Origin of the sequence: Marasmitruncus massiliensis (assembly GCF_900186535.1) — a bacterium.
Taxonomy (GTDB): Bacteria; Bacillota; Clostridia; order Oscillospirales; family Ruminococcaceae; genus Anaerotruncus; species Anaerotruncus massiliensis_A.
On the sequence record NZ_FYDE01000005.1, the window covers coordinates 800,994 to 858,664 of the forward strand.

Sequence of the window (57,671 nt, forward strand, 5' to 3'; positions counted from 1 at the left end):
GAAGCCGGGCAGGGAAAGTCCTTTACCCTGCTGGATACGTCCGATCTGTCGGTGCGGGAGATTCCCGTCTGCCCGGTTCACGAACTGCGCGTCATCAAAGGCGGTTATGACCGGATTCTGGAACAGGCCCCTTTTGACGTCCGGCCGGACGACTACCTGAAAATAGAACTGGACGATTGCTTTGCCGGGCTGGAACGGCTGGAGCTGCTGCGGCAGTATTACCCGAATCTGCTTTTGCTCACCGGCAAAGCGGAGGAAGGAAAAGACTCCGGTGAGCTGACGGTGGAAGCACTGTCCGCGCTACAGCCAAAAGATCTGGTTTGCCGCTTTTACGCGGAAATGACCGGGGAGGAACCGGATGAGGAGCTGCTTGGCTGGTTTGAGCAGGCGGCGCGGGAGATTGAGGAGGCTGAGGCAGAATGATTCCGGTATCGGTGCGTTTTTCGGCGTTCGGCCCTTATGTCGAGGAGCAGACGGTGGATTTCACAAGGTTCCAGCCCTCCGGGCTGGTTCTGATTCATGGCGAAACAGGCGCCGGCAAAACGGTTTTGCTTGACGCCGTCACATTTGCGCTCTATGGACGCAGCAGCGGGGGCTCCCGGGGTGACTTTGCCTCCATGCGCTGCCTTTCCGCCCAGCCGCTCGCACAAACGATGGTGGAGTTTCTCTTTGAAGTGCGCGGAAAGCGTTACCGCTTTACCCGCAGCCTGCGCGTCCGGAAAAAACGCGGCGGTTCCCTGGAATACCTGCCGGAACAGAATACGGCATTTCTGGACGAAGCGGGCGTATGGATTCCGTTTTTTGAGAATCCGAAAGCGCGGGATCTGGAACAGAAGGCGCAGGAGCTGATCGGGCTTTCCTGCGAACAGTTCTGCCAGGTCATGATCCTGCCGCAGGGGCAGTTTGAACGGCTTCTGGTGGCAAAATCGGAGGAAAAGGAAGCGGTCCTGGTGAGCCTGTTCCATGCCCGGCGCTGGCATGAGATTGCGGAACGACTCTGTGCGCGGGCAAATGCCATGCGGCAGGAACTGGATGCCCGAAAGACTGAGATCAAAGCTGTGCTGGAGGGGTTCGGTTCCTCAGACCTTACGGGATTGGAAAAGCTGGCGGCGGAAGCGAAAGAGCAGCTCGCGGCCAAAACTGCGAAGCGGCGGGAGCTGGCCGGGGCGCTTGAACTTCAACGGAAGCTTCTGGAGAGCGAAATACAGCTGTCTGCGTTATTCGAAAAGCGGGCGCAGCTTCAAAAGGCAGCCGCAGGGTTTGCGCTGCGGGCGGATGAAATGACGGAAAAAGCGGCGATGGCCGCGCGCGCAAGGCGTGCGGCCGCGATGCTTCCGTATCAGGAACGGTTGGAGTCGCTGCAAAACGCCTGTGCGAAACGCAGGGCTGAAAGAGTTGCGGGAGAAGCCGCTCTGGCAGGGGCGCAGCATGCGCTTGCAGCCGCGGACGGCAAACTGGAAGCGCTTCACAGGGAGGAACCGCGGCAGGAAGGACGGAAAACCCTGCTTGCACGCCTGACGATGCTTGCGGAAAGTTACCGGCAGCTGGACGCGGCAAGAGCTGAAAAAGGACAGGCCGAAGCGGCATGGGAGAAAGCCCGCGCTGCGGCTGACGGTGCGCAAAGCCGCCTTGCGGGGCAGCTTTTGAGCGAAGAATCCATCCGGAAGGAATCCGACACGATATTCGACCGTTACACCTCGCGGCTTCCCGCCCTGCGGGAACAGGCGGAACGGATGTCCCGCGGGAAGGTGCTGGCGGACAAGCGGCAGGAGCTGTGCGCAAAGCTGGAGGCATCGGAACAGCTCCGCGCCCGGCTCGACAGGCAGGAAGCGCAGCTTCGTCTTAGCCTGGAACAGGCGAAAGAGAAACAGGAAAAGCTGCGGGCTTTGTGGATGGAAAACGCAGCCTTTGCGCTTGCCCAGCAGCTGCGCGAGGGGGAACCCTGCCCTGTCTGCGGCAGTGTTCATCATCAAAAGAATGCGCAGTTCCCGCTGGAACATCAGGTAACGGAGGAAATTCTGAATGCCGCCGCGAAGGCTACGGAACAGGCGAGGAAAAATCTGGCGGACTGCGGTCAGAAACGCGCCGAAGCGGCGGCCTCCTGCGCGGCAACCCGAAGCGAACTGGAAACGCTGGAAAAACAGGCCGCCGGGTCGGAACGTTATGACGAAGAACAATTTGCCGCGCTCAATGCAGAACTGGAAACCGCAAAAGCGAAAAATGCCCGCCGGGAGGGGCTGACGGAACAGCTCCGGCAGGCGGAACTGCTTCTGGAAAGTTTGAAAAAAGAAGCGGAAACCTCGGCGAACAAGCTGGTGGAGCTGTCCGCGCAGAAGGAACGCGCCGCCGCCCGCTTCCAGGCGCTCACAGACCAGCGTGACCCGGAAATCCCGGACGGCGCCGCGCTTCAATTGCATATGGCTTCGTTAAAAAAAGAGGCGGAAGCATTTGAACGGGCGTATCAGGAAGCGCGGGAACAGGCTTCACAGGCGGCTCTGAAAGCGGAATCAGCGAAAACTGCGCTGGAACATTTATGCGCCGAAGAAAAGCAGGCAATGGCACAGCTCGCCGAGCAGGAGGCCCAATTTAGCCGGCTGCTTGCGGAGAATCAGTTTGCGAACCACCTGGAGCTGAAAGCGGCGGCCATGGATTCCACTTCGCTAAAGGCTTTGGAACAGGAGCTGATCGATTTCAGCGCGCAGCAGACAGCCGCAAACGAGCAGCTTGCCGTTCTGGCACAACAGCTGGAGGGAAAGCAGCCCCCCGATGTGGCACAGCGTCAGGCGCAGGTTGAAATGCTGGAACGCGAGAAAGCGGATATGGATGCCCAATGGGGCGCGCTTTCGCAGGAATCGGAGCGCAGGGAAAAAAGCGCGCGCGAACTTAAACGCAAGACAGAACAGCTTGACCGGCAGCGGGAAGTTTATGACAAACTCAGCGGGTTCGGGAAACTGCTGCGCGGGGACAGCGGCGTCAGCCTGCGGCGATATGTGCTGGGAATCATGCTCTCTTCCGTGACGGCAGAGGCGAACCGCCTGCTGCGCAGGGTTCACGGTGGGCGGTATCAGCTGTTCCGTTCCTCGGAGGGAACCGGACGCGCCCGCAAGGTGGGGCTTGATCTGGAAGTGCTGGACAGCAATTCCGGAAAGCGGCGCGGTGTGGCCAGCCTTTCGGGCGGGGAAAAGTTCCTTGTTTCACTGTCGCTCGCGCTGGGGCTTTCCGCGGTGGTACAGGCGCAGTCGGGGGGCATCAGCATGGAAGCCATGTTCATTGATGAGGGGTTCGGCTCCCTCGACCCCCAGTCGATTAACGACGCGCTGGAAGTGCTGGCGACTGTAAAGGGGTCCCGCCGCCTTGTGGGAATTATTTCGCATGTGGAGGCGCTCAAGGAAAGCATCGGGACTTCCATTGAGGTCGTGAAGAACCGGCAGGGGAGCCGCCTGATTTTTCATATGTAATGCGCAGCTGCTTTGCACGGTTCAGGCAGGGCAGTTGCGTTGCAGACATTGACGTCGCACGTCGTACGAGATATAATAATAAGGATTTTTGAAAAATAAAGAGGAATTTTATGAAGCTACTTTTGGAAATCAGCCTGATTTTTGCCGTCTGCCTTGCGGGACAGGGGCTTGCCGCGCTGCTGCCGTTCCCGTTTCCGTCGAGTGTGATGGCAATGGTGCTGCTCTTCCTGCTGCTGTTGATAAAACTGATCAAACCACGGCAGATTGAGAATTTTTCCGGGTTTCTGCTGAAAAATATGGCGCTGCTGTTCATTCCGTCCGGCGTCGGGATTCTGGAAAGCCTGGATGCTTTGCGGGGCAGTATTCTCCCGCTGCTGGTCATCTGCCTGGTTACAACGGTGCTGACCTTTGCCGTTACAGCCTGCACCGTCCACGGCGTGATTCTGCTGCAGGAGGCGGTCTGCCGAAGAGCGGAGGAAAACAAATGCGGCATGTCCAAAGGGCTTGCCGGGAAGGAGGATATTCTGCATGACTGAATTTTTCAACAGTCCGCTTTTCGGGATTATCCTCTGTGTTGTCGCCTATCAGGCCGGCCTTCTGATTCAGCACAAGCTGAATTCCCCACTTGCCAATCCGCTGCTCATTGCAATTGCGCTGGTGATCATTCTGCTGAAAACCGCCAACATTCCGCTGGAGTCCTTCCAGCGCGGCGGGGATGTGATTACCATGCTGCTGCCGCCGGCAACGGCGGTGCTCGCCTCCTCGATTTACGCCCAGATTCAGGTGCTGAAGAAGCACTTTCTGCCGGTTGTGCTCGGCTGTCTTGCCGGTTCCGTGACATCCGTAGCCAGCGTCTATGGGTTGTGCAAACTGTTCGGGCTGACCGATGAGCTTGTTTTTTCCGTTCTTCCCAAGTCCGTTACAACGCCGATTGCCATGGAGATATCAGGCGCACATGGGGGGATTACGGCGATCACCGTCGCGGCTGTGGTCTGCACCGGGATTTTCGGCGCGGTTTTCGCGCCTTTGATGATCCGGGTTTTCCGCGTAAAGCATCCGGTTGCGGCGGGTGTCGCGATCGGAACCTGCAGCCACGCGGTGGGGACCTCCCGCGCACTGCAGCTCGGCGAGGTGGAAGGGGCGATGAGCGGAATCGCGATCGGCGTTTCCGGCCTGATCACCGTTGGGCTGTCCCTTCTGCTGTAAAATGGGTGAATCGATTCGTTTTGGGAAATATGCAAACAGGTTTTGACGCCAATGATTCAAAAATTTTGTATAAAACCCAGAATTATTCCCGGCATGGCCGACTATGGCAAATTGTGTCTTTACTCCCGCGTCCGGACGTAATATGATGAAACCATATAAGGGCGGCTCAGATCTGCGCGGCCGACAAATATGATATGGAAAAGGCGGGAAACAATTATGACAATTAAGCCCAGAAAAGTTGCGATTGTCGGTGCAGGCCATGTCGGGTCCCACTGCGCGCTTTCCCTGGCCACGCAGGGAATCTGCGATGAACTCATCATGATTGATGTCGATCAGCCCAAAGCGCTCGCCCAGGCGACGGATCTTGCCGATGCTACGGTATACCTGCCTCACCATGTGGATGTGCAGAAAGGCGGCCTGAGCGACTGCGGGGATGCCGATGTGGTGGTGATCAGCGCCGGGCCGCTTCCAAAGCCCGGACAAACCCGCGTGGATACGCTTTTTGATACGATAGCGGTCATGGATCAGATCATCGGGCCGCTGGTGAAATCCGGATTTAACGGAATCTTGATTAATATCTCCAATCCGTGTGATGTGATAACGCGTTATCTGCAGGAGCGCACCGGATTTGACAGCAGACGCGTGATCGGCACTTCTACTGCGCTGGATTCCGCGAGGCTGCGCAGGGTCCTTTCGCAGAAGCTGGATATTGATCAGAAATCCATTCAGGCATATGTCATGGGAGAACACGGGGAAAGCCAGATGGTGCCGTGGTCGAATGTGACCGTCGGCGGCAAACCGCTCTTAGCGCTGATGAGCCAGTATCCCGAAACTTACGGCAGGATCGATCTTGTAAACGTTGCCGAAAAGGCGAGGCGCGCCGGATGGGTGGTTCTGGAAGGAAAAGGCTCCACCGAGTTCGGTATCGGTACATCCCTTGCCGAAATCGTTAAGACGATCTTTCACAATGAACGCAGAATTCTTCCGGTGTCTGTCCGGCTCAATGGTGAATACGGACAGAAGGATGTTTATGCCAGCGTTCCGGCAGTCCTGGGCTGTGACGGAGTGGTTGATATTCTGGAAATCTCCATGACATCGGACGAAAAAACGGAATTTGCGGCGTCCTGCAACGCCATGAAGGAATTCTATGAAAGAATCGGCAGCATTTAGTTCTGACCGACCGATAAAAAGGGTACCAAAGCCGGGTATAAACCCGGCTTTTTGTCGTTTTCCGGCGTATCGTTCGCGTTGACATGGGGAATAAACTGTGATAGCATGGAAATACCAAATTATGAGAACCATCAGGGGGGATTTTTCGTTGGAAAACAGTCAAATTTATCCTCATATTGATCATACATTGCTGAAAGCGGTTTCTGATTGGGCAGGGATTCAAAAGCTCTGCGAGGAGGCTGTCCAATACTGCACGGCTTCTGTGTGTGTACCTCCATCCTATATCTCGCGTATCCATGAGGCTTACCCCCAGTTGAACATCTGTACCGTAATCGGGTTCCCTCTGGGATATAACACAACGGAAGTGAAAACGTTTGAAGTGCGTCAGGCGATAGCGGACGGCGCGAACGAGGTGGACATGGTGGTCAACCTCGGCGACGTCAAAAACGGAGCATTCGATAAAGTGACCGCCGAAATAGCCGCACTGAAAAAGGAAGCCGGCAGCCACATCCTGAAGGTCATCGTTGAGACCTGCTATCTTACAGAATCGGAAAAGATCGCGCTCTGCAAATGTGTGACCGACGGCGGAGCGGATTATATCAAAACGTCTACCGGCTTTGGAACCGGCGGGGCAACTCTGGAGGATGTGCTGTTATTCCGTAAGCATATCGGGCCGAAGGTAAAGATCAAGGCGGCAGGCGGAGTAAAAAGCAAGGCTGATCTGGAACAGTTTTTAAGCGCCGGATGCGAACGTATCGGTACCAGCTCAGCCATTTCCATTCTGACCTCCGGACAGTCCGGAACGTATTAGAATACGGAAAGGGAAATCATATGGTAAAAAGGGTTTTTCTGATTGTACTGGACAGTGTGGGAATCGGGGAAGGCCCTGATGCCGCCGCTTACGGAGACGAGGGCAGCAATACGCTGCGCGCCTGCTGGCAGTCGGGCAAGCTCCAAATCCCGAATATGCAGAAGCTGGGAATTTTCAATATCGAAGGGGTCGGATGCGGAGAACCTTCCGGCAGCCCTCTGGGATCGTTTGCGCGTATGCGGGAATCCTCCGCCGGAAAAGACACGACGATCGGGCATTGGGAAATCGCGGGGATTATTTCCCCTCAACCGATGCCAACCTATCCTGACGGTTTCCCGGAGGAGATTATTTCCGAGTTTTCCCTCAAGACGGGACGCGGCGTGCTGTGCAATAAGCCGTACTCCGGCACACAGGTGATCCTCGACTACGGCAGGCAGCACATGGAGACAGGCGAACTGATCGTCTATACAAGCGCCGACAGCGTTTTCCAGATTGCGGCGCACGAGGAGGTTGTCCCCCCGGAATCCCTGTATGAATACTGCCGCATTGCCCGGGAATTATTGCAGGGCAAGCACGGTGTGGGCAGGGTAATCGCGCGCCCGTTTATCGGCGTTTATCCCGAATTTAAACGTACGTCGAACCGGCATGACTTCTCACTGGTCCCACCACGGGACACATTCCTGGACAAACTGAGAGCGGCGGGGAAGGATACCATCGCCGTGGGGAAGATCAATGACATCTTTGCAGGCAAGGGGATTTCTTCCACAAGCCGTACCGTGAATAACGATGATGGAATGGACAAAACCATTGAGCATGTTTCGGAAGATTGGAACGGGGTCTGTTTTGTAAACCTTGTGGATTTTGATATGGTATATGGGCACCGCAATAACATTGCAGGCTATACCGCCGCGCTCAACCGCGTGGATGAGCGGCTTGGGGAGTTGCTGCCGCTGCTTCAAAAGGGCGACGTGCTGATGCTCACAGCAGACCACGGCTGCGACCCGTCCACCCCCTCCACCGACCACAGCCGTGAATATACGCCATGGGTGATTTACGGCGATGCTATCAAAGCCGGGGTTGACCTCGGAACCAGACCGACCTTTGCCGACATCGGCGAGACAGCCGCGGCCCTGCTGGGTGTTACCGCCGAAACCGACGGCACATCGCTCGCGGGGAGGCTCTTAAAATGAGGCCGGATTACGGAATGCTTGTGCGCGAGGCGATCGCCGCGCGTGAAAACGCCTATGTGCCTTATTCCCGGTTTGCCGTCGGCGCCGCCCTGCTGACGAAAAGCGGCGCAGTGTACCGCGGCTGCAATGTGGAAAACGCATCTTATACCCCCACAAACTGTGCGGAACGGACAGCCGTTTTCTCCGCGGTTTGCGCGGGGGAACGTGAATTTGAGGCAATTGCGGTTGTAGGCGGCGGCAAGGATGCCGGGCCGCTGTCCGCGTGCTTTCCCTGCGGCGTCTGCCGGCAGGTGCTCGCAGAATTCTGCCCGCCGGATTTTCCGATTATCATCGCTGCCGATGAGCAGCATTATCAGGTTTTCACACTGGCTGACCTGCTGCCTCACAGCTTCGGCCCATCCGACCTGACCCGATGATTTTAAGACGCGATACAGCGCCTTAAAATAAATGAACGCTTGAAACATAGGAGGAAAGATAATGAAAAAATTTCTTGCACTCACAATCGCGATGCTCATGACCGCATCCATGGCGGCATGCGGCGGTTCCGGGGCCGCATCGTCTGCGCCGGCCGCGTCGTCTGAAGCCGCTCCGGCTTCTTCTGCCGCTGCTTCCGAGACCGCATCCGCGGGCGAGGACGGCAAATTTGAACTTGCGCTGATTACCGATATCGGTACGATTGACGACAAATCCTTCAACCAGGGCGCCTGGGAAGGGCTGAAAAAGTATGCGGAGGAGAAAAACATCTCCCACAAATACTATAAGCCCACCGAAAAGAGCAACGACGCTTACCTGTCTGCGATTGAACTGGCTGTAAAAGGCGGTGCGAAGGTGATTGTAACGCCGGGCTTCCTGTTCGAGGAGCCGGTCTATATCGCGCAGGACCAGTATCCGGATGTCAAGTTTATCCTCATCGACGGCAACCCCCACGATGCGGACTATAACTACAAGACCGGCGACAACACCGTAGGAATTACCTACGCCGAGGAACAGGCCGGTTTCCTTGCCGGATATGCGGCTGTTAAAGAAGGCAACACCAAGCTGGGCTTCCTGGGCGGCATGGCGGTTCCCGCGGTTGTGCGCTTTGGCTACGGCTTTGTGCAGGGCGCCGACTATGCGGCAAAAGAGCTGAACGTTCCGGAAATCTCCATGAACTACCACTATACCGGCGGATTTGACGCGACCCCTGAAGCTCAGACGCTGGCGGCATCCTGGTACCAGTCCGGCACAGAAGTCATCTTCGCCTGCGGCGGCGCGGTCGGCAACTCCGCAATGGCGGCTGCCGAGCAGGCAAACGGCAAGGTCATCGGCGTTGACGTTGACCAGTCCCCCGAGTCCCAGACGGTTATTACCTCTGCGATGAAGGGCCTTGGCGCCTCGGTTTATACCATCGTATCCCAGTTCTATGACGACAAATTCCCGGGCGGCCAGAATCTTGTGTTTGACGCTACCAATGAAGGTGTCGCCCTGCCGATGGACACCTCCAAGTTTGAAAAGTTCACCCAGGCGGATTATGACAAACTGTATGCGGCTCTGGTTGCCGATACCGACGGCATTGCCTCGAACATTATGAAAGATACCGAGAAGCAGGTCACCGATATTGCTACCACGGCTGTAAAAGTAACAGTTGTAGAATAAGCGGATTTTTCCATACGGATATAAAAGGGCGCTTTTGCGCCCTTTTATATCCGCGGCGGTTTTTCTGGCGGCTTTGAAAAATTGCATCCCTCATTTTTCAAAACAGCCAGAAAAAGGACATTCTAAAAATTTGTATTCAGGGGTGAACAGGAATGGACTATATTATTGAAATGCTGGGTATCACAAAAGAGTTTCCCGGTATCATTGCGAATGACAATGTGACGCTCCAGCTCGCCCGCGGAGAGATTCACGCTCTGCTGGGGGAAAACGGCGCAGGAAAATCCACCCTGATGAGCGTACTGTTCGGCATGTACCAGCCGGAGGAAGGCGTCATTAAGAAGAATGGGCAGGAAGTTCATATCAAAGACCCGAACGATGCAAATCACCTTGGAATCGGTATGGTTCATCAGCATTTTAAACTGGTGCACAATTTCACCGTACTGGAAAATATTATTTTAGGCGTGGAAACAACCGCAAACGGGTTTTTAAAGATGGACAAGGCCCGCAAGCGTGTGGTGGAATTATCCAACCAGTATGGGCTGCGCGTGGACCCGGACGCTTTGATTTCGGATATTACGGTTGGCATGCAGCAGCGCGTTGAAATCCTGAAAATGCTTTACCGCGACAATGAAATCCTGATCTTCGACGAGCCTACCGCAGTGCTTACCCCGCAGGAAATTGAAGAACTCATGAAAATTATGAAAGGGCTGGCAGCCGAAGGCAAGTCCATCCTGTTTATCACACATAAGCTCAACGAGATCAAGGCAGTGGCAAACCGCTGCACAGTTCTGCGTAAAGGAAAATACATCGGTACCGTTGATGTGGCGGATACCTCTATGGAGCAGATGTCCGAGATGATGGTCGGGCGCAAGGTCAGCCTTCAGGTGGAAAAGGGAGAGACCCAGCCCGGCGAAGTGATTCTCGAAACCGAGGGATTAACGGTGCGCAGTAAGGCCACCGGGAAAAATGTGGTGGACCATGTCTCGCTGTCTGTGCGCGCGGGGGAGATTGTCTGCATTGCGGGAATCGACGGCAACGGACAGTCCGAACTGGTATACGCGCTGACCGGGCTGATCAGGCCGGACGAGGGAACCATCCGCCTGAATGGAAAAGACATTACGCATGCCTCTATCCGCGAGCGCAATATCAGTGGGATGGGGCATATTCCGGAGGACAGACACCGTCATGGTTTGGTGCTGGATTACAGCCTTGCCTATAATCTTGTGCTGCAAACTTATTTTACCCCGCGGTTTCAGAAAAGCGGGATGCTGAAATTTGATGCGATCAATGACTATGCCAACGGGCTGATTCAAAAGTTTGACATCCGAAGCGGCCAGGGCGCAAATACGGTTGCCCGCAGCATGTCGGGCGGAAACCAGCAGAAAGCGATTGTGGCCCGCGAGGTTGACCGCAATCCAGACCTGCTGATCGCGGTGCAGCCCACCAGAGGACTCGATGTCGGCGCAATCGAGTACATTCACAAACAGCTGATCGCGGAGCGTGATTCCGGAAAGGGTATTCTGCTCGTTTCGCTGGAATTGGACGAGGTTATGAATGTCAGCGACCGGATTCTGGTGATCTATGAGGGGGAAATCGTAGCGGAACTGGACCCGAAACAGGTCTCTGTTCAGGAACTGGGGCTGTATATGGCCGGATCGAAAAGGGGGAATCAGGCGTGAAGGAAAACAAATTCAGCCGGTGGCTGCACGGCGAAGGAGTCACCAGCTTCCTGTCCTCTTTTATGGCGATTCTGGTTGGACTTCTGGTGGGGTTCGTCATTTTGCTGATCTCCAATCCCTCTCAGGCGCTGGGCGGATTCAAAGCCATTCTGATGGGCGGTTTCGTCGACAGGAAGAATATGGGGCAGGTGTTTTACTTTGCAACTCCCATCATTATGACAGGACTTTCGGTGGGATTCGCTAACAAGACCGGTCTGTTCAATATCGGCGCGCCGGGGCAGTTTATTGTGGGCGCTTATGCGGCGGTCTATGTCGGCGTGCAGTGGAAGTTCCTGCCCGCGGGCGTGCATTGGATTGCAGCGCTGGTCGCCGCCATGGTGGCAGGCGGAATCTGGGGGCTGCTGCCGGGGATTCTCAGGGCTTACCGTAATGTGAACGTGGTCATTTCCTGTATTATGATGAATTATGTGGGAATGTATCTGGTGAATTACGCGATTACCAAAACGATCTTTGACTCGCTGAAAAATCAGACAAAACGCGTCGCATCCACCGCTGTGATTCCAAAGCTGGGGCTGGATTTGATTTTTAAAACCGGGAACAGCTCTTCCAGCGTTAACGCGGGTATTTTCCTGGCGGTCATCGCGGGAATTGTCATCTATGTGGTGCTGGATAAAACCAAATTCGGGTTCGAACTGAAAGCCTGCGGCTATAATATGGATGCCTGCAAATACGCCGGTATGAATGAAAAGCGCAGCATCATCTATTCCATGGTGATTGCGGGGGCGCTTTCGGGGCTGGGAGGCGCGCTGCTCTATCTGGCAGGTTCGGGCAAAGGAATCGAAGTGCTGGATGTTCTGGCCGCGGAAGGCTTCAACGGCATTCCGGTCGCGCTGCTTGGGCTGAATAATCCCATCGGGATCATTTTTGCGGGGATTTTTGTTGCCTATCTGAACGTGGGCGGCTTCAATATGCAGCTTTATGATTTTGTGCCGCAGGTCATTGAAATCATCATTGCTGTCATCATCTATTTCAGCGCGTTTGCGCTTCTGCTTAAAGGCTTTATCCGTTCGCGTATTGCCCACAGGAATCAAAACGGCCCGAATGCCAATGCGGAACTGAATGCGGAAGGGGGACAGGCCTCATGAATACGTTATATTTTCTCGTGCAGCAGACCATGTATTTTTCCATTCCTCTGCTGATTGTCGCTTTGGGCGGTATGTTTTCCGAACGCAGCGGTGTTGTCAACATTGCCCTGGAAGGCATCATGATCATGGGTGCCTTCTCCAGCATCCTGTTTATCAGCGTGTTCCAGACGGTCCTTCCCGGCCAGCCGGTCCTGCTGCTGGCAATTTTGATTGCGGCGGCAACGGGCGTCATTATATCGCTGGCGCACGCGTACGCCTCAATCAATATGAAGGCCGACCAGGTCATCAGCGGTACGGCAATCAACATGTTTGCGCCCGCATTCGCGATCTATGTGGCGCGCATGATCCGCACCGTGCAGCAGATCCCGTTTGTTAATCAGTTCCGCATCGAAAAGGTTCCGGTGCTGGGGAATATTCCGGTGATCGGGCCCATGCTGTTTCAAAATACCTATATCACCACTTATCTTGGGTTTGCAATTTTAATTGTGTCGTGGATGGTGCTTTATAAAACGAGGTTTGGGCTTCGGCTGCGCTCCTGCGGCGAGCACCCGCAGGCGGCGGATTCCGTAGGCATCAACGTTTACAGGATGCGTTATGCCGGCGTGGCGATTTCCGGAGCGCTGGCGGGCATCGGCGGGCTTGTGTTCGTCATTCCCACCTCCACCAACTTTAACGCGACAGTGGCCGGGTATGGCTTCCTTGCGTTGGCAGTGCTGATTTTCGGACAGTGGAAGCCGTCCAAAATTCTGATGGCGGCCTTCTTCTTCGGCCTGATGAAAACAATTGCGTCGGCCTATTCGGGAATCCCGGTACTCGCGGCAATGAAAATACCGAATGACATTTATAAAATGATTCCCTATGTGGCGACGCTGGTGGTGCTGGCGTTCACATCGAAAAATTCCCAGGCGCCAAGGGCCGAGGGAATCCCCTATGACAAGGGCGGAAGATAACCAAAAGGGAAATGATATGGGAAAGGAAGGTGCACAATCAGATGCGCATGTATGATATCATCATGAAAAAGCGCAACGGCGGAGAACTGTCCGACGAAGAAATCACATTTTTTGTGGAGGGCTACACCGCGGGCACAATTCCGGACTATCAGGTCTCTTCACTGATGATGGCGATTTATTTTCGCGGGATGACGCCGCGCGAAACCGCGGTGCTGACCGACCGGATGGCCCATTCCGGCGATACGGTGGACCTGTCCGCAATCCCCGGCATCAAGGTGGATAAGCATTCCACCGGCGGCGTAGGGGATAAGACCAGCCTTGTGGTCGCGCCGGTGGTCGCTGCCTGCGGGGTGCCGGTGGCGAAGATGAGCGGGCGCGGACTCGGGCACACCGGGGGGACGCTGGATAAGCTGGAGTCTATCCCCGGGCTGTCGGTCAGCGTGGAGCAGGAGCGCTTCTTTCACATCGTGCAGGAAGTGGGACTTGCGATTATCGGGCAGACGGGTGATATCGCACCCGCCGATAAAAAGCTTTACGCCCTGCGGGACGTGACGGCAACGGTCGACAGTCTGCCGCTGATTGCCTCCTCTATTATGAGCAAAAAACTGGCAGCGGGTTCGGACGCCATCGTGCTTGACGTTAAAACGGGCAGCGGCGCGTTTATGAAAACGCTGGAGGATTCCATCCGTCTGGCGCAGGCCATGGTGCAGATCGGCGAGCATAACGGGCGGCGCACGGTAGCGCTGATTACCGATATGGATATTCCGCTCGGCCATGCGATCGGGAATTCGCTGGAAGTGACCGAGGCGGTGGAAACGCTCAAAGGCCATGGCCCCGCCGATTTGACAGAGGTCTGCATGCAGCTTGCCTCCAATATGCTGTCGCTGGCGGGCAAAGGCAGCCTGCCCGAATGCCGGAAGCTGGCGGAGGAGGCTGTATCCAGCGGCAGGGCTTTTGAAAAGCTCAAAGGCATGGCGGCCGCTCTGGGCGGGGATGTGTCTGTACTGGACGACCCCGAAAAGTTCTCCAAAGCTCCGATCCTGTCGGAAGTAAAGGCGCCCCGTTCCGGGTATATTACCCGGATGCAGACCGAACAGTGCGGGATCGCCTCGGCGGTGCTTGGCGCGGGAAGGGAAAGCAAAGAAGATGCTGTCGACCCGAGCGCCGGCATTGTGCTTGCAAAAAAAATTGGTGAGTCAGTCACTGAGGGCGAGACGATTGCCCGTCTGTATACCTCGAAGGGCGAAACGCTGGAACAGGCGCGGCAGATTCTGCTGAACGCCATTTTAATCGGCGCGGAAAAACCCGCGCCGGAAAAACTGATTTATGCGCGTGTGACAATAGATTCTGTCGAGCGCTATTAAAAAAGGACATCCGGCCGCTAGGCTGGATGTCCTTTTTTGTTATTTGGGTTTTACATAAATTAGCTTTACCCCGCTGTCCTGTGTCCGGACGCTTTTAATATCAAACAAGCCGAGCGATTCAATAAATGGCGTCAGTTTGCTGAATCCGAAGTTACGCACGTCGAAATCAGGATAGCGTTTCACCAGCAGATTCCCAATCGTGCCGATAAACATCCAGTCGTCCTCGTCGGAATTTTCGGCAGCGATCGTCTGGATCGCCTGCTTGATCGTTTCCAGATCGGTCATATCCTCTTTTGGAAGCGGCTCGGGTGCCGCGGGGGAAAGGTTCAGGGGTGTATCCCTGCGGAAAGTCTGGGGGGCAACCACCGGTTTCGTTTTGCAGGGCTCTTTGCAGACAGGCAGCTTTGCGGGCTTTGTCTGCGCGGACGGTTCGGCGGTAGCAAGAATATCAAGATATTTAAACCGGTTGCAGGCGGAGATAAACGGCTTTGGCGTTTTGCGTTCCCCCATCCCGACAATGATCATGCCCGATTCCCGCAGTCGCGCTGCCAGACGGGTGAAATCACTGTCCGAGGAAACGAGGCAGAATCCGTTGACCTGTCCGGAATAAAGAATGTCCATTGCATCAATGATCATCGAGGAGTCGGTAGAATTTTTTCCGGAGGTATAATTATATTGCTGAATAGGCAGGATGGAATAATCCAGCAGTACATTTTTCCAGGAAGCGAGGGCCGGTTTGGTCCAGTCCCCGTAAATCCGTTTATAAGTAGCAACCCCATCATTGGAAATTTCGTCCAGAATGATTTTAATATATTTATCAGATATGTTGTCGGCGTCGATTAATACTGCAAACTTATTGTCGTTTTTATTGTCGTTTGGCATGACATCACCTCTTTTTTAGTATAACATAAAAATTTGTCGAAAACGAGGTCTTTTGCAGATAAATGCAAGAGAAAAGGTCCGCGGAGTACGTTCCGCGGACCTTTTCCTGAGGAATGCTTATTGTATGTCAATCTGCCGTTGCTGTGAGGTCTGGGGATTGGCTTTTGGCAGCCGAAGCTCCAGAACCCCATTGTTGTAAGCGGCAGAGATGTCCTGCGTATCAATACCGGACACATCGTAGCTTCTGGCGAAGGAACCATACCGGCGTTCGCGGCGGATGAAGCTGTTATCCTTTTCTTCCTTCTCATCGTTGTGCTCTGCGGATACCGTAAGAGTATCGCCGTTGAGGCTGATATGGATATCCTCTTTGGTAAAGCCCGGGAGATCCGCCTGCAGGAGAAAATGGTCGCCTTTGTCAAGGATATCCGTGCGCATTTCTGAAAACATGGACGGGAAATCGCTGAAAAAGGCTTTTTCGAAGTTGTCAAAATAATTTGTAAGGTTTCTGGTTTTACGGTCAAAAGGCATCAGGTCAAACATAGAAAAAACCTCCTTAATTTATCAGTTTTGTTTGTTTAATCTTAAACGAGTAGATGAACGATCATTCTGCTGCACAACGCAACCATCTTCTTTCTGTGAAGTTAGGTTTTTATTTCTTTCATCGCTTATAGTATAGATAGCATTTGTTAAAAAAGAGGGAAGAAATTGTTTCTGAACTGTAAAAATTAGCACTCTTACATATTGAGTGCTAATAGATTTGAAGCGGAAAAGCTGTGAAAAATTACTGTTCAAGTAATTCATTTTATGATAGGATGTTAAGGAACGAAACATGGGGGGATAAACAACATGTTGCACGTTATTTTGTGTGACGACGATTCGGAAATTTTGGATAATTACAAGTCCATGCTGGACCGGCTGGCAAAAAAACACAAACTGGAACTGGCGATTCGATGTTTCAGCAGTGCGGAGGCCATGCTGTTTGCGCTGGAAGATAACTGGTACACGGATATTATTTATCTGGATGTACAGATGTATGCAATCAACGGAATAGAGGCGGCTAAAAGATTGCGGGCGATGGGAAACCATGCGCAGATTATTTTTCTCACCAACAGCAGAGAATATGTATTTGAAAGTTTTGATGCGGCTCCGCTGCAATATCTGATCAAAGGCGGGTTTTCCGATGAGAAGTTTGAACAGGTATTCCTGAAGGCGGCTCAGCTTTCCAGCCAGAATTCCGGTGAACTTTTTGAATGCGTCAGAGGTTCCGAGCGGCTGGCGATTCCAATCCGCCAGATCGCATATTTCGAAGTGACAAAACGCATTATTACCGTTCATTACGATGATGGCGAATATGAGTTTTATTCCAGCATGGATGAACTGGAAAACCGGCTGCTGAAAAAAGGCTTTGTGCGTTCTCACCGCGCATTTTTAGTCAATGTATCGCACATCCGCCGGCTTGGGCAGGAGGAACTGGAGCTGACCGGGGGAGAACAGGTGCCTTTGGGGCGTACCCATGTGAAACAGGTAAAACAGGAACTGTCACGCTTTTTGTCAAGTGAAGGCATGATCAGATAGGAGATGGCTACATGACAAAATTCGGGGTTATTTGCCTGCTTGCGGGAATTGCTCTGCTGCTTTTTTATCTGCATGTATTTACTTATGAACGCCAGTTTTTCTCGGAGCAGCATACGAATAAGATGCTTTGGGCGCTTATATTGTTAAATACGCTGGCAGATCTCTGTGCGGCATGGGCCGGCGCTCCGCTGGCAGTTCTTTATCTGCTGGCATTTGGCCTTTTTGTGAATGAGTTTATTTTTATTTTCCACCGGGGGGTAATTCACGGCTTTCTGGTTGGGGGAATTTTCATTTATACATTGCTTTGCCTGCATGGTGTTATCATTCCGCTGATGGCGCTGCTATTCGGCATGAACATGTATATGCTGGTGCGTGATCCGTATTTATATGGACTTTCGATTTTCTGGGCGCTTGCGGTTTGCGATGCAATCCTGCTGATATTTCGGAAACTGGTGACGGTTGAACGGTTAAAAATGCTGCTGCGCTGCCGCTCACAGGCCCGGTTGGTTTGCACCAGTATGTGTTTGTTATTGGCCTATCTTTTGCTGGAAACTTATATCTATTATTATAATTTCCCGCAAATCTGGACTTCGCTGTTTCACATGCTTACCAGCCTTGTAGCGCAGGCGTCATTGTATGTGGTTCTCTGGTATTCCATAGACATCAGCTCCTATATCGAATATGAACTGAAAACCAGGCAGGTGGAAAAACAGCTGCAAAGACAGGTGGTGCACTATCAGCAGTACACCAAATATATCAGCAGCCTGCGCGCCTTTAAACATGATTACAAGCGCATGGCGGAAACGGCAAGGCATCTGGTTGACATCGGTTCGCAGGAAAAGGCGCTGCGCCTGCTTTCCCAGATGAACGAGGAGATGGAGCGCTCTTTGCGGTACGTCCAGTATTCCAACCATGTTGTGGTTGACGCCATTCTTCAGGAATGCGCCAACCGGTGCAAGGAAAAAGACTTCTCATTTTCAGCGGTCGTCAATCTGCCTGAAAGTCTTGGCCTGAGCGATCTTGAGCTTTGCCGCATTTTCGGAAACCTGGTGGATAACGCGTATGAGGCATGTGAGCAGGTGCGGGAGGGAAAGCGGTTTATCCGGATTGAAAGCGGCGTCAGCGGCGATTGGGTGACGGTGAAGCTTTCCAATTCATTTGCCGGAACAATTCAGCTGGCCGACGGGCTTCCTGTTACGCGGAAAAGCGACCAGCCCGAGCACGGAATCGGGCTTGCTTCCACGAAGCAGATTGTGGAAAGTACAGGCGGGTTCCTGCAGATAAACGTCGATTCGGACCGCCATGTTTTTGTCGTAAATTTACATTTATGCATCTGATGAAAGAGTCTGGGAAATGCCTATTTATTCAATGCGGTTCAGAACAAATTTTATGCGTTTTGGAACATCGGATAACAAGTGGGAATCGCTTTTTGGTATAGTATTTTCAGCGGATTTTGATTCTCAAAGTTCGTAAGACAGGCAATCGCTTTGTTCATCAACCCACTCGATCGTTCCCTTTCGATCACCCCTGGGTGCTGTCAAAGTATTAAAAAACAAGTCACTGCGTCCGGATAGCGCAGTGACTTGTTTTTTGTGCGGGCTAGAGCGGGCGGGCTATCTGCCCGCCTTGGTCTGTTCGATGATACTCTCCATCATACTTTTGGTCAGCGCGCCCGATACATATCCGAAGACGTTTCCGTCCGTATCAATCATAAACGTAGTGGGGAACGCACTGATTCCGTACTGCGCAAACAGTTCGCCGGTTTCGTCCATGACCACCGGGAAAGTATACCCGTTGTCGGAGAGAAACTGAATAACCCCGTCCAAATCTTTTTCCCGGTTGTAGGGATCATCGGCAGACTTGGGGTTTGCCATTCCCAGAATGATCACATCATCGCTATTTTGCCCCAGTTCCTTGTAGAGTTCTTCAATTTCAGGCATTTCCTGCCGGCAGGGAGGGCACCATGTCGCCCAGAAATTGAGGAATACAACCTTTCCCTGATAATCCGACAGCGTGTGAGTGTTGCCATACTGGTCGGTCAGAGTGAAATCCGGTGCGGGTACAACCGGCATGGATTCCTCTTCCGATGATGAGCCGGATTCGGGAGAACCGGCATTTTCAGGCGCTGCGCTGCTTTCTGACGAGGCAGGGCTGGGAACTCCGGAAAGATAGCCTGTCACGCCGTTCATCCAGCCGGTGAAGGTCATAAAGCCGATCAGAATCAGCAGCACGCCGCCGGCCTTGATGGTCCAGCGCAGGAGATTCTGCCTGTGCTTGAGAAAAGCGAGCGCCTGGGTCGTAAAGAAGCCGAGCAATGCGAATGGCAGGACAAACCCCAGTGTATAAACCAAAACCAGCAGGTTCCCGGTCAGAGCGCTTTTTGCGCCGGAGGCGAGGATCAGTACCGAGGAGAGCGCCGGACCGACACAGGGCGTCCAGGCAAAGGAAAAAGTGAATCCCATTACAAAAGCGATCAAGGGATTTACAGATTTTCCGGCAAGGTTCAGATGAAATCTGCGCTCCCGCGAAAGAAATTTTAAGTCAAAGAAGCCTGCCTGTACCAACCCCAGTATCAAAATCACAATACCGCCGATTCGGGTGAAGATCGTTTTATGCGCGTTGAAAAACTGGCCGAGAACCGAGAAAGACAGTCCAAGCAGAAAGAATGCAAAGGAGATGCCCAATACAAAAAACAGGGTATGAAGCAGGGTACGCCCGCGGGGATATAGGGGTTCGCCGCTCTGGGATTTTACGCCGCTGCCCGCCAGATAACTCATGTAGACAGGCAAAAGCGGAAGTACACACGGCGAAAAGAAGGATAGCAGCCCTTCCAGAAAAACGAGAAGAAAACTGATGTGCTGCACAGCATTGAGTCCCTGCATGTGATACCCTCCTAAGCTTAATAATGGATAAAAATAGTATATTTTACATTACAGGAAAATCAGAAAAAAGTCAAGGGAATGGTGCAGATTTTCATAAAATATGATATACTGTACTGTATCTTTATAAAATACGGCCTGATGGCCTGAGATAGAACAGATAGATTCGGGGTAACATTATGCAGGAATACTCGCTGCCGCCTCAAAGCGGCAACTCAATGGAGCCGGGCAACAGGGAAGACTATGAACGGTTCCGCATCAAACTCGGCTGGAAAAATAGCCTGCGCTCGCAGGGTGGGCTTCTCGCACTGACTGTAATCGTGAATGTGCTGCTGCTCTACGTCATTCAGACAGCAGCCTCATGGGTGCTTTCCCCGCTGCTTTGGGAGTTTCCGCAGCTTACTGATCTGGCGAATGAACTGTTTACTTTTTTCCTATACATTCTGGCGTTTTTGCTTCCATACCTGGCATATGCCAAATTGGTGCATTTCAGTTTCCGGGAGATTCCCTGTGACCGTCCTGACCCGCCGGTGCTTGCGTCTTGTGTGGGGATTGCTTTGGGCGCTTCCGTGGCGGGCGTACTGCTTTCCGCCCTGGTCAGCCTGTTTTTTTCGCTGTTCGGGCTTTATCCGATGGAATTTCCGACGGGTTTGCCTTCACAGCCGCTGGTGGCCCTGCTGTATCTGCTGAACATGACCGTTTTGCCGGCTGTTGTGGAAGAACTTGTCCACCGGGGGATTGTGCTCGGCTCTTTACGCAGGTATGGCGACGGGTTTGCGATTGTGATTTCTTCCATTCTGTTCGCTATGCTGCACCGCAACATGGTGCAGGCTCCTAACGCGCTGCTCCTTGGGCTGCTGCTGGGCTACTTTATGGTGAAAACCAATTCCATTTTTACCTCTATGACGATCCATTTTGTTAATAATCTGATTGCGGTGCTATTATCCATTTTTGTGGAGAATATGGGGGATATGGGAGCTTTTCTCGTGCAAAGCGCGCTATGGCTGGTTTATCTGGCGGCGTGTGCGGCAGGCCTGATCTACCTGCTGGGGGTCCGGCGTGTGCAGCTGGAACTGATGCGTCCCGGCTGTCCGCTGGATACGGCGGAACTGCACGGATATTTTTGGTCGACGCTGCCCGCAGTGGTCATGGTACTGTTGATGATATGGGTGACTTTTTTGAATTTTACCAGATAGCAGGAGTAAAATAATGACGGACACGGATTTTATGAGGCTGGCGCTGGAGCTGGCGGCTCAGGCGGCGGCTCTCGGCGAGGTGCCGGTGGGGGCCGTGGTCGTGTGTGACGGCGAGGTTGTGGGAACCGGCTTTAACCGGCGCGAAACCGGAAAAAATGCGCTTGCGCACGCCGAGCTGGAAGCGATTGATGCCGCATGCAGAAAACTGGGCGGCTGGAGGCTCCACCGCTGCGACCTGTATGTGACGCTGGAACCCTGCCCGATGTGCTCCGGCGCGATTGTAAATGCGCGCATCCGGCGGCTGGTGTATGGCGCGAGTGACCCGAAAGCGGGATGCTTCGGGTCTGTCTGTGATTTCAATGCCCTGTCGTTTAATCATAAGCCGGAGGTAACGGGCGGGGTTATGGCGGAGGAATGCGCGGCGGCGCTTTCTGATTTTTTCAAAACATTGCGCAAAATACGGTGAAAAAAGTCGATTATCTACAATATATTGTGTCGTTCACAATTTGTTCACCATTGTAGGCATACTCCATGCTATAATCTTTTCAGAAACGAAACGTTTCTATGTTAATCCCCCCTCCTTTATTTTATCTCCAGATTATTTTTCCTGATAACGGGCATTATGCTCGTTATTTTTTTGCATTTTAATCGGAAAAACGGTATAATGTCAGTTAAATAAATTGTCGAAAGTGGGGGACGGGTTTGGATAATGTGGTAACGGAAGTGGTAATGCCCTGGCAGCCGCCGTCCGACGGAACACGCCTGGTTCTGCTGTCTGATGACACCGTGCATGCAGGGCGGCCGGAGGTCAACCGGCATCTGCGCGGCTGTTCCGAATACGCCAAACGCCACGAAGTCTGGCTTGTCAGCGGGCTGGTCGTGCATAAGGATAACCTCTGCCTTGCGCTCTTCGGGCCGGACGGAAACCCGCTTTGCCGCCAGCCGGCCATCCATCTTGCAATGCCGATGCGGGGAACGCTGAAACCGGCGGATCAGGTGGAGGTGGTGCATACCGAACTGGGGAATCTCTGCCTTTGCGTGGACGCGGATATCCTGCATCCGGAAACAGTGCGGGCAGCCGCGCTGAAGGGTGCCGATGTTGTAGTCAGCATCCAGCATCTCGATCCGGTGGATGACACCCCCCAGCGCCTGATGGCGTCTGTCTGGAACGCGGCGCAGACCAATAATCTATATGTCATAGGCATTATGTGCGGGAACTGCGCGGTAGCCTGCCCCGCACCGCTCACCCGCAGCAAAGACGGCTATCTGGTGCGGCGCACGCGCAACCTTCCGCTGAGGTTCGGACTGAATCTGGTCCGGCTGGATGACATCCGCTCCCAATTCCAGATCATCGAGGGCCTGAATAACCGGCTTGTGCAGAATTATGCCGCTGAACTGGGGAGATAGTCAGATGTGGAAACTGATTTTGAATCTGCTCGCATTTTGGATGTCCTTCCGTATAACCCCCAAGAAGATTACGGATTATTTGGAGTCCAGGGTGGGTGAACCGAAAAACAATCTGGAATACGTCACGCCGGAGACTGTGCGGGTGTGCGCAGTGCAGCTTACGCACCGCCGTTATCATCATCTGCGGGAGTTTTTGGATGAAATGCTGTCCCTGACCGCACAGGCGGTGGAAGAGGGTGCACAGATGGTGGTGTTCCCCGAATATATCGGGCTTGCGCCTCTGACGCTTGTGCCCGGTATGGAATCGCTGCTGCGCCGCACGGTTCTGGGAGGCGGCCTGTCTGACCCCGATGGGCTCAGGCTGCATCCCAAATGGGCGAAATGGATGCTGGAAGCGTTTCATCATATGATCTATGAAACCTATGTGTACACCTTCAGTACCATTGCGCGGCTGAAAAAGGTTTATCTGGTCGCCGGTACCACACTTTTGCTTGAACAGGGAAGCCTGATCAACAGCAGTATGGTTTTTGCGCCGGACGGCAGTACCGTCGGTGCACAGGGAAAAACGAATATTGTCGGGCTGGACCGGCAGCTCGGTGTGGAGCCCTCCAGCCAGATTGAGATCATTGATACGCAGATGGGAAAGCTGGGCGTCATTATCGGTTCCGACGTTTATTACTTTGAGAATTTCCGGATTGCCAAGGCGCTTGGGGCGCAGATCATCGCGGTGCCGGATTCCAGGGCGGGTATCGTGTGCAACTTACTGCGCTGCCGGGCGGATGAACAGCAGATTTATACGGTTTATTCCTGCTATGCGGGAATCGCGGCCAATACTCGCGCCGGCATCTTCTGCCCGACGGAAATCGGGCCGCGGCGGACCGGCATTACGGCGATTGCCGACACGATTGACACGGCAGCAGTCACAGCCCGAATCAATGTCAGTAAACTAGGGGGGAGCGCCCGGCTGGAAGCGGGGGAACCCAACGATTCGTTTTTGCAGGGTGACTATCTGCACAGTTACTGCTATTGCGGCGCCCTGCCGATTGTGGATACCGAATCCGAGACTGTGCGGGACCAACTGCAGGAAGAATTCCCGGAAAAATAAAAATTGATGTCAACAGTAAAAAAGAGCCTGCAAAAGCGGGCTCTTTTTCTGTCTCTATTCAGATCAGACATGTTGCTGCATCATTTAGTCATGGTAAAGTGCATAAAAATCAACTGCATATTATAGAAACCATATAGAAAAAAAGGAAATATCAAAAAATAATTGGGAATCATGTTGACATTATCGGTTCAAATCAATATACTGTCAATGTAATCCATTACATAAACCGGTAATAATTTGTTTAGAAACTACTAAAAAATCGGATTTTATCGAATCATTTAATTGTAATCTATTACATAATTGCAAAAATAGTCAGAATATCGAACTGCTATTGACTTTTTGGAAAAATAAGGCTAGTGTAAATGAAAAGCCTTTTCCTGTAAAATGAGGGGCTTTACAGGAAAATTGAAGTGGTTTACAGGGGTAACCATGTAAATTTTTCGTAATCGTTTACATGATCGAGAGGGGTCTTTATGAGTACAATAGCTGATGTTGCAAAGGAAGCGGGCGTTTCGGTGGCAACCGTATCGCGCGTAATCAATGGAAAAGGAACCGTTACCGCTGAAACCGCCGAGCGGGTTAACGCCGCGATTGCCAAGTTTCATTACCAGCCCAATGTGTGGGGACGTAATCTGCGGAGAAAAGAAAGCCGCATGCTTCTGGTGCTGATTCCGAATATCACCAATCCGTACTATTCTTCCATTGTTTCCGGAATTGAGGATACCGCGCGCCGGCAGGATTACACCACCATCCTGTGCATTACCAATTCGGATAAAACGCGTGAGCAGGAGTTTTTGAATCTGCTTCGCAGCGGCAGGGCCGACGGCGCGATTTTTCTGGCAACGGAAAGGGACAGCCTGACTGTCACCAAGCTGGCGAGAACCTATCCGGTCGTCCAGTGCTGTGAATATTGCGGGGATGAAGAAATTCCGCATGTTTCGATTGATAATTTTGAGGCCGCGCGCCAGGTGCTGCGCCATCTGCTGAACCTCGGGCACAGGCAAATTGGATTTGTCGGCAGTACAAACCGCTTTATCTCCACCCTGCAGCGTGAGGAAGGCTATAAAAGTGCTTTGGAACAGGCGGGTTTGCAGCCGGATGAACGGTATTTAGCTTATGCGGATGATGATTATAATTTTCTGAGCGGTGTGAGGGCTGTGTGGGAACTACTCTGTTTAAAAGACCGCCCCACAGCGGTATTTTGCATTTCTGATATGATTGCCCTTGGCGCTATCCGCGCGGCAAATGAATTGGGGCTGGATGTGCCGCAGGACCTTACGGTGGTAGGCTTTGACGATGTGGAATACGCTTCGATGTTCAAGCCGATGCTGACCACGGTGTCCCAGCCCTGCTACTCCTTGGGGAAGGTGAGCGCCACAATGCTGCTGCGTCAGATTGCGACCGGCGAAAAAGGCGGGGCGGTGTTCCTGGAGCATAAATTAATTTTGCGCGACTCATCGGCGTTTTATAAAGCTGGTGATGAATAATTATTTAGGAGGAAAGAAAATGAGAAAATTATTGGCACTATTGATGACAGCGGCAATAAGCGTTTCCATGGCAGCCTGCGGTGGGGCGGCTCCCGCATCAAGTGCGGCTCCCGCGCCGGCATCTTCCGCTCCGGAATCAAAATCAGAGGCGCCGTCCAGCTCCGAGGCTGCTTCCGCCGGTGAAGGGGAAAGCCTGAAAGGCAAGATGCTGGGCGTTGTGACGCCAAGCGCGGACCACGGTTTTACGGCGGAGAGCATTAAACACGCGGAAATGGAAGTCAAGGCGATGGCGGAGAAGTACGGCTTTGACTACAAATTCATGACCGCCGCGGAGAGCAGCGAGCAGTCCAACGCGGTGGAAACCATTCTGGGAATGAATCCGGACTGTATCGTCCTGTGGCCGATCACCGGAAACGAACTGCGCAGCGCGGCGCAGGCGGTGCAGGATGCGGGCGTGCCGCTCATCATCTATGACCGCCTGATCGAAGGGTTTACCCCCACCTGCTGGATCATGGGTGACAACGATAAAATCGGTGAGGAATCCGGCACCTACTTCAACAACTTCTTCAAAGACGACCTTGCCAAGGGCAAAGTCAGTCTGCTGGAATTCAAGGGCGACTCCTCGACCGTTCCGATGCAGCGCAGCAATGGGTTCCAGAAAACCGCCGACCCGAACTTCCAGATCGTTCAGGCATTCGATACCGGCTGGCAGCGCCAGACCGCGATGGAACAGATGGAAAACTTCCTGAACACCAAGACCCCGGAAGAAATTGAATCGATCAAAGGCATTTTCTGCCATGATGACGAACCGATGCTGGGAATCATCGATGCGATCAAGAACTATAACGGCTCCGCGAAACTGGATATCCGTCTGCTTTCCGGCGTAGGCGGGCGTAAAGAGAATGTTACCATCTTCAAAGATTCCGGTGTCGAAGGGCTGTCGCTGATGACCTATACCTTCAGCCCGGCAATGATCCGCGACGCGGTGGATAAGGGCGTGGAAGTGCTTCAGGGCAAGACGCTGGAGGATCACTATCTGCTTCCGACAGAGATGGTGGATGCTTCCAATGTGGATGCCTATATGCAGTCCGAGGAATATCAGACACGTTACAGCATCTGATACCGCATCTGTTTGAGGATGATCGGGCCGGCCGAAGGTTGTCGGCCGGCCCTTTTGTTTGCAGACCGTGACGACCGAGGAAAAGGAAGGGCTGTGCAGCAATGTTTTTAGAGATGAAACAAATCAGCAAGGAGTTCGGGCCAGTCAAGGCGCTGACAGACGTCAGCTTTTCTGTCGGCCCGGGAGAGATTCATGGCCTTCTGGGGGAGAACGGCGCCGGCAAAACGACGCTGATGAATGTGCTTTCGGGGACCTTCCCTCCCACCAGCGGGGAGATTTTTATCGACGGCAAAAAAATGGAGCACATGACCCCCAGAAAATCCACCATGCTTGGCATCCGCTTTATCCATCAGGAACTGAATCTCTGCAACGACCTGACCGTTTACGAAAATATGTATCTTGGTGAAGAAATCCTTCGGAATGGCTGCCTCATCAACAAGAAAGAAATGGCGCGCAGGGCACAGGAAGTTTTGGATGGCATGAACGTGAAGATCAATGCCGTAAGCGTTGTTTCCCAGCTCGATCAGGCGCAGAAGCAGCTGGTGGAAATTGCTAAGGCGCTGCTGTTCCGCTCGGAACTGATTATTATGGATGAACCGACGACCGCGCTGAACAACCATGAAATTGAAAACCTATTTGAAATCATGCGCGCGCTCAAACAGCAGGGAGTCAGCTTTATTTATATTTCGCATAAAATGCCCGAGCTGTTTGCCGTCTGCGACAAATATACGGTTCTGCGTGACGGGATGTTCATTCAGAGCGGTCATTTTGCCGAGATTGACGAACACGGGGCAACGGAGCTGCTGATCGGAAAAGCGTTTGTAGACGCAAATCTGAAAGACGATAGCTGCTCTCCGGCGGATACCGAAGTGGTTCTGTCGGTCAGGGGACTGACGGGAAAGACCTTTCACGATGTCAGCTTTGAACTGCACAGGGGCGAAGTGATCGCTGTTACGGGTTTGCAGGGGGCAGGGTCCGCCGAGCTGGCCGAGGCGCTGTTTGGCGCATCTGCAAGCACGGGAGAAATTGTACTGAACGGGCGCAGGCTGAAACCGGTGACAATCCGCAATGCGATGCGCAGCGGAATTGCCATGGTGCCCTGCAACCGGAAAGAGCGGGGGATTTTTCCGGACTTGAGCATTCAGAACAACCACTCAATGGCTGGTTTTGTGATCCGAAAAGGGATGGCTGTTCATGAAAAAGTAGAGCGCCAGAGCTTTGAGGGAAACAGAAAAAAGCTGGAAATTAAAGTTGACAGCCCAAAGGACCCGATTACTTCCCTTTCCGGCGGCAACCAGCAGAAGGTGATCGTGGGGCGGTGGCTTGAAACCGATGCCGACGTTTTTATCATGGATAACCCGACGCAGGGAATCGACGTGGGCGCAAAGTACCAGATCTACAAGCTGATTGTGGAGCTTGCGCGGCAGGGGAAGAGCATCCTTGTCTTTTCCACAGAGTTTCCGGAAATCTGGCATATCGCGGACCGCTGTATTGTGATGTACAAAGGGCGCGTCAACGGGGACATTCCGCGAAGCAGCCTGACGGAAGTGTCCATGATGGCATATTCCACGGGGTCTAATTTGGAGGTGCGAAGATGAATAAGCTGGAACTGTCAAAAGAATCCATGAGTTTGCGCTGGCGCAATATTACCACCAATTACAGCCACTGGCTTTCGTTTATCCTGCTGATGATTGTAGCCGTTTGTGTCAATCCCTCGTTCCTGTCCTGGAACAATCTAACCAACCAGTTTGTTCAGGGCGCGATCATTGGAATCTGTGCGATGGGGATGAGTCTGGTCATCACAGCCGGTATGATCGACCTTTCCACCGGCTCGACTGTTGCGATTATTTCGGGACTTTCCGTTTATGTGCTCAACGCTACAAAAAGCATTCTGCTAACCATGCTGTTTTGTCTGGCCATGGGGCTGGCGCTTGGCGCTGTCAACGGGCTGCTGGTTACGAAAGGCAATATTGCCCCGTTCATTGTGACACTGGCGACCATGTCCGCCTACCGGTCGATTATCAACCAGCTGGGACAGGGAGGGCCGTTTACCGTCAGCAGCGAAATGTATGAGTCCTTCCGGATGGTGGCGGCGGGAAAAACACTGGGGTTTCCAAATCTGCTTCTCTTCTTTGTGATGATCACCGTGATCACAAGCCTCCTGATGAATCACGTCAAATTTGGACGTTATGTATACGCCGTCGGTTCCAATGAACTGTCTGCCCGGCTGTCCGGCATCAATGTCGACCGGGTAAAATTCCTGATTTTTTCCTATGCGGGGCTCTTGTCCGGTTTAAGCGCATTTCTGCTTGCTTCGCGCCTGACGGCAATTCAGGCGGCAAGCGCTGGAGACGGCTATGAGATGGACGCGATTGCGGCTGTCGCAATCGGCGGCACCAGCATGTCGGGGGGGAAGGGTAAGATCATCGGCACGTTCCTGGGCGTATTAATGCTGCGCATCATCAATACCGTGCTGATTATGGCAAATGTGCCGCCGTTCCTCAACGGACTGGTGAGGGGGATTATCATCATCATTGCCGTGCTGGCGCAGAGCAAAAAGAAAAATAAATAACTGGGGGTTGGAGTATGTTTCAAATCGGCATCATCGGCTGCGGCAAGATTGCCCAGGTGCGGCATCTTCCGGAATATGCCGCGCATCCGCAGGCAAAGCTTGCGGGCTATTATGACATCAACACGGTACGGGCTATGGAACTGTCATCCCGATACGGGGGAACGGTTTATGAAAGCTATCAGTCTCTGCTGGCGGACCCCGCGATTGACGCGGTCAGCGTCTGTTCGGCCAATGTGACGCATGCGGAAATCGCAATCGCGGCCTTGAAAGCGGGGAAACATGTGCTCTGCGAAAAACCGATGGCGACCACACTTGAGGATTGCCAGGCAATGGTGGATACGGCCAGAGCCTGCGGCAGGTTTTTAATGGTCGGGCACAACCAGCGCCTTGCAAAAGCGCATATCAAGGCCCGGGACCTGATTCGGCAGGGCGTAATCGGCCGGGTGCTGACCTTCCGGACGATTTTTGCGCACAGCGGCCCGGAAAACTGGGCGATTGACGGAAAACAGACCTGGTTTTTCGATAAGAAATCCGCTATGCTCGGCGCTATGGCAGACCTTGGCATTCACAAAACCGATCTGATTCAGTATCTGACCGGGCAAAAGGTGAAAGAGGTGCAGGCATTTGTCAGCACAATTGATAAGCGCGGGCCGGATGGAATGCTTGTGGGAGTGGATGATAACGCAATCTGCATTTTTAAAATGGACGGCGGAGCCGTCGGTACGATGACCGCCAGCTGGACTAACTACGGCAGTGAAGAGAATTCCACTGTACTCTACGGAACCGACGGGGTCATGAGGCTTTATGCCGATCCCAATTATTCGATGGTCGTGGAATCGCGGGACGGGCAGCGCACATTTTATGAGATTGACCAAATTCAGACAAATGATCACCAGACAAAATCCGGCGTGATTGATTTGTTTATGGAAAGCCTGATCAATGGGACGCAGCCGGAAATTTCCGGCGAGGATGCGCTGAGCGCCATGAAAGCGGTATTTGCGGCAATGGAGTCTGCGAAAACCGGAAAAACTATGACTGTTGAATCATAAGGGGGAATTCGTATGGCAAGACCAATTACGCTCGCAACCGGGCAGTTTGGGGATTTGGGACTTGAGGAACTGTGCGTTTTGGCAAAGAAAATGGGCTATGAAGGGCTGGAGCTTGCCTGCCACGCGCATTTTGATGTTACCAAGGCGCTGAACGACGCCGGGTATATCCCATGGCTGAAAGAAACGCTCGCGAAGCATCAGCTGGAATGTTATGCGCTGTCTGCCCATCTGACAGGCCAGTGCGTGGGGGATATCTGGGATTCGCGGCTGGATAATTTTGCGCCGCCGGCTTTGGCGGGCCAACCGGAGGCGATCCGGGGCTGGGCGGTTGAAGAAATGAAAAATACCGCGAGGGCGGCACAGAAAATGGGCGTCAAAGTCGTGACCTGCTTCACAGGCAGCCCGATCTGGAGTTTCTGGTATGCTTATCCACAGACAACGGAACAGATGGTGGAGGATGGCTACCAAAAGATTTATGACCTTTGGACGCCGATTTTTGACGTGTTCGATGAGTGCGGTGTGAAATTTGCGCTAGAAGTGCACCCGACAGAAATTGCCTATGACTATTACAGCACCAAACGCCTGCTGGAAAAGTTCGGTTATCGGGAGACGCTTGGTCTCAATTATGACCCGAGCCATCTGGTATGGCAGGGAGTCAATGAACTGATTTTTTTGCGCGATTTTGCCGACCGTATCTATCATGTACATATGAAGGATGTGAAAATCACGAGAGACGAGCGCGCAGGTGTATTGGGATCGCATCTGATGTTCGGCGATACGCGCCGCGGCTGGAATTTTGTCTCCGTTGGGCACGGGGATGTCGATTTTGACGGAATCATACGGGAGCTGAACCAGATGGGATACAGCGGCCCTCTTTCCGTGGAATGGGAAGACAGCGGGATGGAGCGTGAATTCGGCGCCACAGAGAGCTGTGCCTATGTCCGCGGAATCAATTTCAGCGCTTCCCAGACAGCCTTTGATTCTGCGCTGAAAACCAAATAATCAGAATGAAAAGCCTGTGCGGCAATCGATCATACCGCATAGGCTTTCTATTTTTACAAAGGGCAAAGCAAGCCGGCCATTCCTGTTAAGCGGCTGCAAGCCCTCTCTCGTATAGATCAGCAAACTTTTTAAAATTGGGACGCCCGGCCGAATCCATCAGATAGGCTGATTCATCGGCATCCTCTTTCCGGTTTTGATTTAAGGCATCGATGATGACCGCTGCGTTGTACTTGCCGATACCGTGTCCGTAATAGAGCCCGTTGCCCATATCAATGACATTTTCGCCCTGCCATTCGGGAGTTGTCGGGTCGACATCCGGGTTCATGAAGTATAGCCGGTCCCCGGGCAGGAAATCGCTGACGCTTCTCATCAGACCGATTTCCCTTAGCAGGGGATCAATCTGGTGCCAGTTCATCAAATAGATTTTTGGGAACATTCTGTCAAACTGATTTGCGGGGAAAACGTTGAGCAGGGCTTTGTAATAAACGATCACCATTGCGGTGGCACATTCGGTTCCGTAGAGGGAACTGTTTATGAAGATATCCTGAATTGCCTCACTCGGGCGGACGCCTTCCTTGAGCGAAAAACCGCCGTCATTCATGCGGTTCCAATAGCGGGGGTTGCATATCGAATCCCGGAATACTTTAAAAGCCATCCGGCTTCGGTAAAGCTCATTTGCCGCGTTGATAATTTCCCTGCGAAGCTTCAGCTCAAACTGCAGCTGCGCGACCGTACTGTACTCATATCTTTCACTGCCTGCATTCATCTTTGTCAGGATTTCCCGTTCAACGCTGCCGGCAGGATAACCGCTGCTGATGGTGGAAACATCAATTTGCTGATTCCCGATGAAGATCATTGCGCTTCCCTCCCTTGGCCTTTCGCGTATTTTACCTGCTGATTGATATCAGCGTGCATCCATTCTTTCCATTGCTGCGGGTTTTTGCTGTAAATTTGCTTGGAATATTTTGCAAGCAGCTTTCGGTCGGAGTCTTTTGTCTGGTGGAACTGCTCAAGCTTTTCCTGTTCAAATTTTGTCAGCGAGTAAGGCTTTTTCTGACTTGCCGACAGTCTCTTTTTGGAAAGATATTTTGCGTCGAGGTCTACTTTGAAAGCCCGCGGTTCGCTGGAACACTGCAGGTTTTCTCCTGTAAAATACAGATATGGCTGGTTTTCTTGAAACCAGTTCAGGTAGGATTCATATTTTCTTTCCGGGTTTCCGTGAATTTCTTCTTCCTCCTCGGACGTATAGTGCAAAAGTTCGCTTGCCAGTTTTACATCCTCCGGATTATTGGAGCGCAAATAGCGTGCCGCTAATTTTAACGCATAAGGATTGCGCGTTTCATAAAAGCACCATACCAAATCATGGATATAGTACCCTTTTCTGTTGCGTTCAAAGATTTCATTGACTACTGTTGGAAGGATGCTTTGATCTTTATATTTTTTGATCAGGAGCGCCGTTGTTACATCCAGAACCTGATCAAACTGATTGCTGAAGCCGTCTTCCCTCCAGCCGGTGTTAAACATCCATTTTAACACATGATAGTTCTGCTCATTGGTTGCCTGACTTGCAGTGTTGAGATGCTCCGCGAGGACTTCATTCCTCAATGCTTTGGAACAAACTTTACATGCTGTTGTATTGCGCAGATTCAGCAGGGGATATAAGTCCAGCGTATCGATTTCCGGCAGCAGCGTATAGAACGTAGGAAACGTAAGGTTTGGGTCGTTTAGCTGTGCGGCTGCTCTCTTCCGGTCTTTTTCGCCCAGACTGTAAAAAGTTTTTTTCAACTGGTCAATATCATGGCTGCTTTTATAGGCGTCGAGATAACTGACCATTTGCCGGTTGTTCATCATATTGTACTCCTTTCTTGCAGGATGAGGATCGCATGGGACCCTACAGTACATCATATTAAAAACCGCCGTTATGTTTCCGAAACCCCAAACTACAAATAAATGCCATTTTTTAAAATAAAACAAAAGAACCGGCGGGGCAAGCGCCCCGCCGGTTCTTTTTTCCTGTTTAGCCGCATATTTCCGTCTGCAGTTTTTTACTCAGGGATTTCAGCACAATCTGATATGCCTGATCCAGCATATCCCTCAAAACTTCATCCGGAACGTCCCCCTCAAGATAAAGGGAGTTCCAGTGCTCCTTGTTCATATAATAACCGGGGACAATGTCACGGTACTGGTTTCTCAACAGCTGTCCGAACATGGGGTCCAGTTTGACGGTGATAATTGGTTTTCCTTCCTTGTCCCCGCCGTGCATGGCGAACATTTTACCGTTCAGCATATACCGGGTCGCGTTCCAATCTGCTTTAAACTCTTTCTGGACCCCTCTTTTGGATAAGCAGTATTCGTCAAGCCAGTCATAGTTCATCATTGCAGCCCTCTCTGTAGAAAGTTTATTGATAAAAAACAGCCGATACCCTTCGGATACCGGCTGTGCCGCAAGCCGCAAAGGGCTTTTTTATAGTCAGGAATTACCGCTCCAGATTCTGGTCCCTCGCAGGCCCTACGCCGACCATTTTGATCGGGCATTCGCAGATATGCTCCAGCTTTTCCACATAATGCTTGCAGGCGGCGGGAAGTTCGTCATAGGATTTGCATTTAGACAGGTCTCCTTCAAACCCTTCGATTTCCTCGTAAACCGGTTTGCACTCGGCAAGTTCATCGATTGTTGGTGGGAAATCACGGATGATGGTGCCGTCCGCCTTCTTGTAAGCCACGCACACTTTGAGGGTTCCAAGATTGCTTAATGTATCCACCTTGTTCAGGGCGATGGCGGTCAGCCCGTTGACACGCACCGAATGGCGCATAATGACCGAATCAAACCAGCCGCAGCGTCTGGGGCGGCCGGTGACCGTACCGAACTCATGGCCGAGATTGCGGATTTTATCTCCCATTTCATCAAACAGCTCGGTGGGGAAAGGCCCTTCCCCGACGCGGGTGGTATAGGCCTTTGCGGCGCCGATCACTTCGTCAATCAGCGTGGGGCCGATCCCGCTGCCGACGCAGACGCCGCCGGAAATAGGATGGGAGCTGGTAACATACGGATAGGTGCCGACATCAATGTCCAACAGGGTACCCTGTGCGCCCTCAAACAGCACTTCTTTGCCCTCGCGGATGGCATTGTAGGCAAGCACGGAAACATCTGCCACATAGTTCTTCAGGCGTTTTCCGCAGGCAATATACTGCTCAATGATCGCGTCCAGATCCAGAGGCTGTTCTTTATAAAAATCCGTCAGCAGGCGGTTTTTGATTTCCCCGGTAATTCTTGCCTTCTGCGCAAAAACTTCGGGATGCACCAGATCATAAATGCGAAGGCCGGAGCGCTCCGCCTTATCCATATAGCAGGGTCCGATCCCCTTTTTTGTCGTGCCGATTTTTGAGTCCCCGCGCATTTTTTCGCTGAGCCCGTCCAGCGCCAGATGCCATGGCATAATCAGATGCGCACGCGGATCGATGCGAAGATGGTCACAGGAAATGCCGCGTGATTCCAGCCCGTCGATCTCCTTGAGAATATGAACGGGATCAATTACCACGCCGCTGCCCAGCAGGCAAAGGGTATTCGGATAGAGAACGCCTGAGGGGATCAGCTGGAGCTTATAAGTCTCACCATTACTTTCCACTGTATGCCCGGCGTTGTTACCGCCCTGCGAGCGCACAACCACCTGAGCACGGGAAGCGAGGATATCGATGATTTTGCCCTTGCCCTCGTCACCCCATTGAACACCGACTACTACTTTTGCAGGCACAACAAAAACCTCCCAACAAATTTACGACAGCTGCCAGAAACAAAACCATTCCCGCACATCCAAAGATGGCAGGAATCAAAACTTTTCCTACAGCTGCCTGAAAACGACCTGAACATCAGGCTGTCACCACTTATTGAAATCCGCTAATTATTATATCAATAATTTGTCGAAATAGCAACCGAAGAATAAAACTAATTTTTTTGCAGAAGATACAGAAGCAGATTTTGTATTAAGGTGGAATGATAGATGAAAATGACTCCGGAAGAATATGATCGGCTGTCAAAAAAAGCATCGCCGAATTCGCCGTCGGGGAAAAATATTACGATGGCGTTTTTGATCGGCGGTCTGATCTGCGCGCTTGGGCAGGCATTATCGCTCCTGTTTCAAAATAACGGGATGGACAAGGACACCGCGGCAGCGGCCGTATCGGTATCGCTGGTATTTCTGTCGGTCTTGCTGACAGGCCTGAACGTTTACGATAATATTGCGAAAGTGGCAGGCGCAGGGACGCTGGTACCGATCACCGGTTTCGCCAATTCTATGGCGGCTCCCGCTTTGGAGTTTAAGAGCGAGGGCTATGTATTGGGTCTTGGTGCCAAAATGTTTATCATCGCAGGCCCGGTAATCGTTTATGGAATCAGTGCCAGCGTGATTTACGGCCTGATTATCTACCTGTTTAAACTTTACTGAGGAGGCGCTATATGGCACAGCGAAAAGGAAACTATACGATTTTGTTTGACGATCCCCCCAGTGTCTGCGCATCTTCAGCGGTCGGCGGCAAAAAAGAAGCGGAGGGCCCGCTCGGGAATATGTTTGATATGACCAGCGACGACAGTTACTTCGGGGAATCGAGCTGGGAAAAGGCGGAAAGCAGGATGCAGAAGGACGCCGTCAACAAAGCGCTGGAGAAAGCAAATTTCTCCAATGCGGAGATAGAGTGCATCTTTGCGGGCGACCTGCTCAACCAGTGCGTGGGAAGCAGCTACGGACTTCGCGATCTGGGAATACCGCTTATCGGACTTTACGGCGCATGCTCCACCATGGCGGAAAGCCTGACGGTGGCGTCGGTCTTTCTGGAGTCGGGAGCGATCAACAAAGCAATCGCCTGCACATCGTCTCATTTCTGTTCTGCTGAACGGCAGTTCCGTTATCCGCTTGAATATGGCGGCCAGCGTACCCCGACCGCCCAATGGACAGCAACAGCCGCTGGCGCCGCTGTACTGGAAAAGGGGGATACGCCGCCGTTTGTCCGTGCGGCGACCGTGGGGACCATTGAGGATCTGGGAATCAAAGATGCGAATAACATGGGCGCCGCGATGGCGCCGGCCGCCGCAATGACGCTGAAGCGGTTTTTCGCGGACACGCAGACAAATGCCGAAAATTTTGACCTGATTATCACCGGAGATCTCGGAAAGGTCGGAACCAAGCTGCTGCGCGAACTGATGCAGCAGGATGGCTATCATCTGGAACATGCTCATACCGACTGCGGCCTGATGCTCTACAATATGGAAAAACAGGACGTCCACTCCGGCGGCAGCGGATGCGGATGCTCCGCATCTGTGATGTGCGGGCATATTTTCCCATTGATGCGCAAAGGGCAGCTCAACGATATTTTGTTTATCGCGACGGGCGCCCTGATGAGCCCGACCGTAGTACAGCAGGGGGAAAGTATTGCATCGATTGCCCATCTGGTTTATATCTCATCACAAAAGACAGGAGGCCGGGTATCATGAGTGTTTTAGTCGATTTATTGAAAGCGTTTGTGGTAGGCGGCATTATCTGTGCAATCGGGCAGGTTTTAATTGATTATACCAAGCTGACTCCCGCCCGCATTCTCACCTCCTATGTCGTAGCGGGCGTCATCCTCGGCGGTCTGGGCTGGTATCAAAAGCTGATCGATTTTGCCGGCGCGGGGGCCAGCGTACCTCTGCTCGGGTTTGGCAGCCTGCTTGCCAAGGGCGTTAAAAAAGCGGTTGCGGAAGATGGCGTGCTCGGTATACTCACCGGGGGATTTACGGCTTCCGCTGCCGGCGTCGCGGCCGCAGTCTTCTTCTCGCTGCTGATTGCATCCATTTTCAAACCAAAAGAAAAAGGTTGATTGTATTCCAAATAAGACCCGCCCTGCGCCAATCATGACGCAGGGCGGGTCCTGGCATTTTACAGAATCCATGAGAATCTTGACCGCTTCCCATCAGCGTGATTTTGAAACTGCTTCCCACAGGCCATTCAGATAACAGGCCCCCATTGCGCGGTCATACAGCCCGTAACCCGGCATAGAGACTTCACCCCATACGGCGCGTCCGTGGTCAGGACGGGTGATACCGTCAAATCCGATCTCATGAAGCGCCTTTACAATTGCATACATATTCAGAGAGCCGTCGGAGGAAAGGTGGGACGTTTCCTCAAAATCGCCGGGCGCATTGTGCCTGATGTTGCGAAGGTGTGCGAACGAAATGCGTCCTTTTAGTGCATGGATGATCTCCGGAATGTTGTTTTGGGGATTCGATCCAAGTGAGCCGGTGCAAAGTGTCACGCTGTTGCAGGGCGTATCCACCGCCTTCATCAGCCGCAGAAGGTTTTCTTTACAGGTCATGATACGCGGCAGGCCAAACACAGGCCAGGCGGGATCATCCGGATGAATGGCCATTTTGATTCCATATTTTTCACAGGTAGGCATAATCCTGTTCAGGAAATAGACCAGATTCTCAAACAGCTTCTCTTCGTCCACACCCTGATAGAGTTCAAACAGCTCCTTGATCCGGGCCATTCGTTCCGGTTCCCAGCCCGGCAAAAGGAAGCCGTTGGATTTGGAATCCATCGACGCGAACATATCTGTCGGATTTACCTTGTCGATTTCGCTCTGCTGATAAGCCAGCACGGTGGACCCATCCGTGCGCAGTTTTGCAAGATCGGAGCGGGTCCAGTCGAATACCGGCATAAAATTGTAGCAGATGACCAGAATCCCCTCCTGGCCGAGGTGCTCCAATGTGGCGATATAGTTGTCGATGTACTGCTCCCGGTCCGGAGTGCCGACTTTAATGGAATCATGGATATTTACACTCTCGATTCCCATGATCTTTAATCCCGCGTCCTCAACCGTCTTTTTCAGCGCGCGGATTTTCTCAAGCGGCCATACCTCACCGGGTGCCGAACCATAAAGGGTGGTAACCACTCCCGTGACACCCGGTATCTGTCTGATCTGCTCCAGAGAAACAGAATCATATCCCGGACCAAACCAGCGCAAAGTCATATTCATTGTTTTGTTTTCCTCCTACACATACAGATCTTTCAATTTCGCATACCGTTACTTTTCTAAATAGTTTCTCACGTTTTTGAAGCAGATTCCCTCGATGATGGTTTTCAGTGTCTCCTCGTCCCCAGGGAATTCGCCGTTTTCCACCCATCCGCCTACCAGATTGCACAGGATACGGCGGAAATACTCATGACGCGGATAGGACAAAAAGCTGCGGGAATCCGTCAGCATGCCGATAAACCTGCCAAGCAGGCCGGTGTTTGCCAGCACACGCATCTGCTCCTCCATGCCGTCGCGGTGATCCTGGAACCACCATGCCGTACCGAATTGAATTTTTCCCGGGATTTGTCCATCCTGAAAATTTCCGGTCATCGAGCCAAGCACATAGTTGTCTGCGGGATTTAAGGTAAAGAGGATCGTTTTGGGGCATTGCTTCGTCTTGTCAAGCTCATTCAGCAGCGCAGCGACATTATGGGCTTGCGCATGGTCCGCAACGGAATCATATCCGGTGTTGGCTCCGATTTGGGACACCATCCGTGAATTGCAGCTGCGCATTGCACCCATGTGAAGTTCCATTGCCCAGCCGCGGCGGCTGTACTGTCTTCCTAAAAACAGCATTAACACGGTTTTGAATTTTTCGGCGTCTTCGGCTGAAATGGGAACTCCTGCTACTGCGTCCGCAAAAATTCGCTGTGCATCCTCAGGGGTCGCCTGTGTAAACGGTACAAATTCAAACCCATGGTCACTGGCCATACACCCGCACGCTGAAAAATCGTCCATTCGTTTCTTTAAGGCCTGCTCGAGCTCAGAATAATTGAAAACGGGAAGACGGGCCGCATGGGAAAGTGTTTTCATATAATCGGAATAGTCGGCTGCCTCTACGGAAAGCGCCCGGTCAGGCCGGAATGCGGGGGATATCCTGGTTTGCAGCTTGTTTTCCTTTTGCAGCAGGATATGGTAGTCCAGCGAATCCGCGGGGTCTTCTGTCGTGACAATCGCAAACACATTTGAACGTGCGATTAGTTCCTGCGGGGTAAACCCGCCGTTCTGAATGACTGCGTTTGCTTTTTCCCAGATTGCCTGCGCGTTGTTCGAATTCAGTACCTGCGTGATTCCAAAATAGCGCTGCAATTCAAGATGCGACCAGTGGTAAAGCGGATTTCCGACAGCATAAGGAAGCGTTTCGGCATATGCCTTGAACTTTTCCCAACCGTTTGCATCTCCGGTTATATATTTTTCGGGAACCCCGTTCGCGCGCATAAGCCGCCATTTATAATGATCGCCCCCGAGCCACGCCTCGGCAATATTGCTGAAAGGCTTATTTTCATAAATTTCTTTGGCACTCAAATGACAGTGATAGTCAAAAATCGGCTGATTTTTCGCATAAGTCTCAAACAGCCTCACGGCAGTGGAATTTGAGAGCATAAAGTCTTTGCCCATAAACTGTTTCATCAGCAAGTCCTCTTTTTATCATGATTTTTAGGAATGAAAACGCTCACTTGCCAGGGAAATTTTTCCCGGCTGCTGGGTATCTATCGATTTGCTTTTCTGATAATAATGCGGAACTGTTGCCTGAAGCCCTTCCTGTGTATAAAAGGAATCGTCTTTTTGAATCGGAAGCTTTGCAGGCATCCCTGTTGATGCGGATTTGTAAATTGCCATAATGACTTCTACGGTATTGCGCCCGGCGATCCCGTCGGTAATGAGCGGAGTTCCGTTTTCAATCGCATTGATGAAATGATCGATCTGACCTGTGTGGCCTTCATATTTTAAAGGCGGCAGGCTGTGATACTTTTTCGACAGTTCTTCCGCGAACAATGGGTCAGGCTCCGGAAACCCGTTTGGCAGTGATTTGCTGCACTGGATATCAAACGGCAGGGAGATGCCTGCCCGCTCCGTCTGGAAGGTCATCTGCTGCTGTTCTCCATGGTGCACCAGGGAACTGGTGATCTGACCGACAGACCCGTTTTCAAAACGCAGCAGCGCCATGGAGAGGTCTTCCACCTCAGAGTTGGTATGTGCAAGGTTAGCCATGATTGCGGTGACTTCAGTCGGCATACCCGCCATCCAGGTTAAAAGGTCGATGTGATGCACCGCATGGTTTAACGTACATCCTCCGCCTTCTGTTTCCCAGCGGCCCCGCCAGCTTAAGTCATAATAGCAGCCGCCTCGCCACCAAACGGAATAGGCCTGCGAATACAGCAGTTTCCCACAGATTCCATCATCCAGCAACTGCTTGATATGGTAAGTGGAAGAGATAAACCTGCTTTGCGCCACAACCGAAATCAGACGGTGCGCACTTTGCGCCGCTTCAAGAATCGCATCGCATTCCGCAAGGGAGGAAGCCATCGGCTTCTCCAGTAAAACGTGTTTCTCTGCATGCAGGCAATCGACCGCGATTTTACAATGGAGGGATGGGGGAACACAGATGGAGACAATATCGATCGTTTCCTGCCGTAAGGCTTCTTTATAATCGCTGTAGGCCCGCGCATTTAACTGATAATCATCCATAAGTCTTTGGGCTTTTTCAAGATTTACATCGGCAATCGCGGCAATGGAAACTCGGTCTTTCAGTGCCAGATAGCTCTCGATGTGTGTACTTGCGATTGCTCCGGCGCCAATAATCATGACATGCAGCATTTGCTCACCTCTTCAGCAGATTTTTGAAACAAAAAGCTCTGCCATATACCGTATGGCAGAGCTTTAACTCGTAAATACGGTATTCCTCTTTTGACGGCATCATCCTGGAATACCAACTATGCGATTTTATGCCGGACCAAAAATCAGATTCGGGATAAACAAGACTACCTGCGGCAGGAACACAAGGATGCACATTTCCAGCATAATTGCGAAAAAGAACGGCAAAGCCTCTTTTGTATATTCCTCAGTCGGGCATTTTAGGATACCACAAACGGTATAAAGAGCAGATCCTACAGGAGGAGTCATAACGCCCATGGTAACAATGGTCGCCATTAAAACGCCGAAGTGCACCGGGTCTACCCCGAGTTTCGTAACCATCGGAAGGAAAATCGGAGTTAACAGGAGGAAGTTCACATTGCTGTCAACAAACATACCGGAAATAAACAGGAAAACCAACATGATAATCAGCAGCAGCTGAGGGTTATCGGTAATTCCAAAGATAAAGTTTGAGAGTGCGACGGGCAGCTTTACATAGGTGATTGCATAGCTGAACGGGCCGGATAAAGCAATGATCAGCATAATCGCGCCGTTATCAATGAAAGAGGTGCGCAGGGCACTTTTAAACTTTTCCCAAGTCAGTTCTTTATAAACGAATTTGCCAATTATGAGCGCGTACACAACCGCAAAAGCACCGGCTTCTGAAGGAGTAAACAAACCAAAACGAATGCCGACAATTAAGATGATCGGGAACAAAAGTGCCCAGATAGAACTTTTTAAGTTTTCCATGACCTCACTGAAGGTTGCTTTTGGGACATTCGGATCAGGAGCATCATACCCCTTCCTCTTGGAAGTGATGGTAACGGTCGCCATTAAGAAAACCATCATTAAGATGCCGGGGATAATGCCGGCGGCGAACAGGCGGCCGATAGATACCTCACCGATAAAACCAAACAGAATCAACCCGAGGCTTGGGGGAATGGTTGCCGTAATCAATGCGGTCAAACAGTTAACAGCAGTAATATAACCTTTCGGGTAACCCTTTTTAATCATATCCGGGCCTAAAATGCGGGTTTCCATCGCAGCGTCAGCTGTGGCAGAACCGGAAACACCGCCCATCAGTGTACTCATTACCACGCTGACCTGCGCCAAACCGCCGTACATTCTTCTTGTAATCAAAGACGAAAGGCTTAAAAGACGCTTTGTAATTCCGGTTTCATTCATCAGGTTTCCCGCGAAAATGAAAAACGGAACAGCTAAAAAAGCAAATGACTGGGTCTGTGTTACAATTCTCTGCACCGCAATTGAAAAGGGGATATCGGGGGTGGCAGAGAAGTACGCCAGTCCCGCGATGCCAATTACGAATGCAATCGGCATACCTATCAACAACAGTATTACAAACGCGATTAACAATAGTGCCATATCGTTCAACTCCTTTTAAAAGACTCAAGACCTAGTTATTAAACGTTTTTATGCGTTCCACAATCTGCCTGATTGCGGTAACCGACATAAAAGCCGAAGCCACCGGCAGGCTCATCGTTACAAAGGAGTAACTGAGGGTCAGAGTCTGAAATGCACGTTTGTAACTGTCAATACTCAATTTCACACCAAAGATGATAAAGATGACCAAAGCAACCAGCATCAATATTAAAACCAGCAGCTCGATGGATCTTTGCATTTTTACCGGGAATTTTCTTGTGACCAAATCGATTCCAACCAGATTATGCTCGCGAAATGCAACGTCCGCACCCAAAAAAGCCGTCCATGCAAGCAGTAGCTGGGAGATATCAATACTCCATGGGATTGGATGGTTTAACCCGCGTGCAACTGCGGAAATAAACACCAAAGACACAATCGAAATAAAACTGATGCCACAGAAAATTTCTTCAATCTTGCAAAAGTATTTAAATACTGTTTTCATAGTTTACCTCCAAAGCACACGTTCTCATGTGCGGCACATCACCACCATTTTGGCAATCGACACCGCCGGATAGAAACATATGTCCTGCCAATCTTAGTATGGGAGACCGGTTTCTTATTGGAAACCGATCTCCCAATAGATCTTCTGATGAGTTCAAATTATTTGTTCAATTCAGCAAGAATCTGGTCTCTCAGCTGGGAATAACCCAGTTCTTCATAAACAGGCTGTACTGCCGCAATAAAGGGAGCAGGATCGACTTCATGAATTGTCATGCCATGATTTTCTGCCATATCCTTTTCATAATCCTCGGAGAGCTGTACGCACTGTGCCTGATATTCTGTACCAACATCACGGAAGGTCTTGGTGAACAGCTGCTGATATTCAGGAGACAGACTGTCGAAGAATTTTGTGCCGGTGACCGCGCTGCCGATCAGTTGGAAATGGCCGGTCTTATTTGTGTAGGAGCAGATCTCATAGAGACGGGATGCATAGGAGGAAGGAGTCTGCACCTCGGCACCGTCAAGAGCTTTTTGCTGAATTGACGGATAAACCTCAGACCACTCCATCGGGGTCGCAACGGCACCCATTGCGTTAACAGACTTAGTGAACAAGTCACTTCCGATCGTACGAATTCTCAGGCCTTTCAGGTCTTCAGGAGTGTTGATTTCCTTGTTGCAAACAAAGTGGCGGGCTCCGGAATACCAGTTGGAGGTAACGAGCTTAATCCCCTGATCCTCAAACTCTTTTTCCCACTGCTTGTAAATGTCGGTTTCCATAAGCTTGTCCAACAGTTTATAGTCTTCCAGCATGTAGGGCATTTGAATGATACCATAATCTTTCACAAAAGATGCCAGACGACCGGGATCGGAAATTGTAAGAATTGCAGCGCCCTGCATTGCCTGCTCGGTCAGGTCGTCCGTCGCGCCGAGAGAGGAACTCGGGAATACGTCGACAGAGAAGTTTCCATCGGTGGCTTCTTCCAGTCTTCTTTCAACTTCAAACAAAGACATGGTCTGAATATCCTGTTCTCCGTTTGTATTGCCGAATTTTACAGAAACTTTTTCGCCGCCTGCGGCCGCATTGCCGCTTGCAGCGCTGTCGGCTGCGGGAGCCTTGTCGGCCGAAGAAGAGCTGTTGCCGGCTGGCTTGCTGCCACATGCAGCCATGCTAAGAACCATTGCGGATGCGAGCAAAACAGTAAGTGTTCTTTTCATAATTTCCTCCTTAAAACGTACAAATAAATTTGGCATTATGGATACCATCAGCCTACCTAGCATCCTATCATTCTTACATGTCAGTGTCAACAATATTGCAACAAAATCTCTGCATTATATAAACAAGGTGTGAATTGCTTGTTAATAATAAACAATATCTCAAGGGGTGCAACCCGGATAAACGAAGAAAAATCTTCATCACCGAGCCGAATTCAGGTCTCCAAAATCAATATCGAAAAGATCCTTTTGTTCTTCCCGCTCAAAAAAATTAGGATATTCTTCCATCAACATTTCTTCTTCCCGGATCAGCTTGCGAAGATGCCGGCTTAACACTTCCTTTGCCGACGCAAGGTTTCCGGTTTCTGCCTGGTGAACAAGGTCATTATGCTGTTCTACAATTTTTTTTACAATTTCATCCGACCATACCGTCAGTAACCGAATCCTCCGGTAGTGTCCGCTCATGCTTTCAATGATCTCCCAGCTAAGCGGCTGTTCCGCCACCTCAAAGATAATGCGGTGAAATGCGTCATCGTAATCTACGACCTTTGCATACTCTTTTTCAGCGGACATTGCTTGTTGTTTTTCAATAAGCTGGCGAAGCTCCTGAATATTTTTCTGGCTGCAGTTTTTTATGAAAGGCTCAAGCGCAGCGATTTCAAGGCTTTCACGCAAAAAACGTTCCTGACTTACGCGCTTAGGGTCAATCCTGGAAACCATTGTTTCGCGCTGCGGAACGATTTTCACCAGGCCCTCCCTTTCCAGGCGGATAAACGCCTCGCGCACCGGTGTACGGCTGACGTTGAAACGCGCAGATATTTCGTTCGCGCTCATGGTGGTTCCCGGCATCAGATTCAGGGTCATAATGCTTTTGCGCAGGGACAGGAAAACTGCCTCCTGTACGCTGTATGAATTTGTTTTTTGATTTTCTGCCAAAATGGCCGACCTCCCTATATTGCTTTTTTCATTTTTACTGCCATTTGCGGGATAAAACGTGCCTTCATGAAAAGACATGCTGAAAAGACTTTTGAATATCTTCTGCCACAGACAGATAGGTGGTAAAGTGCGCCTGCCCGTTAACAGATACTGCGCACTGTCTGTCAGATATGGGAATAAAATCCAGGATATCCATTCCGCCGTCCCGCAGCTTCACTGTCATCGTTAAAACGGGACTGCCGGCGATGCTCTCATCTTCCGATAACTCTTTTGCGATCGGAATTTCCGAAATTTCCTGATAGAAGGTGGTAACTGCGATATAATCGAGAATCTTGCCGTTTGCGTCTCCTTTCAGGAATTCCGCTTCACCTGACAGTGCAAGATGGTATTGGAATCCGTTTCCGGTTATTGCAAGATCCGCGATCTCAGTTATGTTGCGTGTATAAATGGAACCGCCAAGCAGGCCGGTATAACGGTTTGTCAGAAAAGCCGATTTCTCTGCGGAAATCAAAAATACCTGCTTTCCGGACAGATCGGCACAGTAATAAGACTGGTCGTCTCGCCGGGCAAAACCGGCGGTATAGGTTTGCCCCCCCATTACGAGAGTAACCGTATAGTCCGGTTTGTCAAGACCAAATTCGGACAAAGGCCGGTCCGCGGAGACAAAACTGTCGGGAATAAGGCCTTCCAGCGGAAGCAGCACGCGTTCCTCCACCAGCTGCCAGTCCAGGGAAGCCTTAACAGGAGAGGCAAGATCGTAAAAGTCCCCGGTATCACCGCTTTCGCGGCGCTTTAAGGTATAAGAATCGTCGCCATGCGCAATTGTGATTTCTGTCAGATCGGATAGTGCTGTATCGTTCACAGGAGGGAAGAGTTCCATGGATCGAAAGTCGTCAATTCCCTGGTTCATCATCGCAGCAGCAGAGGCCTCGACGATGTAAACCTGTGAATCGCCTTCCTTCAGCAGATAATAGGTGCCATCCACCGGATTTGCTTTTCCCAGATACAAACGTATTTTGCTGCCGTCGGAAAGCAGCAGTGAAATGCTGCTTTCCGAATTGTCCAGTCCATATTCAGAAAGGGAAGATTTCGGCTGAATGGCCTTTTGCGCTTTCAGATGTGAGAAGTAGTAAACAAATCCTTTGAGTTTTTCACTGGAATAGTTTCCCTGCGGCGCATCAACCAGCGTGATGCCTTCGGGAGCAACCATCATGCCAACGCTTCCGGAAGGATTGCGCAAAGCCACCCCTCCGACCGAAGCCACACTGATATCCGTGACAGTGACAGAATCAGCGGGTACGGAAGGCGAGGTGCGACCCTGAGGAGCACCGAACCACAGAATACCTGTTATTGCCAGCATCGCGGCAAACGCGATACTTAATTGTTTCAGCAGACGGATCTGTTGTTTCATAAGTGTTTCCTCCGCAGATAAACAGCGACTCCAAATCCCAATATTGCGAATGGAACAAGGATGACCAGTACGAAACTGAGAAGGACTGCCTGATTGGTCATGATGGGAATCGGTTCAGATTGCAGTGATTTCGCGGGGATACTGATGCCGGAGCCGGTATCAGCGCACCAATTGATCACCTGAGCCAAAAAATCGGCGTTGGCATAGCTCTGGACCGCCATCAGATCATCGGCATAGATATCCCGGCACCCGGCTGCAAAAATACGTGCCTTGCCGCTGCCGCCGGGTAAATTCTTCTCCGCGGTTAAAGCAACGGGGAATGGGCCGGGCGCATCGCCCGGGAGAAACGCGGTGTCGGTCATGGTACCTTCTTTTGCATACGAGTCGCCGGAAGAGTATAAAACCGGCTGTGTGGATATGTTGCCCTGACGCTGGTAAAGCTGTTTGAGCGCATGGCTGGACGGCATGACGGGATAATACCGGTTGGAGGAAAAGTACTGGTTGATTGGATGCGGCGCATAGATTGGCGCAATATTCAGCGGATTTCCTCCGCTGAACAGCTCTTTTTCCAGAACAATACTGTCGGTTATCTCAATTCCCCATTCGGCAAGAAACGCTTTTAAATGCTCGAAGTCGTCGGAGGAGGGCTCAAGAAATACCATCAACCGTCCGCTACGTGACAGGAATGCGTCCAGCTGAGTAATTTCATCCGAAGAAAAATCGCGGACAGGGGAGGCGATCACCAGTATTTTTGCAGAGTCGTCTATTCCCATGACTGCGGGGGTTGTCCTTTTTACCAGATAATTATTTTGTTCAAACAGCTTCATCAGCGACGCGGACGGCTGTTCATTATGACCGTCCGTGAACTGTGCAAGAGGTGTTTCAGGATTGGTGACATAAAGCAGAGCGGAAGTCATCTGCTGTTCCGCGACCAGACTCTTTACGGTATTGGTGTCGCTGTCAATCTCGTAGAAATCCGCTGTCTGCAATACTTTTATCCGTCCGCTTTTTCCTTCCACCGCTACGCTGCCCAGAGCCATCTCAAACCCCTTTTGCTTGTAATAATCCACAAGGTTGGGGTCCTGATAAGGGTCAACATATCTCACGGTTAACCGGTCTCCGGCCAAATCATAGCGCAGAAAAAGCTCTTTCAGGAGCGGCAGAAAATCCTCCTGCGTGTTGAATACCGTTATGGTCACAGGCTCGGGAAGGGCCGCAGCGATGCTTTTTGTTTCGTCTGAAAGCTCATAGAGTTTATTTGCGGTCAGATCAAATTTAAGGCCTAATCGGTCTGTTCCAACCGCTGCGCAGATATTTGCGAGTACTGTAATTCCCACAGCCAACAGGATGATCAGGAGTGAAACAACTGTATAACTGTATTTTTTATTCATGAAATACTTCTCCTATTCCCATCTTCTGTGTTCCAGTATCCGGGTGGTCAAAAACAGAAACAGTATGGTGATGCTGATATAATAAACCACAGAGGACATGCTGAAAATGCCCATGGCAAATTCGTCGAATTTATTGCTTAACGACAGATAGGTTACAAGGGTGTGAATCGGCCCTTTCGCAATATAGCTCCCGACAAATCCAATCAGCCACAGCCCCAGAAGCGTACTGTAGCTGATGACTCCGGCCACGACCTGATTTTCTGTCAGAGCGGAAAGGAACATACCGACGGCGATAAACGCGCCGGCAGCGATCAGTGTTCCAAAATAATTTCCGAATACAATCAGAAATTCAAAGGAGCCAAAAGCCGCCAGAATTACAATATAAGTGAGTGTAACTGCAAGGCCGACGCTGAAAACAGTAAGAACAGCAAGAAATTTGCCAAGCACGATCCTGCTTAGCGGGGCTGGGGAAGCCAGCAGAAGCTGGTCTGTCCGCATTTTGCGCTCCTCCGAAAAGGACCGCATGGTGAGCATGGGAATCAAAAACATAATCACCAGAATCATCGACGAAAAAAATCCTTTGATATCCCCGTTTTGGCTGAGCAAATTGCCGACCGAAAAATAATATCCGCTCAGCAGTAAAAAAATACAGAGAAAAACATATCCCACCATGGAGTGAAAGTACTGCCATAATTCCTTTTTAAAGACGGCTCCCATTAGTTTGCCTCCTCATAACGCCTGTCCTGAGTCAATTGCAGGAAAATATCCTCCAGACTTGTTTCCAACGGTTTCAGCAGCCGGATTGGACACTGAGCCTCTGCCAGCGCAAAGAAAAGCGGGCGATGGATGTCTTCGCCGCTTTGCGTTTCAAGTATAAATTCGACCTGCCCATCCTCCGGACTGACCTGCGGCGTACAGGATTTGATCCCGGTAACCGCCCGGACTGCGGCCGTAATTTGCTCCGGCGTTCCATCTGCGCGCAACACCAGTTTCCCTTCCGGAGACATCTTTGCAACAAGTTTTGACGGAAGATCGTCTGCGACAAGTCTTCCGTTGCTTAAAACAACAACCCGTTTGCAAACAGCGGCAATCTCGGAGAGAATGTGAGAACTCAGTATAATGGTATGGGTTTTCCCTAATCCTGCGATGGTTTCACGGATTTCAATAATCTGGCGCGGGTCAAGCCCCACGGTCGGTTCATCCAGAATCAGCAGCTCGGGTTCCCCAAGAAGCGCCTGCGCAAATCCGACACGCTGGCGATAGCCTTTGGATAAATTTTTAATCAGCCTGCGGCGTACGCCCCTGATATTCACTTGTTCACACGCTAAGGCAATTGCTTCTTCGCGCTTCTGCTTGGGAATTCTGCGCAGGTTCGCCGCGAAAATCAGCTGCTCGTTAACGGTCATATCCGGATAGAGGGGAGGGTTTTCGGGTAAATACCCGATTTTCGATTTCGCTTCGGAAGAGGACTCCACGATATCCGACCCGTCGATACGGACGCTGCCCGATGTAGCGGAGAGGCATCCGGCAATGATATTCATTGTAGTGGATTTTCCGGAGCCGTTATGACCCAGAAGCCCAACAATTTCTCCTTCAGAAACAGTAAAGTGAAGATCTTCTATTGCAATTTTATCACCGTAACGTTTCGTCAGATGGGAAACTTCAAGCATGGTTTTCCCTCCAATTCTTGATTTACAGAACCAACTATGCTAGTATGTTAACATATATTCGCCGTATATTCAAGTATTTTTAGTAATTCTGCAAATAAGCACCGACTTTCTTTAGGAGGGAAAATCATGTATGACGATCTATTCAGGAATTGCCTTTCTGTTCGGGTTTTAAATGGACAGACGCTTTGCCCTGTTCGTTTTACCGATACTCAATTGCAATTTTACCGGGAACGGGACAACTTTCTATACGAACGTGCGCTTTGCACGTCGGGGATCACCATGGATTTTACAACGGACCAGCGCAGACTGTCTTTTCATTACAGTGCACATAGCTTTGTCCGCAGTCAGAATACATTTGATATTTACGAAGAGGGTGAACTTGTTCAGACCGTTCCGGTTTCGGCTGACCGTCCGAGTGGTATCGTCGAATATGTACGGCGCTGTGAAAGTCCTTCAAGAGTTACAATCTATCTGCCCGCAATGGCGTGCGCCCGCATTTCCGACCTGAACCTTGCCAGTTATGCTCCCGCCCCTCCATCCGGGACACGCCTGCTTTTCGTTGGAGATTCCATTACGCAGGGCATCCAGTGCCAGCATTCTTCGATGGCTTATCCGTCCATTTTAGGGCGCCGCCTGTCAGCGGAAACGCTGAACCAGGGGGTAGGCGGATTTTACTATGAGCAAAAATCTTTAGATGAAAAGATCAATTTTAACCCGGATATTGTATTCGTCGCTTATGGAACCAATGATTTCAGGATTTTTCACGATGTAAACGTGATCGCAGAGCATGCGGAAACTTATTTTAGTGATGTCCTGAAACTTTATCCAAAATCCAGAATCGTGGTGATACCGCCGATCTGGCGTGCGGACCTTTCTTCCGAGCCGGAACGGGAACTCTTTCAAGAAACCTGCGGTGCTATTGTCCTGCTTGCCCGCACGTTTGACTTTTTTGCGGTTGACGAACAGGCTTTGGTAGACCATGAGGAAGAACTTTTTACCGACGGGTATCTGCATCCGAATGACCGGGGATTCGGGCAGTATGCGGAACGTCTCTGCAACTTAATAAAGCAGGGAGCCGGCGCATGATTGCGCCGGCTCCCTGCCGGTCTTTGTGCTTTTTTCGATTACAGGCTGACGCTTAAAACACAGGGATGACAGTGCCGTTGTACTTCTCGTTGATAAACTTGGCAACGTCTTCGCTCTGAAGCGCCTCCACCAGTTTTTGGATTTCCGGGCGGGTGTCGTCACCGGCCCTGACAGCGATGATATTGGCAAATTCCTTTGCCGCTTCGGACTCCTTGTCCTCAGTGGTCAGAACCTTGTCGGCGATGCCGGCGGATACGGCGTAGTTGCCGTTGATGACAGCGAGGTCAACATCCGGCAGGACGTTCGGAAGCTGAGCGGCTTCCATTTCCTCAAATTTGATGTTCTTCGGATTCTCCACAATATCAAGCGGGGTGCTTTCGAGATTGGCACCGTCCTTGAGCTTGATGACACCGAGTTTCTGGAGCAGGAGCAGCGCACGCGCTTCATTGGTGGGATCGTTTGGAACCGCAATGCTTGCCCCGTCAGCCAAAGCGTCGACAGAAGCGGCTTTACCGGGGTAAACGCCGAGCGGCTCAAAATGGATGGCAGCGGCGGACACGAGGTCTGTTCCGTTTTCCTGGTTGAAGTTTTCCAGATAGGGGAGGTGCTGGAAATAGTTTGCGTCGATATCGCCCGCGTCCAGCGCCTTGTTCGGCAGCACGTAATCCGTGAATTCCACAATTTCAAGCTGAATGCTTTCCTGTTCGAGGACGGGCTTGATCGATTCCAGAATTTCCGCATGGGGAGCCGGGGAAGCGCCGACCTTCAGGGTCACAGTTTCTCCGGAAGCAGCTTCGCTTGATTCAGCCTGGGAAGATTCGGGTGCCGCCGCCTCGGAAGAGGAAGCGGGTTCAGTTTTTCCGCCGCAGGCCGCAGCGGTAAGCGTAAGAGCCAGAGCCATCGAAAGCGCCAGCAGTTTTTTGTTATTTTTCATTTTTTTAACCTCTTTTCTTTTCTCCAAGATGATTGCGATCTATATAAACCCGGCCGCGCTGTACACACACGGCGAAAGGTTACCGGTTTCTTTTGTCAACATGATTGGCTAAATAATCAAAAATAATCTGAATGATGCACACAATGATCACTAAAAGCAGCACGGTGAGCATCATGACGTTATATTGATAGCGGTGCAGGCCGTAGCGGATGGCAATATCACCGAGCCCGCCGGCGCCCACAGCGCCCGCCATGGCGGAATAGCCGATAAGGGTGATGGTGGTGATCGAAAGCCCTCTGATCAGGGATGGAACCGCTTCAGTCAGCATCACGTGGAAGATGATCTGCCATTTGGTCGCGCCCATGCACTTGGCGGCTTCGATCACACCGATATCGATTTCCGCAAAGGAACTTTCCACCAAGCGCGCGACAAACGGCGCGGCGGCGATGATCAGCGAGATGCATGCGGCGTTTGTCCCGATCATTTTGCCGGTAACCAGGCGGGTAAACGGAATCAGGACGATCATCAGAATGACAAAAGGGAAGGAACGAAGGATGTTGATCAGCCAGCCGAATACAGAGTTGAACGGCTGATTTTCCATAATACCGCCTTTTCCGGTTACCGAGAGCAGTACTCCCATAGGCAGGCCGAGCACATAGGCGAAAAAGGTGGAGACGATTGTCATATACAGGGTATCAATGGTGCCTTGCGTTAATAGTTGTGTCATTTCAGCACCTCATATCCCAGCAGAAGTTTGGTCATATCCGTTTTCGGATGTTCAAAGACTTCTTTTGTGTCTCCCCACTCGACAAATTCCGCAGAGTCAATCACAGCAACCTTGTTGCAGATGGACTTCACGACCGCAATTTCGTGGGTTATGATGACGATCGTGACATTCAGCTTCGTGTTAATATCGTGAAGCAGTTCCAGAACCGATTTTGTGGTCAGCGAATCCAGAGCGGAGGTCGGCTCGTCGCAGAGAAGGACCTCGGGGGATGTAGCCAACGCGCGCGCAATGGCTACGCGCTGCTTTTGCCCGCCGGAAAGCTGGGAAGGATAGCTTTCCGCCTTGTTGGAGAGCCCGACCAGTTCGAGCAGCTCGTCCGCCCGCCTGACAGCGCCGGCTTTGCCGGAACCGGACAAGGTCAGCGGAAACGCGATGTTTTGCCGGACCGTCCGCTGCATGAGCAGGTTGTAGCCCTGAAACACGACCCCCATTTTCCGCCTTGCGGAGATCAGACGTGAGCCGGTCAGGGTGGAAAGGTCGGTGCCGTCCAGCAGGATACTGCCGGAGGTAGGCTTTTCCAATGTGGAAAGGCAGCGAAGTAAGGTGGACTTACCTGCGCCGCTCATGCCAATAATGCCAAAGATATCCCCCTTTTGAATGTGCAGGTTGACATCCTTCAAAGCGACCGTTTCGCCCGATTTATCTTGAAAAACCTTACTGAGATGTTGTATCTGTATCAAGTGATAGCCCCCTGTTTGAATCAATTGGGAATAAAAAAAGCCTTCCTCCATTGGACGTTATCCAAGGACGAAAGCTGTGCTTCGTGGTACCACCTTGTTTTGCTCCCGGCTTGCGCCAGAGAACCTCACAGCGGCAGAGAGCTTCAACCGCCTGTCACTGTAACGGGTGAACCCGTCACGGACTAAAAGATTTCGCCCGTGCAACTCCAAGACCATGTTCAGCTTTTTCGTCTCCGCCCCTTTGCACCAAACGGGGCTCTCTGCGGGAGCTTCCAAAACCTACTCTTCTTTTCAGCGTCTTTTTCGATTTGTACATACTATTATACTGCTTTTTCAGCGTTCGTCAAGATGAGTCTTTCAAATTTGGTGGAATAGTTGCAAATGATTTCTGACAATGCTATAAATGATGTATGCTTTGACAACAATGGGGGGATCGTTATGACGCAGCGTGAAGCTGTTCTGGAAAGATTGAACACATTAGGAATTCCTTATGAACTGGTGGAGCATCCGGCGGTATTTACAATTGATGAGATGGAACGCCTCGGTGTCACGCTGGACGGCGAGGTGGTGAAAAACCTGTTTTTGCGCGACGCAAAGAAAAGACGGTTTTTTCTTGTCACAGTGCAAAAAGACAAGCAGGTTGATCTGAGACGTCTTGGAGAGCTTCTGGGGGCGGGGCGGCTAAGCTTTGCTTCGGCGGAACTGCTGGAACAATTTCTGGGGCTGCACCAGGGAGAGGTGACGCCGATGGGCGTCCTGAATGATCGCGACGCAAAAGTGGAAGTGGTATTTGATCAGGATCTTGAGGGACACCCGCGTTTGGGCGTTCATCCCAACGAAAACACTGCGACTTTATGGATGTCCTATGGGGATATCCGCCGCGTTGTGGAAGGCAATGGAAACCCGTTTCGATGCGTGCGGCTGTAAAAGCCGTGAACAGCGGACCGATGGAAAGTTTACAGACCCGGCACAGTTTGCTATAATCAAAGCAGAGCCGAACATTGCCAAGGAAAAAAACAGAGCTTGATGGAAAGAGGGACAACCATGCAAAAATCTGCGCGTAATACCCTGATCGGGATAGTCCTGCTTTTGCTGTGTGTATGCCTTGTGCTGATTTCTGCGGGTGCTTTTCGGCTGAAGAACAGCAAGGATGCGCTTAACCAACTGAGCGCCGCCCTTGAAGAAAACGATATCCTGCAGGCCCAATTGGCCGAACTGCGGGAGAAACAGCCGGCAGATTCCGCGGAGTCCGCCGCCCTGCTTGCGGATTTGGAGCAAAAACCGGAACTGATTCCGATTGAAGCGGAACTGGGCGGTACCATGCGGTATTATCCGGATACCTTCTCGTTGTTCGGAGATCGATATGCATATATTTACGCAGAAGATGGGCATAACGCCGTTGAAATGATGCTGGAATACAGAAAAACAGACGACGGGGCCATTGCATGGGCCCTTTGTGCCTACAATGCCGGCAGCGGCTGGCAGACCGCGTGAAAGAAGGCAGGAAAGATGGAAAATTGGGAGCAGCTTCAAAAACTGCTGGATGAAAGTAAAAGAGCGGTGTTTTTCGGCGGCGCCGGGGTGTCCACCGAAAGCGGCATCCCCGATTTCCGCAGTACGGACGGGCTGTACCGTCAAACTTATGCGTATCCGCCCGAAACCATTTTGAGCCACCGCTTCTTTGAACGAAACCCTGAGGAATTCTTCCGGTTTTACCGGGCGAAAATGCTCTGCCCGCAGGCAAAGCCCAATGCCGCCCACCGAAAGTTGGCGGAGTTGGAAGCGGCGGGAAAGCTGACGGCGGTCATCACGCAGAATATTGACGGACTGCATCAGGCGGCCGGGAGCCGGAACGTGCTGGAGCTGCATGGCTCTGTTCTGCGCAATACCTGCAGGAGCTGCGGCAAATTTTACGGCCTGGAGGCAATCCTCAGTTCCGAGGGAATCCCCCGCTGCAGCTGCGGAGGAATCATCAAGCCGGACGTGGTGCTTTATGAGGAAAGTCTTGACGGGGATACCATTGCGCGCGCAGTACGCGCGCTGGAGCAGGCGGACCTGCTGATTGTGGGCGGTACTTCGCTTGCGGTTTATCCGGCGGCGGGGCTGGTCAACTACTGTAAGGGCAGGCTGGTAGTCATCAACAAATCGCCCACGTCTTTAGATGTAAAGGCAGACCTGCTGATTCAGGGCCGGATTGGCGAGACGCTTTCGCATTTGCGTGTGCTGTGAATAAAATTTCCGGGTGATGCAGGAATTCAGCAAAAATCCGACACTAATACTTATATAATATACGGGATACAGGCCAGGCAAAGGAAAGTGCGCCCTGAAAAACCACGAAAACAGTCAGCCCTTGAAAGGGGAATACTATGATACGAAAACTACTGGCTTTATCGCTGACAGCCCTGCTGGTTTTGACAGGCTGCCAGAACACACAGCCTGCTGATGCGCCGCAGGAACCGTCCGCTTCGGGTTTATTGGAAGTTGACACGCAGCCGCGCCAGGTTCCTATTGAGGGCACGTCCTCCGCGCAGGGAGAAGCATCTTCCCGGGACGGGTCCGCACCGATGCCGGAAGGGCTGCCTGCGACAACGCCGGAAGCGGTCGGTCTGCCGGAAACGCTGTTTTCATCGGCTGCCGGTTATGGTGTCGAACTGATCACCCCCGCGCAATACAGCGTGCATCAGGAACTGAACCGGGGCGGCCACAGCGGATTTCAGACAGCGGATTATTTTGGACTGAAAAGCAAGGAGGGTGAAAAGTTTGCCCTCGCGAACGAAAATGGAAAGATCATCACCGATTTTGTCTATGACGACGACGGGGAAAGCTGGGCTTTCCGCGACGGAAACAGCGGGGTCGCGCTGCGCAGGGACGGAAAATACGGCGTGGTGGACGGCCGCACGGGTGAAGAACTGCTGCCGTTTCAATATGACAGCATCCAGCCCCAGCGAAACGACACCTTTATTTGTGAGATGGGAGACACCTATGAACTGATCGACAGGGACGGCAAGGAGCTGCTGACCTATTCGAGAGGCGACCAGCTGACCGTATTCCCGGAAAATGTGCTGCTGTTCGAAAACGGCATGCTTCGTTTTTATGATAAACAGATGCGCCCAATCAAAAATTTCGCGTGCGAAGAGGTGCGGCCGTCTGTTGCGGCCAACCTGATTCTTGTGAAGAGTTCAGGCAAATGGGGAATCTGTGAACCGGACGGCGATTATAGGATTGACCCCCAGTTTGAGGAGATCGACCAGTTTAACGAGCAGTGCGAGGCCGCGGTCTTTACCAAAAATGGGAAAAAGGGTGTTCTGGATTTGAACGGCGATGTGCTCATCAAACCCGAATGGGACGATGTGGCGCTCTATGATTCCAGTGCAAGCATAGAAAAGGATGGAAGGTGGGGAGCCTTTACAGACCTTTCGGACAGCAAGCCTGCCATCGAACCGATGTATGACTATGTGTACGCGTTCGGCACCGACGGATGCGCCGCCTATGAGCACAGGGGGAAATTCGGCGTATTGGATGAGGACGGGAACATTCTCATTTCCGCTAGGTATGACAGGATGGTTTCCAACAGTGACGATGCGCTGGAAAAGGGCTATTATGCGCTGGAAGGTGATGGACAGTCCCTTTATGGCATTGTCAGCGGGAAAGGTGAAGTGGTCGTTCCCGATACGTACACCATCGTATTCAGCGACGGAACAAACGAAGAACCGTATCACCTGATTATGACCCAGCGCGAAAAATGGGGCTATATTGACCGCGCCGGCCAGATGGTGATCGATACAAAGTTTGACAGCGCCGGTCAATTTCTGAAAGGCAAAGATGTGGCGTTTGTCAAGCAGAACGGGAAAATCTGCCTCATAGACCGGAGGGGCAATGTGGTCATGGAAACCGTGTTCAGCGATTTGGTTTCCTACCATCCCGAAACAATGGTGGGTGCATTTGAGTACACAGATGCCCAGGGAAAATCCAAATGCTGCCTTGCCAAACTGCAGTTCCCGGTTGGTTGATTATTTTGTCAATTTATAATACTATTTGTATAAGGTGGCTGCAATGAAAATAGAGCATATCGCCATTTATACCCGCAATTTGGATGCTTTGCGTGACTTTTATCGAACCTATTTCGGTGCATCCAGCAATGACCGCTACCAAAGCAAATCCGGAATGCAGAGTTACTTTCTGACGTTCGATGACGGCGCGCGGCTTGAGCTGATGTGGATGCCGTCCCTGCGGGACGGCGCTGCCGGGGCCGGGTTTACGGGGTTTACCCATCTTGCGTTCAGCGTGGGAAGCCGGGAAGCGGTGGATTCTTTGACCGACCGGCTGGTACAGGACGGGCATCGCCTGATTTCCGCCCGGCGCATCACCGGGGACGGTTATTATGAAAGCTGTGTCGCCGACCCTGACGGAAATGCCGTAGAGATTACGATATAAAAAAGCCGCCTGTCGGGCGGCTTTTTTATGGTACAGGCAGAAAAAGAGGATTGCATCACCGGTCCAAACATGGGATAATAAGAACGAAGAAAAAGGCTGTTACTCGGCTGCTTGTGTTTACGGAGAACGAAGGGTGGATAAAATGGACTATAAAGAGCATCAGGCAAACGATCTTCGTTATCTTGAATTACTTTCCCGCCAATACCCCACTGTGCAGGCTGCCAGCACGGAAATCATCAACCTGCAGGCGATTCTGAACCTGCCGAAAGGCACCGAGCATTTCATGTCCGACCTGCACGGGGAATATGAAGCGTTTTTTCATATCCTCAACAACTGCTCGGGGGCTGTACGCGAAAAGGTGGATATCCTGTTTGAAAACAGTATTTCCAGGGAGGAACGCGCCAAGCTGGCGACGCTGATCTATTATCCCGAAGAAAAACTTGAGGAAATCCATGAAACGGTCGCGGACCTGAATGAATGGTATAAGATTACGCTGAACCGGCTGATCGAGATCTGCCGGCTGGTGTCCTCCAAATATACGCGCTCCAAGGTGCGCAAGGCGCTGCCGAAAGATTACGGCTACATCATCGACGAGCTCCTAAACACCAACTATGAAGTCCATAACAAAAAAGACTACTATGAGAACATTATCTCTACCATCATCGATATCGACCGCGCCGATGATT

General features: G+C 51.6%; 56 protein-coding genes and 1 other annotated feature (2 of these 57 cut by a window edge). Of the genes, 35 read left to right on the forward strand and 21 right to left on the reverse strand.

Annotated elements, in window-relative coordinates:
• The 13 genes from C1A10_RS11935 to C1A10_RS11995 all read left to right on the forward strand — a co-directional run.
• A protein-coding gene (locus tag C1A10_RS11935) for an exonuclease SbcCD subunit D (RefSeq protein ID WP_101910471.1) crosses the window boundary here: on the forward strand, positions 1-423 show its 3' end. 699 nt of this gene lie to the left of the window's left edge; the window shows 423 of its 1,122 coding nt (coding positions 700-1,122); its start codon lies off the left edge, out of view; the stop codon is at positions 421-423.
• Positions 420-3,458 (forward strand): AAA family ATPase, encoded by a 3,039-nt coding sequence (locus C1A10_RS11940; protein WP_101910472.1) that lies wholly within the window; start codon positions 420-422, stop codon positions 3,456-3,458. The genes C1A10_RS11935 and C1A10_RS11940 overlap by 4 nt, the downstream gene beginning before the upstream one ends.
• Before the next feature lie 110 nt (positions 3,459-3,568).
• Positions 3,569-3,994: a CidA/LrgA family protein gene (locus C1A10_RS11945; protein WP_101910473.1), complete on the forward strand. Its 426-nt coding sequence runs from the start codon at positions 3,569-3,571 to the stop codon at positions 3,992-3,994.
• Complete coding sequence (locus C1A10_RS11950; RefSeq protein WP_101910474.1) at positions 3,987-4,664, forward strand: LrgB family protein; 678 nt, start codon at positions 3,987-3,989, stop codon at positions 4,662-4,664. The genes C1A10_RS11945 and C1A10_RS11950 overlap by 8 nt, the downstream gene beginning before the upstream one ends.
• Positions 4,665-4,880: 216 nt before the next feature.
• A complete protein-coding gene (locus C1A10_RS11955) occupies positions 4,881-5,834 on the forward strand; it encodes an L-lactate dehydrogenase (RefSeq protein ID WP_101910475.1) in 954 nt (317 codons plus the stop codon).
• Positions 5,835-5,982: 148 nt separating this feature from the next.
• Positions 5,983-6,645: a deoxyribose-phosphate aldolase gene (deoC, locus tag C1A10_RS11960; protein WP_101910476.1), complete on the forward strand. Its 663-nt coding sequence runs from the start codon at positions 5,983-5,985 to the stop codon at positions 6,643-6,645.
• Positions 6,646-6,665: 20 nt separating this feature from the next.
• A complete protein-coding gene (locus C1A10_RS11965; RefSeq protein ID WP_101910477.1) occupies positions 6,666-7,835 on the forward strand; it encodes a phosphopentomutase in 1,170 nt (389 codons plus the stop codon).
• Positions 7,832-8,251, forward strand: a complete 420-nt coding sequence (locus C1A10_RS11970) for a cytidine deaminase (RefSeq protein WP_101910478.1) — start codon at positions 7,832-7,834, stop codon at positions 8,249-8,251. Before C1A10_RS11965 ends, C1A10_RS11970 begins: the two co-directional genes overlap by 4 nt.
• Before the next feature lie 61 nt (positions 8,252-8,312).
• Complete coding sequence (locus tag C1A10_RS11975; RefSeq protein ID WP_101910479.1) at positions 8,313-9,470, forward strand: BMP family ABC transporter substrate-binding protein; 1,158 nt, start codon at positions 8,313-8,315, stop codon at positions 9,468-9,470.
• 152 nt (positions 9,471-9,622) lie between these two features.
• Entirely contained in the window at positions 9,623-11,149 is a 1,527-nt protein-coding gene (locus tag C1A10_RS11980; RefSeq protein WP_101910480.1) for an ABC transporter ATP-binding protein, read from the forward strand.
• Entirely contained in the window at positions 11,146-12,294 is a 1,149-nt protein-coding gene (locus C1A10_RS11985; protein ID WP_341456918.1) for an ABC transporter permease, read from the forward strand. The genes C1A10_RS11980 and C1A10_RS11985 overlap by 4 nt, the downstream gene beginning before the upstream one ends.
• Positions 12,291-13,244: an ABC transporter permease gene (locus tag C1A10_RS11990; protein WP_101910481.1), complete on the forward strand. Its 954-nt coding sequence runs from the start codon at positions 12,291-12,293 to the stop codon at positions 13,242-13,244. Before C1A10_RS11985 ends, C1A10_RS11990 begins: the two co-directional genes overlap by 4 nt.
• A 41-nt stretch (positions 13,245-13,285) precedes the next feature.
• Positions 13,286-14,608, forward strand: a complete 1,323-nt coding sequence (locus tag C1A10_RS11995) for a pyrimidine-nucleoside phosphorylase (protein WP_101910482.1) — start codon at positions 13,286-13,288, stop codon at positions 14,606-14,608.
• Between the two features lie 39 nt (positions 14,609-14,647).
• On the opposite strand, the gene C1A10_RS12000 is transcribed toward C1A10_RS11995, so the two are convergent.
• Complete coding sequence (locus C1A10_RS12000) at positions 14,648-15,490, reverse strand: NYN domain-containing protein (protein WP_101910483.1); 843 nt, start codon at positions 15,488-15,490, stop codon at positions 14,648-14,650.
• Positions 15,491-15,607: 117 nt separating this feature from the next.
• Complete coding sequence (locus tag C1A10_RS12005) at positions 15,608-16,030, reverse strand: Hsp20/alpha crystallin family protein (RefSeq protein WP_101910484.1); 423 nt, start codon at positions 16,028-16,030, stop codon at positions 15,608-15,610.
• Positions 16,031-16,336: 306 nt separating this feature from the next.
• On the opposite strand from C1A10_RS12005, the gene C1A10_RS12010 reads away from it, so the two are divergent.
• Together C1A10_RS12010 and C1A10_RS12015 are read left to right on the forward strand one after the other, a co-directional pair.
• Positions 16,337-17,065 carry a LytR/AlgR family response regulator transcription factor gene (locus C1A10_RS12010; RefSeq protein WP_101910485.1) on the forward strand — a complete coding sequence of 243 codons (729 nt, stop codon included), beginning with the start codon at positions 16,337-16,339 and terminating at the stop codon, positions 17,063-17,065.
• Positions 17,066-17,076: 11 nt separating this feature from the next.
• On the forward strand, positions 17,077-18,402 hold the full coding sequence (locus tag C1A10_RS12015; protein ID WP_101910486.1) for a sensor histidine kinase: 1,326 nt from the start codon (positions 17,077-17,079) through the stop codon (positions 18,400-18,402).
• A gap of 276 nt (positions 18,403-18,678) precedes the next feature.
• On the opposite strand, the gene C1A10_RS12020 is transcribed toward C1A10_RS12015, so the two are convergent.
• A complete protein-coding gene (locus C1A10_RS12020) occupies positions 18,679-19,947 on the reverse strand; it encodes a redoxin family protein (RefSeq protein ID WP_101910487.1) in 1,269 nt (422 codons plus the stop codon).
• Positions 19,948-20,123: 176 nt separating this feature from the next.
• Here C1A10_RS12020 and C1A10_RS12025 point away from each other — a divergent pair, with 176 nt between their 5' ends.
• The 10 genes from C1A10_RS12025 (at position 20,124) to C1A10_RS12070 (ending at position 30,882) form a co-directional block, all read left to right on the forward strand.
• Positions 20,124-21,140, forward strand: coding sequence for a CPBP family intramembrane glutamic endopeptidase (locus C1A10_RS12025; protein ID WP_101910488.1), 1,017 nt, complete (start codon positions 20,124-20,126; stop codon positions 21,138-21,140).
• 13 nt (positions 21,141-21,153) lie between these two features.
• Positions 21,154-21,606 carry a tRNA adenosine(34) deaminase TadA gene (tadA, locus tag C1A10_RS12030; RefSeq protein WP_101910489.1) on the forward strand — a complete coding sequence of 151 codons (453 nt, stop codon included), beginning with the start codon at positions 21,154-21,156 and terminating at the stop codon, positions 21,604-21,606.
• Between the two features lie 245 nt (positions 21,607-21,851).
• Positions 21,852-22,547 (forward strand): nitrilase-related carbon-nitrogen hydrolase, encoded by a 696-nt coding sequence (locus C1A10_RS12035; protein ID WP_341456937.1) that lies wholly within the window; start codon positions 21,852-21,854, stop codon positions 22,545-22,547.
• A gap of 4 nt (positions 22,548-22,551) precedes the next feature.
• The gene (locus C1A10_RS12040) at positions 22,552-23,652 is read left to right on the forward strand and encodes a nitrilase-related carbon-nitrogen hydrolase (protein WP_180951122.1); all 1,101 of its coding nucleotides are present in this window, start codon (positions 22,552-22,554) and stop codon (positions 23,650-23,652) included.
• A 473-nt stretch (positions 23,653-24,125) separates the two neighbouring features.
• A complete protein-coding gene (locus tag C1A10_RS12045) occupies positions 24,126-25,139 on the forward strand; it encodes a LacI family DNA-binding transcriptional regulator (protein WP_101910492.1) in 1,014 nt (337 codons plus the stop codon).
• A gap of 19 nt (positions 25,140-25,158) precedes the next feature.
• Positions 25,159-26,259: a substrate-binding domain-containing protein gene (locus C1A10_RS12050; protein WP_101910493.1), complete on the forward strand. Its 1,101-nt coding sequence runs from the start codon at positions 25,159-25,161 to the stop codon at positions 26,257-26,259.
• A 101-nt stretch (positions 26,260-26,360) separates the two neighbouring features.
• Positions 26,361-27,857, forward strand: coding sequence for a sugar ABC transporter ATP-binding protein (locus tag C1A10_RS12055; protein WP_101910494.1), 1,497 nt, complete (start codon positions 26,361-26,363; stop codon positions 27,855-27,857).
• Positions 27,854-28,831 (forward strand): ABC transporter permease, encoded by a 978-nt coding sequence (locus C1A10_RS12060; RefSeq protein WP_101910495.1) that lies wholly within the window; start codon positions 27,854-27,856, stop codon positions 28,829-28,831. The genes C1A10_RS12055 and C1A10_RS12060 overlap by 4 nt, the downstream gene beginning before the upstream one ends.
• Positions 28,832-28,845: 14 nt before the next feature.
• Positions 28,846-29,880, forward strand: a complete 1,035-nt coding sequence (locus C1A10_RS12065; RefSeq protein WP_101910496.1) for a Gfo/Idh/MocA family protein — start codon at positions 28,846-28,848, stop codon at positions 29,878-29,880.
• A gap of 12 nt (positions 29,881-29,892) precedes the next feature.
• Complete coding sequence (locus C1A10_RS12070; RefSeq protein ID WP_101910497.1) at positions 29,893-30,882, forward strand: sugar phosphate isomerase/epimerase family protein; 990 nt, start codon at positions 29,893-29,895, stop codon at positions 30,880-30,882.
• An 85-nt stretch (positions 30,883-30,967) separates the two neighbouring features.
• Here C1A10_RS12070 and C1A10_RS12075 read toward each other — a convergent pair whose 3' ends face one another.
• The 4 genes from C1A10_RS12075 to C1A10_RS12090 form a co-directional block, all read right to left on the reverse strand.
• On the reverse strand, positions 30,968-31,738 hold the full coding sequence (locus C1A10_RS12075; RefSeq protein ID WP_101910498.1) for a protein-glutamine gamma-glutamyltransferase: 771 nt from the start codon (positions 31,736-31,738) through the stop codon (positions 30,968-30,970).
• Complete coding sequence (locus C1A10_RS12080; RefSeq protein WP_101910499.1) at positions 31,735-32,730, reverse strand: hypothetical protein; 996 nt, start codon at positions 32,728-32,730, stop codon at positions 31,735-31,737. Before C1A10_RS12080 ends, C1A10_RS12075 begins: the two co-directional genes overlap by 4 nt.
• A 169-nt stretch (positions 32,731-32,899) precedes the next feature.
• On the reverse strand, positions 32,900-33,256 hold the full coding sequence (locus C1A10_RS12085; protein ID WP_101911651.1) for an MmcQ/YjbR family DNA-binding protein: 357 nt from the start codon (positions 33,254-33,256) through the stop codon (positions 32,900-32,902).
• 103 nt (positions 33,257-33,359) lie between these two features.
• A complete protein-coding gene (locus tag C1A10_RS12090) occupies positions 33,360-34,634 on the reverse strand; it encodes an adenylosuccinate synthase (RefSeq protein WP_101910500.1) in 1,275 nt (424 codons plus the stop codon).
• A 246-nt stretch (positions 34,635-34,880) separates the two neighbouring features.
• On the opposite strand from C1A10_RS12090, the gene spoVAC reads away from it, so the two are divergent.
• The 3 genes from spoVAC to spoVAE are packed head-to-tail and all read left to right on the forward strand — an operon-like array spanning position 34,881 to position 36,732.
• A complete protein-coding gene (gene spoVAC, locus C1A10_RS12095) occupies positions 34,881-35,324 on the forward strand; it encodes a stage V sporulation protein AC (RefSeq protein ID WP_101910501.1) in 444 nt (147 codons plus the stop codon).
• 11 nt (positions 35,325-35,335) lie between these two features.
• Complete coding sequence (gene spoVAD, locus C1A10_RS12100; RefSeq protein ID WP_101910502.1) at positions 35,336-36,367, forward strand: stage V sporulation protein AD; 1,032 nt, start codon at positions 35,336-35,338, stop codon at positions 36,365-36,367.
• Entirely contained in the window at positions 36,364-36,732 is a 369-nt protein-coding gene (gene spoVAE, locus C1A10_RS12105; RefSeq protein ID WP_101910503.1) for a stage V sporulation protein AE, read from the forward strand. Before spoVAD ends, spoVAE begins: the two co-directional genes overlap by 4 nt.
• A gap of 93 nt (positions 36,733-36,825) precedes the next feature.
• On the opposite strand, the gene uxuA is transcribed toward spoVAE, so the two are convergent.
• The 11 genes from uxuA to C1A10_RS12160 form a co-directional block, all read right to left on the reverse strand.
• Positions 36,826-37,890, reverse strand: a complete 1,065-nt coding sequence (uxuA, locus tag C1A10_RS12110; RefSeq protein WP_101910504.1) for a mannonate dehydratase — start codon at positions 37,888-37,890, stop codon at positions 36,826-36,828.
• Between the two features lie 48 nt (positions 37,891-37,938).
• Positions 37,939-39,339, reverse strand: a complete 1,401-nt coding sequence (gene uxaC, locus C1A10_RS12115) for a glucuronate isomerase (RefSeq protein ID WP_101910505.1) — start codon at positions 39,337-39,339, stop codon at positions 37,939-37,941.
• Between the two features lie 27 nt (positions 39,340-39,366).
• Positions 39,367-40,527 carry a Gfo/Idh/MocA family protein gene (locus C1A10_RS12120; RefSeq protein WP_101910506.1) on the reverse strand — a complete coding sequence of 387 codons (1,161 nt, stop codon included), beginning with the start codon at positions 40,525-40,527 and terminating at the stop codon, positions 39,367-39,369.
• A 126-nt stretch (positions 40,528-40,653) separates the two neighbouring features.
• The gene (locus tag C1A10_RS12125) at positions 40,654-41,946 is read right to left on the reverse strand and encodes a TRAP transporter large permease (protein WP_101910507.1); all 1,293 of its coding nucleotides are present in this window, start codon (positions 41,944-41,946) and stop codon (positions 40,654-40,656) included.
• Positions 41,947-41,977: 31 nt separating this feature from the next.
• On the reverse strand, positions 41,978-42,445 hold the full coding sequence (locus tag C1A10_RS12130) for a TRAP transporter small permease (RefSeq protein ID WP_101910508.1): 468 nt from the start codon (positions 42,443-42,445) through the stop codon (positions 41,978-41,980).
• Between the two features lie 158 nt (positions 42,446-42,603).
• Positions 42,604-43,659 (reverse strand): C4-dicarboxylate TRAP transporter substrate-binding protein, encoded by a 1,056-nt coding sequence (locus tag C1A10_RS12135; protein WP_101910509.1) that lies wholly within the window; start codon positions 43,657-43,659, stop codon positions 42,604-42,606.
• A gap of 198 nt (positions 43,660-43,857) precedes the next feature.
• On the reverse strand, positions 43,858-44,592 hold the full coding sequence (locus tag C1A10_RS12140) for a GntR family transcriptional regulator (RefSeq protein WP_180951123.1): 735 nt from the start codon (positions 44,590-44,592) through the stop codon (positions 43,858-43,860).
• 64 nt (positions 44,593-44,656) lie between these two features.
• Positions 44,657-46,003: a DUF4340 domain-containing protein gene (locus tag C1A10_RS12145; protein ID WP_101910511.1), complete on the reverse strand. Its 1,347-nt coding sequence runs from the start codon at positions 46,001-46,003 to the stop codon at positions 44,657-44,659.
• Complete coding sequence (locus tag C1A10_RS12150) at positions 46,000-47,394, reverse strand: GldG family protein (protein ID WP_101910512.1); 1,395 nt, start codon at positions 47,392-47,394, stop codon at positions 46,000-46,002. Before C1A10_RS12150 ends, C1A10_RS12145 begins: the two co-directional genes overlap by 4 nt.
• Positions 47,395-47,406: 12 nt before the next feature.
• The gene (locus C1A10_RS12155; protein ID WP_101910513.1) at positions 47,407-48,111 is read right to left on the reverse strand and encodes an ABC transporter permease subunit; all 705 of its coding nucleotides are present in this window, start codon (positions 48,109-48,111) and stop codon (positions 47,407-47,409) included.
• Entirely contained in the window at positions 48,111-49,064 is a 954-nt protein-coding gene (locus tag C1A10_RS12160) for an ABC transporter ATP-binding protein (RefSeq protein WP_101910514.1), read from the reverse strand. The genes C1A10_RS12155 and C1A10_RS12160 overlap by 1 nt, the downstream gene beginning before the upstream one ends.
• Positions 49,065-49,190: 126 nt before the next feature.
• On the opposite strand from C1A10_RS12160, the gene C1A10_RS12165 reads away from it, so the two are divergent.
• On the forward strand, positions 49,191-50,150 hold the full coding sequence (locus tag C1A10_RS12165; protein ID WP_101910515.1) for an SGNH/GDSL hydrolase family protein: 960 nt from the start codon (positions 49,191-49,193) through the stop codon (positions 50,148-50,150).
• A gap of 52 nt (positions 50,151-50,202) precedes the next feature.
• On the opposite strand, the gene C1A10_RS12170 is transcribed toward C1A10_RS12165, so the two are convergent.
• From C1A10_RS12170 to C1A10_RS12180, 3 genes are all read right to left on the reverse strand, one after another.
• Positions 50,203-51,084 (reverse strand): MetQ/NlpA family ABC transporter substrate-binding protein, encoded by an 882-nt coding sequence (locus C1A10_RS12170; protein ID WP_101910516.1) that lies wholly within the window; start codon positions 51,082-51,084, stop codon positions 50,203-50,205.
• Between the two features lie 79 nt (positions 51,085-51,163).
• Positions 51,164-51,811, reverse strand: a complete 648-nt coding sequence (locus tag C1A10_RS12175; RefSeq protein ID WP_101910517.1) for a methionine ABC transporter permease — start codon at positions 51,809-51,811, stop codon at positions 51,164-51,166.
• Positions 51,808-52,551 (reverse strand): methionine ABC transporter ATP-binding protein, encoded by a 744-nt coding sequence (locus C1A10_RS12180; RefSeq protein WP_101911652.1) that lies wholly within the window; start codon positions 52,549-52,551, stop codon positions 51,808-51,810. Before C1A10_RS12180 ends, C1A10_RS12175 begins: the two co-directional genes overlap by 4 nt.
• A gap of 60 nt (positions 52,552-52,611) precedes the next feature.
• Positions 52,612-52,855, reverse strand: a binding site (T-box leader).
• 134 nt (positions 52,856-52,989) lie between these two features.
• Between C1A10_RS12180 and C1A10_RS12190 the strand changes: the two genes are divergently transcribed.
• From C1A10_RS12190 to C1A10_RS12215, 6 genes are all read left to right on the forward strand, one after another.
• A complete protein-coding gene (locus C1A10_RS12190) occupies positions 52,990-53,478 on the forward strand; it encodes a prolyl-tRNA synthetase associated domain-containing protein (RefSeq protein ID WP_101910519.1) in 489 nt (162 codons plus the stop codon).
• A gap of 117 nt (positions 53,479-53,595) precedes the next feature.
• Positions 53,596-54,045 carry a hypothetical protein gene (locus C1A10_RS12195; RefSeq protein WP_101910520.1) on the forward strand — a complete coding sequence of 150 codons (450 nt, stop codon included), beginning with the start codon at positions 53,596-53,598 and terminating at the stop codon, positions 54,043-54,045.
• Between the two features lie 15 nt (positions 54,046-54,060).
• Complete coding sequence (locus C1A10_RS12200; RefSeq protein ID WP_101910521.1) at positions 54,061-54,780, forward strand: NAD-dependent protein deacylase; 720 nt, start codon at positions 54,061-54,063, stop codon at positions 54,778-54,780.
• A 137-nt stretch (positions 54,781-54,917) separates the two neighbouring features.
• On the forward strand, positions 54,918-56,561 hold the full coding sequence (locus C1A10_RS12205) for a WG repeat-containing protein (RefSeq protein WP_101910522.1): 1,644 nt from the start codon (positions 54,918-54,920) through the stop codon (positions 56,559-56,561).
• A 43-nt stretch (positions 56,562-56,604) separates the two neighbouring features.
• Positions 56,605-56,985, forward strand: a complete 381-nt coding sequence (locus C1A10_RS12210; protein WP_101910523.1) for a VOC family protein — start codon at positions 56,605-56,607, stop codon at positions 56,983-56,985.
• A 142-nt stretch (positions 56,986-57,127) separates the two neighbouring features.
• A protein-coding gene (locus tag C1A10_RS12215) for a fructose-1,6-bisphosphatase (RefSeq protein WP_101911653.1) crosses the window boundary here: on the forward strand, positions 57,128-57,671 show its 5' end (the start). The gene runs 1,439 nt beyond the window's last position; the window shows 544 of its 1,983 coding nt (coding positions 1-544); its start codon is at positions 57,128-57,130; its stop codon lies off the right edge, out of view.

Coding starts and splice junctions, on each gene's coding strand:
- C1A10_RS11940 (WP_101910472.1), top strand. CDS start 420: ATGATTCCGGTATCGGTGCGTTTTTCGGCGTTCGGCCCTTATGTCGAG.
- C1A10_RS11975 (WP_101910479.1), top strand. CDS start 8,313: ATGAAAAAATTTCTTGCACTCACAATCGCGATGCTCATGACCGCATCC.
- C1A10_RS11980 (WP_101910480.1), top strand. CDS start 9,623: ATGGACTATATTATTGAAATGCTGGGTATCACAAAAGAGTTTCCCGGT.
- C1A10_RS12025 (WP_101910488.1), top strand. CDS start 20,124: ATGCAGGAATACTCGCTGCCGCCTCAAAGCGGCAACTCAATGGAGCCG.
- C1A10_RS12210 (WP_101910523.1), top strand. CDS start 56,605: ATGAAAATAGAGCATATCGCCATTTATACCCGCAATTTGGATGCTTTG.
- C1A10_RS12205 (WP_101910522.1), top strand. CDS start 54,918: ATGATACGAAAACTACTGGCTTTATCGCTGACAGCCCTGCTGGTTTTG.
- C1A10_RS12145 (WP_101910511.1), bottom strand. CDS start 46,003: ATGAAACAACAGATCCGTCTGCTGAAACAATTAAGTATCGCGTTTGCC.
- C1A10_RS11955 (WP_101910475.1), top strand. CDS start 4,881: ATGACAATTAAGCCCAGAAAAGTTGCGATTGTCGGTGCAGGCCATGTC.
- C1A10_RS12175 (WP_101910517.1), bottom strand. CDS start 51,811: ATGACACAACTATTAACGCAAGGCACCATTGATACCCTGTATATGACA.
- uxuA (WP_101910504.1), bottom strand. CDS start 37,890: ATGAATATGACTTTGCGCTGGTTTGGTCCGGGATATGATTCTGTTTCT.
- C1A10_RS12085 (WP_101911651.1), bottom strand. CDS start 33,256: ATGAACTATGACTGGCTTGACGAATACTGCTTATCCAAAAGAGGGGTC.
- C1A10_RS11945 (WP_101910473.1), top strand. CDS start 3,569: ATGAAGCTACTTTTGGAAATCAGCCTGATTTTTGCCGTCTGCCTTGCG.
- C1A10_RS12065 (WP_101910496.1), top strand. CDS start 28,846: ATGTTTCAAATCGGCATCATCGGCTGCGGCAAGATTGCCCAGGTGCGG.
- C1A10_RS12045 (WP_101910492.1), top strand. CDS start 24,126: ATGAGTACAATAGCTGATGTTGCAAAGGAAGCGGGCGTTTCGGTGGCA.
- C1A10_RS12155 (WP_101910513.1), bottom strand. CDS start 48,111: ATGGGAGCCGTCTTTAAAAAGGAATTATGGCAGTACTTTCACTCCATG.
- C1A10_RS12120 (WP_101910506.1), bottom strand. CDS start 40,527: ATGCTGCATGTCATGATTATTGGCGCCGGAGCAATCGCAAGTACACAC.
- C1A10_RS12040 (WP_180951122.1), top strand. CDS start 22,552: ATGTGGAAACTGATTTTGAATCTGCTCGCATTTTGGATGTCCTTCCGT.
- C1A10_RS12015 (WP_101910486.1), top strand. CDS start 17,077: ATGACAAAATTCGGGGTTATTTGCCTGCTTGCGGGAATTGCTCTGCTG.
- C1A10_RS11965 (WP_101910477.1), top strand. CDS start 6,666: ATGGTAAAAAGGGTTTTTCTGATTGTACTGGACAGTGTGGGAATCGGG.
- C1A10_RS12125 (WP_101910507.1), bottom strand. CDS start 41,946: ATGGCACTATTGTTAATCGCGTTTGTAATACTGTTGTTGATAGGTATG.
- C1A10_RS12055 (WP_101910494.1), top strand. CDS start 26,361: ATGTTTTTAGAGATGAAACAAATCAGCAAGGAGTTCGGGCCAGTCAAG.
- C1A10_RS12075 (WP_101910498.1), bottom strand. CDS start 31,738: ATGATCTTCATCGGGAATCAGCAAATTGATGTTTCCACCATCAGCAGC.
- C1A10_RS12130 (WP_101910508.1), bottom strand. CDS start 42,445: ATGAAAACAGTATTTAAATACTTTTGCAAGATTGAAGAAATTTTCTGT.
- C1A10_RS12165 (WP_101910515.1), top strand. CDS start 49,191: ATGTATGACGATCTATTCAGGAATTGCCTTTCTGTTCGGGTTTTAAAT.
- C1A10_RS12020 (WP_101910487.1), bottom strand. CDS start 19,947: ATGCAGGGACTCAATGCTGTGCAGCACATCAGTTTTCTTCTCGTTTTT.
- C1A10_RS12060 (WP_101910495.1), top strand. CDS start 27,854: ATGAATAAGCTGGAACTGTCAAAAGAATCCATGAGTTTGCGCTGGCGC.
- C1A10_RS12005 (WP_101910484.1), bottom strand. CDS start 16,030: ATGTTTGACCTGATGCCTTTTGACCGTAAAACCAGAAACCTTACAAAT.
- tadA (WP_101910489.1), top strand. CDS start 21,154: ATGACGGACACGGATTTTATGAGGCTGGCGCTGGAGCTGGCGGCTCAG.
- C1A10_RS11995 (WP_101910482.1), top strand. CDS start 13,286: ATGCGCATGTATGATATCATCATGAAAAAGCGCAACGGCGGAGAACTG.
- spoVAE (WP_101910503.1), top strand. CDS start 36,364: ATGAGTGTTTTAGTCGATTTATTGAAAGCGTTTGTGGTAGGCGGCATT.
- C1A10_RS12080 (WP_101910499.1), bottom strand. CDS start 32,730: ATGAACAACCGGCAAATGGTCAGTTATCTCGACGCCTATAAAAGCAGC.
- uxaC (WP_101910505.1), bottom strand. CDS start 39,339: ATGAAACAGTTTATGGGCAAAGACTTTATGCTCTCAAATTCCACTGCC.
- C1A10_RS12150 (WP_101910512.1), bottom strand. CDS start 47,394: ATGAATAAAAAATACAGTTATACAGTTGTTTCACTCCTGATCATCCTG.
- C1A10_RS11990 (WP_101910481.1), top strand. CDS start 12,291: ATGAATACGTTATATTTTCTCGTGCAGCAGACCATGTATTTTTCCATT.
- C1A10_RS12170 (WP_101910516.1), bottom strand. CDS start 51,084: ATGAAAAATAACAAAAAACTGCTGGCGCTTTCGATGGCTCTGGCTCTT.
- spoVAC (WP_101910501.1), top strand. CDS start 34,881: ATGAAAATGACTCCGGAAGAATATGATCGGCTGTCAAAAAAAGCATCG.
- C1A10_RS12195 (WP_101910520.1), top strand. CDS start 53,596: ATGCAAAAATCTGCGCGTAATACCCTGATCGGGATAGTCCTGCTTTTG.
- C1A10_RS12160 (WP_101910514.1), bottom strand. CDS start 49,064: ATGCTTGAAGTTTCCCATCTGACGAAACGTTACGGTGATAAAATTGCA.
- C1A10_RS12010 (WP_101910485.1), top strand. CDS start 16,337: ATGTTGCACGTTATTTTGTGTGACGACGATTCGGAAATTTTGGATAAT.
- spoVAD (WP_101910502.1), top strand. CDS start 35,336: ATGGCACAGCGAAAAGGAAACTATACGATTTTGTTTGACGATCCCCCC.
- C1A10_RS11970 (WP_101910478.1), top strand. CDS start 7,832: ATGAGGCCGGATTACGGAATGCTTGTGCGCGAGGCGATCGCCGCGCGT.
- C1A10_RS12190 (WP_101910519.1), top strand. CDS start 52,990: ATGACGCAGCGTGAAGCTGTTCTGGAAAGATTGAACACATTAGGAATT.
- C1A10_RS11950 (WP_101910474.1), top strand. CDS start 3,987: ATGACTGAATTTTTCAACAGTCCGCTTTTCGGGATTATCCTCTGTGTT.
- C1A10_RS12135 (WP_101910509.1), bottom strand. CDS start 43,659: ATGAAAAGAACACTTACTGTTTTGCTCGCATCCGCAATGGTTCTTAGC.
- C1A10_RS12050 (WP_101910493.1), top strand. CDS start 25,159: ATGAGAAAATTATTGGCACTATTGATGACAGCGGCAATAAGCGTTTCC.
- C1A10_RS12000 (WP_101910483.1), bottom strand. CDS start 15,490: ATGCCAAACGACAATAAAAACGACAATAAGTTTGCAGTATTAATCGAC.
- C1A10_RS12070 (WP_101910497.1), top strand. CDS start 29,893: ATGGCAAGACCAATTACGCTCGCAACCGGGCAGTTTGGGGATTTGGGA.
- C1A10_RS12200 (WP_101910521.1), top strand. CDS start 54,061: ATGGAAAATTGGGAGCAGCTTCAAAAACTGCTGGATGAAAGTAAAAGA.